The organism is Pseudomonas sp. PDM01 (genome assembly GCF_014852325.1).
In the GTDB taxonomy this organism is placed as follows: Bacteria; Pseudomonadota; Gammaproteobacteria; order Pseudomonadales; family Pseudomonadaceae; genus Aquipseudomonas; species Aquipseudomonas migulae.
In genome coordinates, this window is sequence record NZ_JACVBK010000017.1 from 1 (window position 1) to 45,244 (window position 45,244).

Sequence of the window (45,244 nt, forward strand, 5' to 3'; positions counted from 1 at the left end):
GCTAACCCGGCATCCATGCCGGGTTGCCCACTGCGCAGAACCTGCGCTCGGCCTCTCGAGGGGGCGCTCAGATCAAAAGCGGAAGGCGAGCTAACGCTCGGCCTGATGAGTGGTGGAAATCAAAAGCATACGCCGATTCCTGTAGGAGCCGGCTTGCCGGCGAAAAGCGTCTGGGCAACGCGTTCATTCAGACAGCCCGCGTTATCGTTGACGTCCATCGCCAGCAAGCTGGCTCCTACAATTTTGAATTGTGCGAACCCAATCCCCGTGTAGGAGCCGGCTTGCTGCGGGCGGCGTTCCGACGATAGCGGTGGATCAGTCAACGTATGTATTGACTGGATGGACGCCATCGTCGGAACGCCGCCCGCAGCAAGCCGGCTCCTACAGGGGAGCGGTGTACATATCCGGAATGACTGAACGCAGCAAGGCGAGCTAACGCTCGGCCTGATGAGTGGTGGAAATCAAAAGCGTATGGGATTCCCTGTAGGAGCCGGCTTGCCGGCGAAAATCGTCTGGGCGACGCGTTCATTCAGACAGCCCGCGTTATCGTTGACGTCCATCGCCAGCAAGCTGGCTCCTACAATTTTGAAACGTGTGAACCCAATCCCTTGTAGGAGCCGGCTTGCTGCGGGCGGCGTTCCGACGATAGCGGTGGATCAGTCAACGTATGTATTGGCTGGAGGGACGCCATCGCCAGCAAGCCGGCTCCTACAGGGGATCGGTGTACATATCCGGAATGAGGGAACGCGTGCACCAAAGAGCCAGGTCGGCTTTCAGGCCGCCTCGGCGGCTGTGGCGGTGGTCGCCCCCTCGAGAGGCCGAGTGGAGGTTCTGCGCAGTGGGCAACCCGGCATGGATGCCGGGTTAGCCGCGCACGGCCATGGATGGCCGATCGCGGCGGGCCCACGGAGCAGGACCGGAGCGAGGGCATGCCGAGCCTTAGCGAGGCACCGAACGAAAGGGGCAAGAGCGCTTGGTTACTTGGCGCTTCTCCAAGTGACTCGCCGTAAGGGCGAAACCAATAGCCGCCATAACCGCAGCAACGGATATGCCCCCCAATCGCAACAGAACCCCGAGATCAACCCGGCAACCAAGCCTCAGCCCAATAATTCAGATTACTACCCTGCAACATATAGTCACGCAGCACTTCCTCGCGCAACGCATCACCCATGCGGTAACTCGCATCCGGGTCAGCCAGGTGCATACGAATTGCCTCAAGCCATTCCTCGGTACTGTTACTCACCACCTTGGTACACGGCAGATAACCGCGATAAGCCTCAGTGTCCGTACAGATCACCGGATAACCGCACGCGCCATATTCCAGCAGTCGCAAGTTGCTCTTGCAGTCGTTGAAGATATGAAACTCCAGCGGCGCCAAAGCCAGATCAAGGTTCAGGCTCGCCAGTTTGGCGGGGTAAGCCTGCAGGCCAACGGCGGGATGGAACTCATGCACGAAAGGCTTGAGCGCCGGCGGGCACATGCCGAAGAACACCCATTCCACTTCATCCGCCAGCAGGCGAACGACATCGGCAATGATCGCCAGATCCCCATCGTGACTGGTGCCTCCGCCCCAACCGACCCTCGGCTTGCGCGACGTACGTCGCTGGCTGCTCAGACCGGTCCACAGGTACGGAGCGAGCATGTTCGGCACCACGCGAATATCGTCATGCATGCCTTTGAGGGTATCGGCCAGCGGTTGGGTCGACACCACCACCCGGTCGCACAACCCGACTGCACGCCGCACGATTTGCTCAACGCCAACCATGGCCTTGCGCACGTGAGCGTTTTTCTTCGGAACGTCGATGACATAGTCATCGAGCTCGAAGATCCGGAAAGCCCTGGAGCTGTTTTTGACCCGCTCCACTTCATTCACCGCGCCCTCACTGTAGCGCCCTTGCAGAATGATGACGTCCGGCGACTGGCGCTCCAGCTCAATGTCCGAAGGCGTATGGTAAGAAAGATTACCGAGCACTTGACCCGCAGCTTCCAGTTCCAGAAACGGCTGGGTGACACGGTAATGGCCTACGGCGGTCTCGTTGATCGGGATCGCCAGCACCCGTGGCAGCATGTGACGGGCGAACGGATTCCAGTCGCTCTTGTAACCCGGTTCAAGACTGAAATTATTGGTGCTCAGACTCAGGTTGACGTTGTACGCCGGATCTCTTGCGATGATCGGCAGCCAGCGCTGATAAAACCGCTTCTGCTCAGCCAGCAGATCTGACACCACCGGCCCGCTCTCCGCCTCGGCAGCCACGTGGACCGATTCGGCATACGGCGTCCAGACCACCAGATAGCCCTTCTGCTTCACACGCAGACAGAAATCAGGGCCGCCGAGTCTTTGGGAAAAGGCCTGCTCGTCAAACCCCTGAAGCTCATCGAACACCTGCTTGCGGACCAGCAGGCACTCGGTTCTCACAGCACTCAAATTCTGCACCGCCTGCTGGCGCTGCATATACCCCGGAGCGGTCATCACCTCCCCGCGCCAAGGTACGCCGACAGGGCCGCGCATCCCCAGCACCAGGGCCGAACCTTCGATACGCCCCTGAGGGCTGACCATTCGGCCACCGACGACGCCCACCTCCGGACGCAAGCCGTGATTCAGCAGCTCCCCAAGCCAGTCACGATTGACGATCAGGCTGTCCGGGCTGAGTAACACCACATACTCGCCACGTGCCTGAGCAACGGCGAAGTTCTGCGCCGCTGCCGGGTTATCGGGGTAATCGCAATGCAGCACGCGCAGTTTTTCACCGCCCATTTGCGACATGGCGGCCAGCCAGTCACGCGCCTCGATCGAGGTGCTTGCGTTGTCGACGATCAACAATTCGTAGTGAGCATAGGCCGTGTGCTCCAGCACACTTTCGATACAACGCTCAAGCCGACCGAGCTGATCCTGGGCCACTACCACAATGGACACCAGCGGCTGAACGCCATGCTGGTAGTCAATTCGATTGATGAGTGGCACGTTGCCCGGCCGCACCTCGTGTGCCGCACCGATACGATCAAGGTGCGCAGTCAGTACGCGGGAGTTCTGCTCGATAACCTGCGGCAGAGCGAGCCATTGCGACAGGCCGAACGAGGATTCGACCAACACTTGAGCGACATGCTCCACGACATGCGGGCCGTGGTTTTCGACGAGGCGCCAGACCAGGTCATGAGGGCTGAGCTCAGCGAAGTCCGGGGTAAAACCACCTGCGGCTACAAAGCCTTGACGCTGGATGGCCAGTGTCCGCCCGACATAGGGATAACTGCGCAGCAGGTCCAGATTGAAATCGGGCTTGAGGATCGGCTCGACCGACACGTCATTGCGCAAGCCGCCTTCATCGGTATAGATACACAGCGCGTCGGCACTCTCGACCATCCGCTCGGCCAAAAGCAGCAAGGCCAGTTCATTCAGGCGATCACCGGCCCGCAGCAGATAGAACCAGTCCGCACTGTCGGCCTGCATCAGGCCATTGAGTTGCTCAAGCCCGTCGCCTTGCAAGGCCACACGAATCACGTTGCCCGCAAGGGCACTGGTGCGATTTTCACCCGAGAGCACCAACACCCTTTCGGCGCCATAGACCTGCCGTTCGATGCTCTCCAGTGTGACGCCCAGTGCCGCATCGTCAGCGTCGGCATCCATCACCACCGGCACAATTCGCGGCTGCCATGCCCACGAGGCAAGGCGCGCAGGCAACAGGCGCTGCTGGGCCGGGTTCAGGGTGCGACACGCCAGCCATTGCAGGTACACATCAGCAAAGCAGTCACAGTTTTCACCCACCCGCGAACGGAGCAACGTCGAGGTAAAGCCCAGGGAACGGCCCAGCGCCATTTCTTCCCAGTCATACGGCTCACCGAGGGCGGCGCTGGCCAGATCGATAAAGCGAACATGCCCCGGCGCAGGTGCCGGCTCGCCGCTGCGCACCGACAGCATTTGGGTCAGCCAACCGAGCTCGACCGCCACGGCCTGCTCGACCTCCAGTTGATTGCTCAGGCGCGCCGGGTGCAAGCGTTCAAAGCTGAGCACCTGTGCGATAACCGCCAGATTGCCACGACGCAACAGGCAGACAAACAAGGCGAAATCGAGACGGGCGACAAACCCTTCGCCGACCTGGGTCAACGCGGGCAGATACTCCAGCACCTGATGAGTGCGCATCAGCGCGCCACTCAAATTGCTGAGAAAGTTCAGGGCCGAGCTTTCCAGCACATCCAGCAGGTCTTCACCCTTGAACAGCGTATCCCCCGAGACAAAGCTGGAGTTCTCCAGGCGCTCGGGAAGCAGAAGGTAATCACCGTCGCAATACTGACGCAGGGCAATCACCAGATTCACATCGTCATGATCAATGAAACCCTGCACCTGACGGGCAATGCTCTCAGGCAGCAGTTGATCGTCATCACAGAGAAGCTTGAGGTACTCCCCGGTTGCCTGCTCGGCGCAGGCCATCAGATTCCCCTTGAACCCCAGGCGTTGTTCATTGCGCACATAACGCAATGTCACGGTTGGCGGCACTGTGCAGGCCTGGACCAGTTCATGGATTTCGTCGCTGTCGCTGTCGTCACACACGATCACTTCAAGCGACGCGTAGGTCTGGTTCAGCGCACTTTGCAGCGCTGCCTTAAAGTACAGCGGGTTGTAGGCGGGAATGGCGATGCTGACAAGAGGAGCTGGTTTCACGGCAGGGGAACTCGCGAGCGGTGGGCGCTCACTCTGGAACGAGTGGAGCAGCCCTGAACCGCTGAAAAATGACGGTTTGCACTCGGGTGTATTGAACCTTCGCGCCTATGGCGCGAAGGCCTTGACTCAGACTTTGTTGAACAACCCCAACTGAGCGATTTTGCTGAACGCCAGTTGCGAGGCTTGCAGCATGGTTTGCTGCAAGGTCAGGCGGGTCATCACCGTGGCCGGGTCCGAATCACGGATCGCGCCCTGGGTCTGCGTGTTGGCCAGCACCAGGCTCTGGTTGATATCGGTCTGAGTCGTCAGCGACGCACCGCGACCACCCACGGAGCTGAGGCCCGAGGTCAACTGGTCAATGCCGCTGGTCAGGTTACCGATACCGGAACCAATGGCCGCGTTGAGTGCTTGAATGGCCTGCGGATTGTTGTTGGTCGGCGTCGACAGCGCGGTTTTCAGCTGGGCGACCGTGTCCAGAACGTTCTGCGTCTGGTGAGTGTTGACCGTGACGGAGAACTGGTCACCAGCCTGCATCGAAGGTGCGCCGCTCAGCGTAAAGTCGACACCCGACGCGGTGGCGACGTTGCCCGCCAGAACACCGCTGGAAACCGGCTTGCTGCTCGCGGTCAGAGGCGCGGCATACAAGTCGAAAGCCGTGGCGCTGGTGAACTTGAGAACGGCCCCGCCTTCCGGAAAGCTGGCGTGGTAGGCGGCACTGTTGGAGATGCTCGTATTGGTGACGACATCGCTGGACAGGTTGCCTGGGGCACGGGTCGCATTGAAGCTGTCTGGCTTGGCCGCCAGGGTGAAGCTGTAGGCATTGGGGGCCGGAGGCGCCGGGAACACGGTCGCCGGAACGTCGCCAGTCTTCATGTTGATGTTCAACTTCAGGTCAACGCCACGGAAGTTGATTGTCTGTGTGGCGGCACCACCGGAGGAGCTGAACACGCCATTGCCAGAAGCTTCGGCCGTGACGTCATTACCCAGCGAGTCGCGGATTTCCAGCTGCGTAGGGCTGAGGAAATTCACGGTGTAGGGCTCGCCGCCACGGAATTTGGCGTTGTAGGTCACGTCCGAATTCACCTGACCATTGGACAGCACCACACGACCGCCATCGACGGCCGGCGTCGGCGTGGTCATGGTGGACTGTGTGCGACTGGTGTTGATGGCTTGCTGGAACACAGCCCAACCGGTGCTGTTGGTGGCCATCGACTGGGTATCGCCAATCGGCAGGTCCAGCGTGACCTGATCACCGTTATAGCTGTAGGTGCCGTCGGTATTACGCGAGAACGGAACGGTATCGCCCTTGGAGCCGGAGAAAATGTATTTGCCGTTTTCGTCCTTGGTGTTCATCAGGCTCAACAGCTGTTCTTCGATCTGACTGAGCTCCGAAGCGTTGGCCTGGCGATCGGAATCGGTATAACCTGCGTTGCCGGCACCCAGGGCCAGTTCCTTGGCGCGTTGCAGCACGTTGCCGATACTGGTCATGACGGCTTCAGTCTGGCCGAGCGTGGCTTTGATCGTCGTCATGTTGTTGTTGAACTGATCGAGCATCGAAGCCTGCTGGCCTAGTTGCAGCAGGCGCGAGGCGCCGACCGGATCATCGGCGGCGGTGTTGACGCGAACCAGGCTGCTCGCCTCTTCGCTGCTCTTGACCACGTTGGCGAAGTTCTTCGAATAGTTGGCAGCCGAGGACTCGTAAAACTGGGCGGTAGAAATGCGCATGGGCTACGACTCCTTAAAGACTGTTGATCAGTGTGCTGAAGATTTCCTGCGCAGCCTTGATGATCTGCGAAGACGCGGTGTAGTACTGCTGATATTTGACCAGGTTGCCGGTTTCCTCATCGAGGTCGACACCCGAGAGCGAGTCGCGCGCACCCTTGGCGTTCGCCAGGATGGCTTCGGTCGCCGCGCTGTCGAGCTTGCCCTGTGCAGCCTTGGAACCCACGCCCTCGACCAGTTTGCCGTAGGCGTCGTTCAGGGAAATGCCTTTGCTGGCCGAACCGGTGTCCACGGTCTTCGCGGTCTGCAAGCCAGCCAGTGCGGTGCCGTTACGGTTGTCCAGGCTGCCCGGCTGAGTGAGCGAGACGTTGATCGCCGCGCCGCTGCTTGGGGCTCCGGCGATGGTCATGCTGAAGGCCGCGGCGTACTGAGTCGCGGGCGGAGCCGGGATCGGTGCACCCGCGGCATCCGTGAGCGGAATGCTCAGGTTCAGGGTATTGGTCTCACCTGGCTTGATGGTACCGCCGCTGATCAGCGCGCCCTTGGCATCCAAGAACTGGTAGGTCTGGCTGGTGCCATCGGCGGACACCGCACCAAATACCACCTTGGTCGGCGTGGAGTTTTTCAGGCCGTTCTGCATCGCGGTGGTGGTCGCCGCGTCGTAGATGTCGAACTTGGTGGTCAGGGTCGGTTGACCGCTGGCCGGGATCGTCAGGGTGCCGCTGCCACTGCCGCTCGCTGCAATCGCCGCGCCCAGCGGTGCCGCGATGGCCAGACGCTTGGAGTCGGTCATCTCGGTCTTGATGTTCGCCGCAGCATCGCGGGTCGGGGTGATCCTGAAGGTGTCGCCCGCCGTGGCAGAAGCCGCGTTGAACTTCATCTCGACGCCGTCGATGACCGGTGCCGTTGCCGGCGCTACCGTGCTGAAGGAGCCCATCGGCGTGTTGTCCGGCAGGCGCTGAACGGTGTAATCGGTCGCGGTGGTGAACGTGACCTTGTAATCGTTGATGGTCAGCTTGCCGGTGTCCTTGATGCTCACATCAAAGTTACCGGTGCCCACGTTGTTCAGGCTGGCGACGCTGCGTTCAGAGACCAGCTTGGCCGAGTTGATGTTGTTGAACAGGTTCGAACCGAAGGCGCCGTTCTTGTCGATGCCCTGGGCCTGAAGGCTGTTCATCTGGTCGGCGACGACCAGGGCCACACGACCCAATTCGTTCATGGCCGGGTCCAGCACGGTGCTGCGATAACGCAACAACCCGCCGATTTCGCCGCCGGTCATGATCGCGGTGATATCAATGGTGCTCGAACCGCGATTGAGTTGCAGCGACAAGCGGCCCGGATCGTCTTTGCCCGGTACCACTTCAAGTTTGTTGACCGTGTTACCCATGACCAGCGGCTGACCGCTGCCCAGGTAAATGTCGAGATTGCCTTCACGCTCCACCACCTGCGCACCGGTGAAGGTCGCCAACTGGCGCACGGTTTCGTTACGGGCGTCGAGCAGTTCGTTCGGCATGCCGCCGGAACTGGAAACCTCGGAGATCTTCTGGTTCAACTGCGCCACGGTAGCGGCCAGCTTGTTGACCTGATCCGCCATGTTCGTCAGGTTGCCGTTGATATTGGCATTCTGCTGGGTCAACTGCGCGGAGACCGAGTTGAAACGGTTGCTCAAGGCCTGGGCATCGCTGAGCAGCAACTGGCGGGACGCGTCGTCACCGGGTTTGGCGTTGACGTTCTGCACCGAGGCAAAAAACTTGGTCAGTGCGCCGTTCAGGCCGGTGCTGGTGTCGGAGAGCAATTTGTCCAGCGGCGTGACCTGATTCAGGTAGGCGGCCGAATCGCTGTTGAGCGAGGTGGTGGTCTGCAACTGTGCATCGAGGTAGCTGTTGTACACGCGACGCACATCGGCCAAGGTCGTGCCGGTGCCGATGTAGACATTGCCGAACTGCTGCGAGGCCTTGGTGCCCTGCACTGTTTGCTGGCGCGAGTACCCGGCGGTGTCGACGTTGGCAATGTTGTTGCCGGTGGTCATCAACGAGGATTGGCCAGCGGCCAGACCCGACATCCCGATATTGAGCAAACTCATGGTTCGACCTTAATCCTTGTGCCTATAAAGGCGTGGTGGAAACGCCCGCCGCAGCGTAGTTCTGGTAACTCGTCATCTGCTTGGCTATCTGCGAAATCTTGCTCGCGTAGTCCGGGTCGGTTGCGTAACCGGCCTTTTGCAACTCGCGTACAAACTGTTCTGGGTTATCGGCCGACTTCACGACATCTTGATAGCGATTGTTGGTTTGCAACAAAGTCACAAGGTCATGGAAGCTGTCCTTGTAAGAGCCATAGGAACGGAACTCGGCCGTCTCCTTGACCATCGCGCCATTTCTGAATTCGCTGGTGATCGCCCGCGCCGAATCGCCCTTCCAGCTGCTGCTGGCCTTGATGCCGAACAGGTTGTGGCTGCTGCTGCCATCCTGTGCGCGCATGACCGATTTGCCCCAGCCGGTTTCCAGCGCCGCTTGAGCCACCAGGTAACGCGGATCGACGCCGATGCGCTCGGCGGCTTCCTTGGCCATCGGCAACATGGTGTTGACGAACTGGTCGGCAGAACTGAAGGCTTTTTTCGCCGGTGCCAACGGTATCTGAGCGATGGCACGACCATGAATCTGCAAGCCGCCATTCGCTGATGCTTGCGCAGTCGCCAGCCAGTCTCCGTTGAACAAAGGCCCCGAACCGGTCGGCGTGGTGCGCTCTGCCAATCGAGTGTTATTGAGCGGCGCGGCGGCCGTCGTCGCCGAAGGCACCAGGCCCGCCAGCAAGCGGTCAGCCAGTTTCGGTGGCAACGCCAGGCGCCGCTGATTGATCAGCGCCATGTCGTTGCGATGTGCGCCCTCGCCTGCCGCCTGTGGAGCGCTGATCGAGCGCGAAGCCCACAACGGACGCTGGCCATTGACTCGCGACAGCGGCCCGTTGGTCCCGACCGTGCCCGCCGCCACCGGCGTCTGCACCGCCGCTTTTGCCGCTTCCTGCTTGGCCGCCGACAGCGTTGCCGCTTCGCCCGGCGCCAATGGTTTGTTCTTCGACATCTGGCGCATCAGCACGTCCGCCAGACCAATACCACCGCCCTCGCGGGACATGGAAACGGCCAACTGCTGGTCGTACATTTCCTGATACTGCTTGGCCGCCGGCGTGTTGAGCGGATTGCCCTCGGCCAGCGTGTCGGTCGCCTTGCGCATGGACTTGAGCATTTCACCGAGGAACAGCGACTCGAATTCCTGCGCCACTTTGCGCAGGTTTTCGTCACTGTTCTTGTCGCCGACCTTGAGCTGATTCAGACGATTGAGGTCCGAATAGGACCCCGAATCGGCGCTGCTGACCAGACCACTCTTGTGCATATCCATGGTCGCCAGCCTCAGATCACGATCAGGTCGGCTTGCAACGCGCCGGCCTGTTTCAGTGCTTCAAGGATTGCCATCAAGTCGCCTGGCGCCGCGCCGACCTGGTTCACCGCACGCACGATCTCGTCGAGGGTGGTGCCCGGGCCGAACTTGAACATCGGCTTGGCTTCCTGCTGGGCGTTGACCCGCGAGCGCGGCACAACAGCGGTCTGACCATTGGACAGAGGGCCGGGCTGGCTGACGATCGGGTCTTCGGTAATGGTCACGGTCAGGCTGCCGTGAGTCACGGCGGCCGGGGACACCTTGACGTTCTGGCCGATCACGATGGTGCCGGTGCGGGAGTTGATGATGACTTTCGCCACTGCCTGACCCGGATCGACTTCAAGGTTCTCGATAATCGACAGATAGTCGACGCGCTGGCCCGGATCCAGTGGCGCACTGACGCGAATCGAACCGCCGTCGATGGCCTGGGCAACGCCAGGGCCGAGCATGTCATTGATCTTGTCGACGATGCGCTTGGCGGTGGTGAAGTCGGAACGGTTGAGGTTCAACGTCAGGCTGTTGCCCTGGTTGAAACCGCTCGGCACCGAACGCTCGACCGACGCACCACCTGGGATGCGACCGGCCGACGGAACGTTGACGGTGATCTTCGAACCGTCGCGACCTTCAGCATCAAAACCGCCGACGACCAGGTTGCCCTGGGCGACCGCGTAAACGTTGCCGTCGATACCCTTGAGCGGCGTCAGCAGCAAGGTGCCGCCGCGCAGGCTCTTGGAGTTACCGATGGAGGACACGGTAATGTCCACCTGCTGACCCGGTTTGGCGAAGGCCGGCAAGTCGGCACTGATCGATACCGCCGCGACGTTCTTCAACTGCACGTTGCCCGAACCGGGCGGCACCTTGATGCCGAACTGCGAGAGCATGTTGTTGAAGGTTTGCAGGGTGAACGGCGTCTGCGTCGTCTGGTCGCCGGTACCGTTGAGCCCGACCACCAGGCCGTAGCCGATCAATTGGTTGGAACGTACGCCGGAAATACTGGCGATATCCTTCAGCCGCTCGGCCTGAGCACCAAAGGCTGCGGACATCAGGAACGCAGCCACCATCAGGTGTTTGAAATTCAACGTGACCACCTAGAAAGGGAACAGCGGGCTGAGGAAGAAACGGTCGAACCAGCCTGGCTGACTCGCATCGGCAAACGAACCGGTGCCCGAATAGGTGATGCGTGCATCGGCGATGCGCGTTGACGAAACCGTGTTGTCGGTCGCGATGTCATCGGCCCGGACCAGGCCGGCGATCCGTACCAGTTCATCACCGGTATTGAGGGTCATCCACTTCTCGCCGCGCACGGCAATGATGCCGTTGGGCAAGACGTCGGCGACGGTCACGGTGATCGAACCGGTCAGGCTGTTGCCCTGCCCGGCCTTGCTGTCGCCCTTGGTCGCGCGGTCGCCGCTGTAACTCGCATTCAGTGTCAGATCATTCTCATTGAATGGGTTGTTAGTGTTGGGCACCACACCGAACAACGACGTCAGGCCAATGCCGGCCTTGCTGTTCTTGGCCACTTGCGAGTTGGCGTTTTTACTGGCCTGGGTTTTTTCGTTCAGGGTGATGGTAATGATGTCACCGACCCGGAACGCCTTGCGGTCGCTGTACAGGTTCTGTTCGAAGCCAGCCTGGTAGATCGAGCCGTTGTTCGCGGCAGCCGGCAATGGCGTACGCGGCAACACCGGGGCGTAGTAAGGGTCATTGGGCTTGGGCGTCGGACCGACGCAACCCGCCAGCGCGACGACGCCACTCAGTGCCAGGACAGATACAAAGCGATTCATGACCCTACCTCACGGTGTTGCAGGCGGCCTCATGACCGCCTCATAGACTTGATTACAGATTCTGCGTTACGAACGAGAGCATCTGGTCGGCGGTGGAGATCACCTTGGAGTTCATCTCGTAGGCGCGCTGAGTGGTGATCATGTTGACCATCTCTTCAACGGTGCTGACGTTGGAAGTTTCCAGGGTGTTCTGCAGCGTAGTACCGAAACCGGCCAGGCCTGGCGTGCCGACTTGCGGCGCGCCGCTGGCGGCGGTTTCCAGGAACAGGTTGTTACCCACCGCTTGCAGGCCGGCCGGGTTGATGAAGTCGGCGGTTTGCAGGTTGCCGATCACCTGGGATGCCGGGTTGCCGGCAATGGTGATGGACACGGTGCCGTCGCGACCGACCGTGAAGGTCTGCGCGTCGTTCGGAATGACAATGGCCGGCTCGAGGGCGAAGCCGTTGGCGTTCACGATCTGGCCGTTGGAGTCGAGGTGGAACGTACCATCACGGGTGTAGGACGTGGTGCCGTCCGGTTGCAGGATCTGGAAGAAACCGCGACCGTCGATGGCCATGTCCAACGGCTGCTCGGTGGTTTGCAGGCTACCGGCGTTGAAGTTTTTCTGGGTGCCGACAATGCGCACACCGGTACCCAATTGCAGACCCGACGGCAGTTCGCTGTCCTGGGTCGACTGGGCGCCTGGCTGGCGTTTGATCTGGTACAGCAGGTCCTGGAACTCGGCGCGATCACGTTTGAAACCCGTGGTCGACACGTTCGCCAGGTTGTTGGAAATGGTGGTCAGGTTAGTGTCCTGGGCGGACAGACCTGTTTTGGCAACCCATAGAGCCGGAAGCATTCGATTCTCCTCGTGCGCCTGTTTTACGGCGCGACGTTCTGATAATTAGCTGATCTGCAAGACCCGAGCCATGGCCTGGTCATCGTCTTTGGCGGTGTTCATCATCTTGATGTGCAGTTCGAACTGCTTGGCCAGCGCCAGTACCGAAGTCATCTCTTCCACGGCATTGACGTTGCTCGACTCCAGGAACCCGGACACCAGTTTGACGTTGGCATCGGCTTGCGCCGGCTTGCCATCCTTGGTGTGGATCGAACCGTCCAGGCCTTTGGTCATGTTCTTGAAGTCCGGGTTGACCAGCTTGATGCGGTCGACTTCAGCCATCACTCGAGGGCCTTCGCCCATCGCACGAATACTGACGGTGCCGTCTTCACCCACTTCGATTTGCTGCTCGGGCGGCACGGAAATCGGCCCGCCATTGCCCATCACCGGCATGCCGTTGCCGGCCCGCAACACGCCCAGAGCGTCAACGTTCAGACTGCCGGTGCGCACGTAGCTTTCACCGCCGTCGGGGTTCTGCACCGCGATCCAGCCGTTGCCCTGCACCGCGACGTCGAGGTCACGACCGGTTTGTACCAGAGAGCCCGCGGAGAAGTCGGTGGCCGGGCGTTCGGACATCGCAAACGCACGCGCCGGAAAGCTGTCACCGAATACCGGCATCGAACGCGCCTGCTCCAGGTCTTTCTGGAAGCCGTTGGTGGAGATGTTCGCCAGGTTGTTCGCATGAGCCTTCTGCGCCAGTGCATTCTGGCTGGCGCCGGTCATTGCCACATAAAGGTACTTGTCCACACTCTTTCCTCTGCATGCCGGACGTTTGCCGCCCACCGCTGTACTGCTGAGCGATAAGCAATTTGCAGACCAACTTTTTTCTGGCGGCGCGGAGCCCGGCAAACAAAGGACTTGGGGCGTTCAGGGGGAAATGGGGGAATGTGTCAAAGACGAAAAACCGGCGGTGTTATGCCGGTAAGTGGCAAGGCTTGACCTTGAGGCTGAACAGGATACCGCTATCGCGAGCAGGGCTCGCTCCTACATTTGGAATGCAATCCCCTGTAGGAGCGAGCCCTGCTCGCGATGGGGCCAAAACAAACACAGCAAACGCCAGCTAGGACTCAGTCTTGCCAACCTCATACTCACGCAACTTGTTGGCAATGGTGGTATGCGAAACCCCTAACCGCTTGCCCAGTTGCCGACTGCTCGGATGCTCCGAATACAAACGCTCCAGCACCGCTTTCTCGAACCGCCCGACAATCTCATCCAGCCCGCCTTCAAGCGAAAAATCGCCAAGCGGCTGACGCACGCCATAATCCGGCAGGCGAATATGTTCAGCCTTGACCGTCCCGCCCTCACATAACGAAACCGCCTGGAACAACACGTTTTCCAACTGCCGGACGTTGCCCGGCCAATGGTAGTGACTGAGCCGCTCCATGGCCGCCGGCGCCAGTTTCGGCAGCGCACAACCGATCTGCCGACTGGCCTGATCAAGGAAGTGCTCCACCAACGGCGTCAAACCATCCAGGCATTCGCGCAGCGGCGGGATATGCAGCGAAAGCACGTTCAAACGGTGATACAAATCCTGGCGAAACTCGCCACGAGCGCACAATTCCGACAGGTCGACCTGCGTGGCACAGATCACTCGCACATCGAGGTAAACCTCTTCATCACTGCCTACACGACGGAAGCATCCGTCCTGCAGGAATCTGAGTAATTTCACCTGCAGGCGCGGGCTCATTTCACCCACGCCATCGAGAAACAGCGTACCGCCCGCCGTCAGCTCCAACAGCCCGAGCTTGCCTTCGGCACGGGCGCCTTCGAACGCGCCGGGGCCGTAGCCGAACAGCTCAGTCTCGGCCATGGACTCCGGCAGGCCGGCGCAATTGAGCGCCATCAGCGGCGACTGACCGCGCGGGCTCGCCAGGTGGCAGGCGCGTGCCAGCAATTCCTTGCCGGTGCCGGTTTCGCCTTCTATCAATAGCGGCGCATCCAGCGGTGCCATGCGCCGGGCTTCACGCACCACCGCCGCCATCACTTTCGAGCTTTGGAAGATGCTGTCGAACCCGCGCAGCTCCTGTTTGCGCACGTTGTAAATGCGCTCCCCTACCCGGTCGGCACGGTGCAGCGTCAGCACCGCACCGGCCATGGCCTCGCTGTCGTCATGCTCCGATTGCAGCGGCGCGATGTCGGCCAGAAACACGTCACCCTTGACCTTGACCCGCAGCCCGTTGATCCGCGACTTGTTGGCGCGCACCAGTTCCGGCAAATCGAAATCCTCGGCGTAACGCGACAAGGGAATCCCCGGCACCTCATCGACACGCACACCGAGCAACTGCGCCGCCGCGCGGTTAGCCGCAACAATCGAGCCGCCCATGTCGATCGACAACACCGGAAATTCCAGAGCACCGAGCAAAGCATTGAGTTCCATGTGCCGACGCTCGCTCGGCATCAGGCCTACACGCTTGATGCCAAAGACCCCGGCAATCGACTCGAATTTCGGACGCAATGCCTGGAACTGAATATTGATCAGGTTCGGGCAATGCAGGTAGATCGCGTTGCCATGCTCGCCACCCACTTCACCTCGAGCGACGTTGATCCCGTACTCGACCAGCAAATTGAGAATGTCGCGCAGGATGCCGATGCGGTTCTGGCAGTGGACTTTGATACGCATATAAGGCCCGAAGATAAATTAAGGCGATGGATCGCTCCCTGTAGGAGCTGGCTTGCCGGCGATGGCGTCCTTGAGAACGCTATCGCCGGCAAGCCGGCTCCTACCTACAGCGGCTTACCAATCAATCGAGGCCCACAAGGGAAATATTTCTCTGGGTGCGCTCAGATAGTCGTCAAGATTATGTGACACCTGTGAGCCATTTCAAACCCGAAAAACTCATGCGCAGCGCCACAGTCGCCAATCCGTAACGAAAAGTTTACGAAAACCAACGAATTTTCCTACCTGCGACGGCTTACACGTGCTGCAACATCGCAATTCCTGAGGTATTTCTAAGTCCATAGCAGGACATAACAAGAACGAAATCCCCTAGCAGGAGAGCAGCATGAAGCAGACGCAGTACGTGGCTCGCGAGCCCGATGCGCAAGGTTTTATCGACTACCCCGCCGAAGAACACGCGGTGTGGAACACGCTGATCACTCGCCAACTGAAAGTGATCGAAGGGCGTGCGTGCCAGGAATACCTGGACGGTATCGAAAAACTCGGTCTGCCCCACGACCGCATTCCGCAACTCGGTGAAATCAACAAAGTCCTCGGTGAAACCACCGGCTGGCAGGTTGCCCGAGTACCCGCACTGATTCCTTTCCAGACCTTCTTTGAATTACTGGCCAACAAGCAGTTTCCGGTGGCGACGTTTATTCGTACCCGCGAAGAGCTGGATTACCTGCAAGAGCCGGACATTTTCCACGAGATCTTTGGCCACTGCCCGCTGCTGACCAACCCTTGGTTCGCCGAATTCACCCACACCTACGGCAAACTCGGCCTGAAGGCTTCCAAGGAAGAACGCGTGTACCTGGCGCGCTTGTACTGGATGACCATCGAGTTCGGCCTGGTCGATACCCCGCAAGGCCAGCGCATTTACGGCGGCGGCATTCTCTCCTCGCCGAAAGAAACCGTTTACAGCCTGTCGGACGAACCTGAGCATCAGGCCTTCGACCCGTTGGAATGCATGCGCACGCCTTACCGCATCGACATCCTGCAACCGCTGTATTTCGTCCTGCCGAACCTCAAGCGTCTGTTCGACCTCGCCCACGAAGACATCATGGGCATGGTCAAGCAAGGCATGCAGCTGGGCTTGCACGCACCGAAATTTCCGCCGAAAGCCGCGTGATCCGCAGCTTTTAGAATCAAGTGAGCCTGTCAGGAATCAACGCTTTGGTTTAGCGTGGTTGCACTGACGGCCGATTTCCAATCATTCGAATTCAGGAACACATCATGTCCACATTGAACCAAGCCCATTGCGAAGCCTGCCGCGCCGACGCCCCTCAGGTCAGCGACGAAGAGCTGCCGGTACTGATCAAGCAAATCCCGGACTGGAACATCGAAGTCCGCGACAGCGTCATGCAGCTGGAAAAGGTTTTCCTGTTCAAGAACTTCAAGCACGCGCTGGCGTTCACCAACGCCGTCGGTGAAATCTCCGAGGCTGAAGGTCACCACCCGGGCCTGCTGACCGAATGGGGCAAAGTCACCGTGACCTGGTGGAGCCACTCCATCAAAGGCCTGCACCGCAACGATTTCATCATGGCCGCGCGCACTGACGAAGTGGCCAAGGACGCCGAGGGCCGCAAATAATGCATTTCGACGCCATAGGTCGAGTACCCGGCGACCCGATTCTCGGCCTGATGGAGGCCTATGCGCAGGACCCCAACCCGCGCAAATTCGACCTTGGCGTGGGCGTCTATAAAGACGCCTTTGGCCTGACGCCGATTCCCCAGGCCGTGAAGCTTGCGGAGCAGCGCCTGGTGGATCGTCAGACCACCAAGACCTACATCGGCGGTCACGGCGAACCGGCGTTCGGCAAAGCCATCAACGAGTTGGTGCTCGGCGCCGATTCTGCGCTGATCGCCGAACAACGGGCCGGCGCCACCCAGACGCCGGGCGGCACCGGTGCGCTGCGCTTGAGCGCGGACTTCATCGCCCAGTGCCTGCCGGGTCGTGGCGTGTGGTTGAGCAACCCGACCTGGCCGATTCACGAAACCATTTTCGCCACGGCCGGGGTCAAGGTTAATCACTACCCTTATGTCGGCAGCGACAACCGCCTCGATGTTGAAGCAATGCTGGCAGCACTCAACGAAGCCCCTGAGGGCGATGTGGTTTTGCTGCACGCTTGCTGCCACAACCCGACCGGTTTCGATCTGTCCCATGACGACTGGCGCCGGGTACTGGAAGTGGTGCGCAGTCGTAATCTGGTGCCGCTGATCGACTTCGCCTATCAGGGTTTCGGCGACGGACTGGAGCAGGATGCGTGGTCGACCCGGTTGTTCGCTGCTGAACTGCCGGAAGTGTTGATCACCAGCTCCTGCTCGAAGAACTTCGGCCTGTACCGCGACCGTACGGGTGCGCTGATTGTCTGCGCGAAGACGGCTGACAAACTGGTGGATATCCGCAGCCAACTGGCCAATATCGCCCGTAACTTGTGGTCGACGCCACCGGATCACGGCGCCGCCGTCGTGGCAACGATCCTCGGCGATCCGGAGCTGAAAAGCCTCTGGGCCGACGAAGTGGAAGCCATGCGCTTGCGTATCGCCCAACTGCGCAGCGGTCTGGTCGAGGCGCTGGAGCCTCATGGTTTGCGCGAGCGCTTTGCGCACATTGGTGTGCAACGCGGCATGTTTTCCTACACCGGATTGACGCCTGACCAGGTTAAACAGTTGCGTGATCATCACAGCGTTTACATGGTCGGTACCGGCCGGGCGAACGTCGCGGGGATCGATGCGACGCGTCTTGATCTGCTGGCCGAAGCCATCGCCAAAGTCTGCAAGTAATCTCAAGAACTCTGTAGTTCCCTTGTGGGAGCGAGCCTGCTCGCGATAGCGGTGTATCAGTCGACATAGACGTTGACTGACACTCCGCTATCGCGAGCAGGCTCGCTCCCACATTTGTTTTGCGGTGTGCCCTCTTCCACACCTGTCTAGACAAGCCCATCCGTCGTAACAATTGGATATAAAAGTCTGATTGTCATTTCTCCTGCTGTATCCTGCCCAGGCTTTGTAAAAGCGCGGATCTACCAGATCTATCAACAGACTTTGCGAGGAGCGCGAAACATGCACGAGATCCCTAATCTCCCCTTCCCAAGCCTGCACGAAACTGAGCAGACACCCACGCAGCAAGCCGGCGCCCAACAGCCCGAGCCGAAAGAAGCCACTGAACGCCGCCAGGCCGACAGCGAAGACTGAAACACCCGCAATGCCAGACCGTGTGGAAAGCGCTAACATGCGCTTTCCACACCGCCTGAACCCTTGAGTTGCACACCATGACCGATGACTTTAGCGAGACCCAGGCCAGCGTTCTGATCGGCACCGCCGAGAAGATGATCGAGATCTGGAATCGCCTCTCCCCCGAGAAACAAGCGGCATTGCTCGCCCGTTTCGGCAGCGAAGAAAATGCCCTGGCCGCCCTGGTCACGACACAACTGGTCGCCCCCGCCAAACCCTGATTCACCCCCCACCCGGCAAATAGTTTTACTTTTCCACGCCCGCGGCCTCTCACGCCGCTATCATAAGCAGCCTATCTATCCTGCTTTCCCGTGGACCTTTACCCATGTCTGAAAACCAGCGCCCCCTGGCGGTCACGCTGCAAGTCGTTTCCATCGTCCTGTTCACTTTTATCGGCTACCTCAACATCGGCATTCCCCTGGCCGTATTGCCCGGCTACGTCCACAGCGATCTGGGTTTCGGTGCCGTAGTCGCCGGCCTGGTGATCAGCGTGCAATACCTAGCCACCCTGCTCAGCCGTCCATACGCCGGGAAAATCATTGATAACAAGGGCAGCAAACTGGCGGTCATGTATGGCCTCGCCGGTTGCGGTCTGAGCGGCGTATTCATGCTGATTTCGGCCTGGACCCAAAGCCTGCCGATGCTGAGCCTGATCAGCCTGTTGATCGGCCGCCTGGTGCTTGGCAGCGCGGAAAGCCTGGTGGGCTCGGGCTCGATCGGCTGGGGCATCGGCCGGGTCGGCGCGGCGAACACCGCCAAAGTGATCTCGTGGAACGGCATCGCCAGTTATGGCGCACTCGCAGTCGGCGCACCGCTTGGCGTGTTGCTGGTCAGTCAGTTGGGCTTGTGGAGCATGGGCGTGAGCATCGTGTTGCTGGCCGTGCTGGGCCTGGCGCTGGCCTGGCCGAAAACCGCCGCGCCCATCGTGGCCGGGGAACGATTGCCGTTCATGCATGTGCTGGGTCGAGTGCTGCCGCACGGTTGCGGCCTGGCGCTGGGTTCGATCGGCTTCGGCACCATCGCCACCTTCATCACCCTGTATTACGCCACGCAACACTGGGACAACGCGGTGTTGTGCCTGAGCCTGTTTGGCGCGAGCTTCATCGGCGCGCGGCTGTTGTTCGGCAACCTGATCAACCGTCTCGGTGGTTTTCGCGTGGCGATTGCCTGTCTGTCGGTGGAAACCCTCGGGCTGTTGCTGCTGTGGCTGGCACCGGATGCTCATTGGGCCTTGGCCGGCGCGGCGCTGAGCGGTTTCGGTTTTTCCCTGGTGTTCCCGGCGCTGGGCGTGGAAGCGGTCAATCTGGTGCCAGCGTCCAGCCGTGGCGCTGCGGTCGGCGCGTATTCGCTGTTCATCGATTTGTCGCTGGGGATTACCGGACCGTTGGCGGGCGCGATTGCCGCCGGATTTGGTTTTGCTTCGATCTTCCTGTTCGCTGCAATCGCCGCTTTGAGCGGTTTGGTACTGAGCGTTTACCTGTACAGGCAAGCACCCAAGTATCGTGAAGAGCGAGATGCCCGCTAGAAATCGACCTTGCCGCGCCCGGCCTTGATGCTGCCGCGCTTGGTCTTGGATTCGAGCCGACGCTTCTTCGAGCCGAGGGTCGGTTTGGTCGGACGGCGTTTCTTTTCGACCTTGGTGGCGCTGAGGATCAACTCGGTCAGCCGCTCCAGCGCATCGGCGCGATTGGCCTCCTGCGTGCGGTATTGCTGGGCCTTGATGATCAACACGCCGTCGCTGGTGATGCGACTGTCACGCAACGCCAGCAGCCGCTCCTTGTAGAACTCGGGCAAGGACGAGGCCGGAATGTCGAAGCGCAAGTGCACGGCGCTGGAGACCTTGTTGACGTTCTGCCCACCGGCGCCCTGGGCGCGGATGGCCGTCAATTCGATCTCGGCATCCGGCAGATGCACGTTGTTGGAAATCACCAGCATGGAAAAGCGTCCGTATTCAGAGTGCGCAGGATACCTTGATTAGCACCGTCCCTGTGGGAGCCAGCCTGCTGGCGATGAGGCCGTGTCAGTCGACATCATCATTGCCTGACCTGCCGCTATCGCGAGCAGGCTCGCTCCCACAGGTGTTTTGTGTGTACCCCAGAAACAAAAAACCCGGCACATGGCCGGGTTTGTTGTGTCTGCGCGCTGCGTTATTTCACAGCGGCTTGCAACGTTTGTTGAGCACTGCGCTTGTTCTTGATGCCGTAGCAAATCCACATGAACACGACCCACACCGGAATCGCGTACACCGAAACCTGAATGCCCGGGATCAACAGCATCACGCCGAGGATGAACACCACGAACGCCAGGCAGATGTAGTTTCCGTACGGATACCACAGGGCCTTGAACAGCGGCGTCTGCTTGGTCTTGTTCATGTGCTGGCGGAACTTGAAGTGCGAATAGCTGATCATCGCCCAGTTGATCACCAACGTGGCCACCACCAGCGACATCAACAGTTCCAGCGCGTTTTGCGGGATCAGGTAGTTCAACAGCACCGCAATCAGCGTCACTGCCGCCGAAGCGAGGATCGAACGCACCGGCACGCCGCGCTTGTCGATCTTCGCCAGGGCTTTCGGCGCATCGCCCTGCTCGGCCATGCCCAGCAGCATGCGGCTGTTGCAGTAGGTGCCGCTGTTGTACACCGACAACGCCGCGGTCAGCACCACGAAGTTGAGGATGTGCGCGGCGGTGTTGCTGCCGAGCATCGAGAACACTTGCACGAACGGGCTGCCGCTGTAGGAATCACCGGAGGCGTTCAGGGTCGCCAGCAGGCTGTCCCATGGCGTCAACGACAGCAGGATGACCAGTGCGCCGATGTAGAAAATCAGGATCCGGTAGATCACCTGGTTGATCGCTTTCGGGATCACGGTTTTCGGTTTGTCCGCTTCTGCTGCGGTGAAGCCGAGCATTTCCAGGCCGCCGAAGCTGAACATGATGATCGCCATGGCCATCACCAGACCACTGACGCCATTCGGGAAGAAACCACCGTGGGACCACAGGTTGGTCACCGACGCTTCCGGTCCGCCGTGCCCGCTGACCAGCAAGTAGCTGCCCAGGGCAATCATGCCGACGATCGCTACAACCTTGATGATCGCGAACCAGAACTCCGCCTCACCAAAGACTTTGACGTTGGCCAGGTTAATGAGGTTGATCAGCACGAAGAACCCGGCTGCCGAGACCCAGGTCGGGATGTCCGGTGCCCAGTAGTGGATGTATTTGCCGACGGCGGTCAGCTCCGACATGCCCACCAGAATGTACAGGATCCAGCAGTTCCAGCCCGACAGGAAACCGGCGAAACCGCCCCAGTATTTGTGCGCGAAGTGGCTGAAGGAACCGGCCACCGGTTCTTCGACGATCATTTCGCCGAGCTGGCGCATGATCATGAAGGCAATGAAGCCGCAGATGGCGTAGCCGAGGATCATCGACGGGCCAGCGGATTTCAGTACACCGGCCGAGCCGAGGAACAGGCCGGTACCAATCGCGCCACCGAGGGCGATCAGTTGAATATGACGATTCTTCAGGCCGCGTTTCAGCTCGCCTGAATGCGAGTTTTGTCCACTCATGAAAAGGGTCTCACGCAAGGTTTGATGATGTTCAATAGACGTTGCTGCTCGGTTGCGACTTTAAGCAGCGCCGATCAAACCCCAGCGCAGGCACCAGGAGTTCAGCGTATTTACAACGGTCATGCGTCACCTGTTTGTTTTTATCTGTGACGAAATCGAACCCGACACGCTCGTGACGCGGCGGAGTGAACAAGGCGGATAGCCTTGAGGTTTGCGCAGGTGCGCAGGAGGTCACAGGTAAAACGCGGCGCATTGTACACCGCTAACCCCCTGCTGCCAGACACCGCTGGATCAGCGCGTCGGTTGCCGGGATTGCCTGTGTCCGCCCCGAGGGTTTCGGGCGGCTGCAAAAAGAGAGTCAGACCTTTGCGGGTCGTCGGCGTGAGCGATAGGAAAACCGCCCCACGGGGAGAGGTGGAGATGAGTCACGGCGTACATTGCGCCTCCTTTTTGTTATGCACCTGCACGACAGGCATGGGGCGCATGACACCCTTCTGGAGCCGCTGAAACAAGCGGGCCAGAGAGCTGAAAAAGGTCTAAAGGCTCATAGAGCGGAAGAAATTTCTTACGGTTATCGCCGGAGGGTGGTTTCGCGAGGCCAATCGGCAGAAATCGTCAGGTTTTCTTTACGAGGCGTAACACCTATTTTCCACCCTGACTTTGGCAGTGCTCCCACTGACGCCTTCGCGGGCAAGCCTCGCTCCTACAGGTATCGCGGCTCGCGGAAACGGCACCGAACCTGTAGGAGCGAGGCTTGCCCGCGAAGAGGCCCTCAAGAACAATGCAGATCCGAAACCAGGGCAAAAAAAAAACGCCAACCCGAAGGTTGGCGTTTTTCATCTGCCGCTTAACCCTTACTCAGGCTTGCGACGACCGAAGCCCGGACGCTGGCCCGAACCGGCTGGAGCGCCGCGGCGCTTGCCCGATGGTTTGTCACCCTCGACCAGCTTGATCCCCGGACGTTTTGGCGCTGGCTTGGCCGGGCGCTTGGTGTCCGAAGGACGATCCGCCACTGGCGTACCGCGACCAGACTCTCCACGACCCGCAGGGGCACCGCGGCCTTCGCCACGCTCAGTGCGACCGTTGGCCGGACGCGGTGTGCGTGGACCACGCTCGCCGTCGGCGCGTGGCGCTGCTGGCTTGCGGGCTGGACGCTCGCCTTCGATATGCGGTTCACGGCTATCGCGCGGTGTAGCAGCGGACTGGTTACCGATGGCAGGACGCAACGAACGCACGCGCTCGGTCTTGCCCATCGGACGCGACGATTTACGCTGCATACGGTCGAGCTTGTCTTTGCTCTTGGCGTTCATCTGCGGCATGGCCACAGGCGTCAGACCCACTTCCGCACTCAGAATGTCGACTTCGTACTGGCTCATTTCGCGCCAGCGACCCATCGGCAGGTCGGAGTTGAGGAACACCGGACCGAAACGCACGCGCTTCAGACGGCTGACCACCAGGCCCTGGGATTCCCACAGACGACGAACTTCGCGGTTGCGACCTTCCATCACCACGCAGTGGTACCAGTGGTTGAAACCTTCGCCACCTGGCGCTTGCTTGATGTCGGTGAACTTGGCCGGGCCGTCTTCAAGGACGACGCCTGCCTTCAGACGCTCGATCATCTCGTCATCGACTTCGCCACGCACACGTACCGCGTATTCACGGTCCATTTCGTAGGAAGGGTGCATCAGGCGGTTGGCCAGTTCACCGTCGGTGGTGAACATCAGCAGGCCGGTGGTGTTGATGTCCAGACGGCCGATGTTGATCCAGCGACCTTCTTTGGGCCGTGGCATCTTGTCGAAAACGGTTGGGCGGCCTTCCGGGTCAAGGCGGGTGCAGATTTCACCGTCGGGCTTGTTGTACATGATCACGCGGCGTACCGACTCGGCGGCTTCTTCGCGCTTGATCACCTTGCCATCGATGGTGATGGCGTCGTGCATGTCGACGCGCTGCCCGAGGGTGGCGTCTTTGCCGTTGACCTTGATGCGGCCGTGGCTGATCCAGGCTTCTACGTCACGGCGCGAGCCGACGCCGATACGGGCGAGGACTTTCTGCAGTTTCTCGCCTGCTGGGCCGATTTCCTGGTCGTCTTTCTGGTCGTTGATACTCATCTGGGCACCTCCCGGTGTGGTCTGTTCAGGCGGCTCTGAATTGAGCGTCCTGAAGAGTTGAAAGCTTGTACTCGGGCGAAGGGATCGCCGAAGGGTCGCGAATCATACGCTCATGTCGGCGTTTGCGCATCAGAGACTAGCTGATGAATGGCCAGTTACCTGGATTTCCGCCGACCGGTGGTATCGAGCTTGATCAGACGCTGATCTTGGGTTGAACTCATCAAACCCTCCAGCCAACACAAACCCTGTAGGAGCCGGCTTGCCGGCGATGGCGTCCTGTCAGGCACTAAATGTGTCGACTGACCCACCGCTATCGCCGGCAAGCCGGCTCCTACAGGGATTTCATCGTCTGTGAGGTCGGAGGTCAGTCTTCGAACTCGCGGCGTTCGGCTTCGATGGCTTCGGCGAGGGCCCGGGCTTCGGCTTCCTCATCGGACAACTCGGGTTCGGGCTCGGGTTTCGTCTGTTCGAGCGCGGCGACGGCGGCCAGGAGCTTTTCGCGCGCCTCAGCCACACCGAGCACATCATCTTCCCGTTCTTCTTCGACGGTGGCTTCTGGTTCGACTTGAAGTTCAGCCTCAATGACCGCTTCCGGCTGCGCCAAAACCTCTTCGGTCACGCTCATCTCGCCATCACGCAAAATGTCATCGAAGTCGGTCTTGAGCCCCTCCTCCATGGTGTCCAGCTCCAGCAACAACGTATGGAAGCTGGTTTCTTCCTTCGGCTCTTCCGGCTCGGCGCTGGCGTCCGCCAGTTCCTGCAAACCGGCTGGCACGGGCGCATCGTCGAAGTCGAGCACCGGGTCAGGCTCCAGCTCGCGCAGTTCCGCGAGCGGCGGCAGATCGTCAAGATTCTTCAGGTTGAAATGATCGAGAAACGCCTTCGTCGTCGCAAACATCGCCGGTTTACCGGGCACGTCGCGATAACCGACGATGCGAATCCACTCCCGTTCCAGCAACGTCTTGACGATGTGACTGTTGACCGCCACGCCCCGCACGTCTTCGATCTCGCCCCGGGTGATCGGCTGGCGATAGGCAATCAGGGCCATGGTTTCGAGCATGGCGCGGGAATACCGCTGCGGGCGCTCTTCCCACAAACGCCCGACCCATGGCGAGAATTTTTCGCGGATCTGCAGGCGATAGCCGGAGGCGACTTCCTTCAGCTCGAACGCTCGGCCATCGCAGGACTTGGCCAGAATCGCCAAGGCTTTCTTGAAGACCGGCGGTTCCGGCCGCTCGCCCTCCTCAAAGAGTTCGAACAGGCGTTCAAGCGATTGCGGTTTTCCCGAGGCCAACAGAAAGGCTTCAAGCAGTGGCGCCAGCTCGCGGGGTTCAGTCAGGTTCATGATTCAACTCGTTATTCGGCTCGGGCTCGCACGTGGATCGCCGCGAACGGCTCATTCTGCACCAGCTCGACCAAGGATTCCTTGACCAGTTCGAGGATCGCCATAAAGGTCACCACCACCCCCAGGCGCCCTTCTTCAGCGGTGAACAGCTCGACAAAGGGCACGAAACCGCCACCCTTGAGCCGCTCCAGCACGTCGCTCATGCGCTCGCGCGTGGACAGCGCCTCGCGGCTGACCTGGTGGCTTTCGAACATGTCGCCACGGCGCAGCACCTCGGCCATGGACATCAACAACTCGGACAGACTCACATCCGGCAACAGCTTGCGCGCCCGTGCTTCCGGGGCATCCAGCTTGGGCACCACCACATCACGACCGACGCGGCTCAGGCCATCGATGCCTTCGGCGGCTGCCTTGAAGCGTTCGTATTCCTGCAAGCGACGGATCAGTTCGGCGCGCGGGTCGTCTTCTTCGTCTTCGATGGTTTCGGCGCGCGGCAACAGCATCCGCGATTTGATTTCGGCCAGCATCGCGGCCATCACCAGGTACTCGGCGGCCAGCTCCAGGCGCACCGACTGCATCAACTCGACGTAACCCATGTACTGACGGGTGATTTCCGCCACCGGGATGTCGAGGATGTTGATGTTCTGTTTGCGGATCAGGTACAGCAGCAGGTCGAGGGGGCCTTCGAAGGCTTCGAGAAAAACCTCGAGCGCATCCGGCGGAATGTACAGGTCCAGCGGCATTTCCAGCACCGCCTGGCCATAGACCATGGCGAAAGGCAGTTCTTGCTGGGCGCCGGCCTGACTGTCGATAACGGGTTCTACTGCAGACATTTACGCCTCGGCCATGAACGGCGTCGGGTCGCCGCAACCGACGCGGATCACTTCCGGCTCGCCATCGGCGAGGTTGATCACCGTGGATGCCTTGATCCCGCCGAAACCGCCGTCGATGATCAGGTCCACTTGATGCTCGAGCAATTGGCGCATTTCGTAAGGATCGCTCAGCGGGTCGGTGTCGCCCGGCATGATCAGCGTCACGCTCATCAGCGGTTCGCCGAGTTCTTCCAGCAGCGCCAGGGCAATCGGATGGCTTGGCACACGCAGGCCGATGGTGCGCTTTTTCGGGTGCAACAACAGCCGCGGGACTTCACGGGTGGCGTTGAGAATGAAGGTGTAAGGCCCCGGCAGGTGCGCCTTTAGCACGCGGAAGGTGCCGGTGTCGATCTTGGCGAACAGCCCGAGTTGCGACAGGTCGCAGCAAATCAGCGCGAAGTTGTGCTTCTCGTCCAGTTGACGCAACCGGCGCACGCGCTCCACGGCATTCTTGTCGCCGATCTGGCAACCAATGGCGTAGGAAGAGTCTGTGGGATAAATCACCACCCCGCCGTTGCGGATGATCTCGACAGCCTGTTTGATCAGGCGCGCTTGCGGGTTTTCCGGATGTATCTGGAAAAATTGACTCACATTCTCTACCTGTTCAGACGGCGGCAATAATTGGGTCATGTTTGAATCGACACCACAGTGGTGGCAGATCCTCCGGGAGCGGGCGGTATTCACCGATCTCGGACCAGCCTCCAGGGCCATGAAAATCACTGCCAGCGCTGACCAGCAGACCGAACTCGCGGGCGAGAATCGCCAGGCTGCCCACTTGCTCGGCGGGCTGATGGCCATTGACCACTTCGATAGCGTGGCCCCCAGCTTGAATATAGTCAGAAATCAGGCGGCGACGCTTGCTGCGAGTGAAATCGTAGTGCCAGGGATGCGCCAGGCTCACCCAGGCTTTGGCGGCGCGCAGGGTTTCGACGGTTTCTTCCAGGGTCGGCCAGTGTTGCTTGACGTCCCCCAGCTTGCCGGCGCCCAGCCATTTGCGGAACGCTTCGGCGCGATCCTTGACGAAACCTTCACGCACCATCCAGTCAGCGAAGTGTGGGCGGGCCGGCGCGTTGCCGCTGTCGCCCAGTTCCTGTTGAATCGCCCGGGCGCCTTCCAGCGCACCCGGCATGCCCTTCAACGCCAGTTTGCGGCTTATTTCTTCGGAACGTAGCCAACGGCCATCGTGCAACTTGGCGATGGCATCGACCAACGGCGCGGCATTGACATCAAATCCGTAGCCCAGCACATGAATGGTCGCGCCGCCCCAGGTGCAGGACAACTCGACGCCGTTGACCAGTTGCATCCCCAGCGCCGTTGCGGCGCTACGGGCCTCATCGAGGCCTTCAAGGGTGTCGTGATCGGTCAAGGCCAGGACTCGCACGCCTTTCTCGAACGCACGCGCAACCAGAACCGCAGGCGCCAGGGCGCCATCGGAGGCCGTGCTATGGCAGTGCAAATCAACATTCACAGGGATGTGTAACCTCAAATCAGCCGGCGCTATCGCGCGCCCATATGTTTGTTATTATGCCGCCACATCCTGCTTCTGGCTGCCACTGTGAAACAATTCATCGATTTCATCCCGCTCCTGCTGTTTTTCATCGTATTCAAAATCGATCCACGGGTCGTCGACATCGCCGGTCATCCAGTGACTGTAGGCGGTATTTACAGCGCCACGGCAATGCTGATCATCAGCTCCCTGGTGGTGTATGGCACGCTCTTCATCAAGCAGCGCAAGCTGGAAAAAAGCCAATGGCTGACGCTCATCGCGTGCCTGGTCTTCGGTAGCCTGACACTGGCGTTCCACAGCGAGACCTTCCTGAAATGGAAAGCCCCGGTGGTCAACTGGCTGTTTGCCCTGGCATTCATCGGCAGCCACTTCATCGGTGACCAGCTGCTGATCAAGCGCATCATGGGCCACGCACTGACCCTGCCGGACCAGGTCTGGACTCGCCTGAACATCGCCTGGATCGCATTTTTCCTGTTCTGCGGTGCCGCCAACCTGTTTGTCGCGTTCACGTTTCAGGAATACTGGGTCGACTTCAAAGTCTTCGGCAGCCTGGGCATGACGCTGTTGTTCCTGGTCGCCCAGGGTATTTACCTGTCCCGCCACTTGCACGACGCCGATACCACCACGCCAAAAACCGAGGACTGACATGCTTTACGCAATCATTGCCACAGACGTCGCCAATTCCCTGGAAGCCCGCCTGGCCGCACGGCCTGCACACCTTGAGCGCCTGCAAGTGCTCAAAGGTGAAGGTCGTATCGTATTGGCCGGCCCACACCCGGCAGTCGACAGCAATGACCCGGGCGCTGCGGGTTTCACCGGCAGCCTGATCGTCGCCGAATTCGATTCCCTGAGCGCCGCCCAGGCCTGGGCCGACGCCGACCCGTACATCGCTGCAGGCGTCTACGCCAACGTTTTGGTCAAGCCGTTCAAGCAAGTCCTCCCGTAAAATCCCCCCGTGCGATGAACCTTCCCGGTTCATCGCGCTCTCAATCGCTCATTATTCTCGCTTGCCTGCCGACAACCTGCCCAATAATCGATTGGATTCAGGAGCTCCGATGCGCAAAGGTCCGTTGTGTCTGATGTTGGTCACGTTGTCGATCGTGGCGCCCGCCCACGGTGAAGAAAGTGCCGCCGGTGGTAGTTCGACGCCTCTGTCCTTGAGCGCCGGGAGCCAGATCAGCGAGTTGCAGCAACGCTTGAAGGTGAGCGAACAGCAACGAGAAGAACTGAGCAAACAACTGCAAAGTGCAGATGCCGAACGCGAAAGCCCTCAGCTGAGCCGGTTGCGCCAGGAGAATCAGCGTCTGAAGCTGCAACTCAAGGAAGCCCAGGCCAGCAGTCCGCTGCCGCGCTTTTTGACAGACCAGCAGCAATGGTTCGTGATCGGCGCAGGAGTTGCGCTATTGGCCCTGCTCTGCGGTATCTTCGCCAGTGGTGCAAGTCGAAAACGTCGACAATGGCTAAATTGAGTGAGTCATGAGCGAGCTGTTATTAATTGATGACGATCAGGAGCTGTGTGAGCTTCTGGTCAGTTGGCTGAGCCAGGAAGGCTTTCATGTCCGGGCTTGCCACGACGGCCAGAGTGCTCGTCGCGCGCTGGCTGAAACGTCCCCGGCGGCGGTGGTGCTGGATGTGATGCTGCCGGACGGCAGCGGCCTGGAACTGCTCAAGCAATTGCGCAGCGACCATCCGGAATTGCCGGTGCTGATGCTCTCGGCCCGCGGCGAACCTCTGGACCGCATCCTGGGCCTGGAACTCGGCGCTGACGATTACCTGGCCAAACCGTGCGACCCACGGGAACTGACCGCCCGCCTGCGCGCCGTCTTGCGCCGCAGTCATCCGGCGGCGGTGTCCAGCCAGCTTGAACTGGGCGATCTGTGTTTCAGCCCGGTGCGCGGCGTGGTCAGCATCGATGAACAGGAATTCACCCTCACCGTCTCCGAAAGCCGCTTGCTCGAAGCCTTGCTCAAGCAGCCGGGCGAGCCGCTGGACAAACAGGAACTGGCGCAGATCGCCCTCGGTCGCAAGCTCACCCTGTACGACCGCAGCCTGGACATGCACGTCAGCAACCTGCGCAAAAAGATCGGTCCCCACCCCGACGGCCGCCCGCGCATCGTCGCCCTGCGCAGCCGTGGCTATTACTACAGCCTCTGATCCCCAGCGATGACCGCGTCGTCTGCATCGCCGGCAAGCCGGCTCCTACAGGTTCGGTGTTGTGTCAGGTAAATACAGCCCCCTGTAGGAGCCGGCTTGCTGCGGGCGGCGTTCCGACGATGGCGGAGTGTCAGTCAGCAGAGTCTCCGCCTGATCCACCGCCATCGCCAGCAAGCCGGCTCCTACAAGGTCGGTGTGGTGTCAGGTCAATACGGCGCCGGGGTTTGTCAGGTGGATGCCAAACCGTCTTTACCCAAGCTTTACGCTCCGCTGACCGCCGCTGACCTTGATCTGCGTAATCTGTACTCATCCGGAACGTACCGGGAACGAGACAAGGAGATTCACCATGCGCAAGACTCTTATCGCTCTGATGTTCGCTGCCGCCCTGCCAACCGTTGCCATGGCCATGCCTGAAGGCGCCGGCCCGATGGGCGGTTCGATGGACGGCTCGCGCCACGGCGGTCAGATGCACGGCATGCACGGCAAAGGCCCGTACAGCCAACTGGACCTGAGCCGCGAACAGCGCGAGCAGATCCGCAAGATCATGGGCGAGCAGATGCACGAGCGTAAGCAAGTGGTCGACAAGTACCTGGAAAAACTCTCGCCGGCGGACCAGAAAGCCATGAAAGATGAAATGGCCGCCAACCACAAGAAAGCCGAGGCCGATGTGCGCGCCCTGCTGAAACCGGATCAACAGAAGCAATTCGACGAGATCCAGAAAAAACAGGCTGAGCGCCGCGCCGAATGGGCCGAGTTCAAGGCCTGGAAAGCGCAACAACCGCAAAAAGCGCAATAATGCGCTGACCCCGGACCCAACGGCTGAACACCGTTGGGTCTGATACCACCCTGTTCAATGTGGGAGCGAGCCTGCTCGCGATGGCGGTGTATCAGACCAAGTTACTTTGACTGACACACCGCCATCGCGAGCAGGCTCGCTCCCACATGGAATTCAGTCAGCTTGAGGATTTTCTGTGCGCTCATTGTTCTGGCGTATCCTGGCCAGCTTCTGGCTGGCCATCGCTCTGGTGGCTGGGTTGTCCATTCTGCTCGGGCACATGCTCAACCAGGACGCGTGGATTCTCAGTCGCCACCCGGGCCTCAATACCCTGCCCGAAGAATGGACGCAAACCTACGAAGCCCAGGGCGAAGAAGCCGCCCAGGACATTCTCGAACAGCGCAAACGCCAGTATCACATCGACGTTCAGGTGCTCAACGAAAGCGGTGACCCGCTCGTTCGCGGTACCTTTCCGCGCCGCGCCGCCGCCTTCGAAGCACGGCAGAACAACGATGACCGACGCCTGCCGTGGCGGCGTCTGACCGCCGAGTACACCAGTGAAAAAACCGGCGACACCTACCTGCTGATTTATCGTATTCCGCACCCGGAGCTGGACTCATGGCACCGCGAAAGCCTGCTCTGGCCACTGAGTGCGCTGGGCATCGCGCTCGTGGTGCTGACCCTGTTCAGCCTGTTCGTGACCCTGTCCATCACCCGCCCGCTAAGCCGCTTGCGCGGCGCGGTACATGATCTGGGGCAAACCACCTATCAGCAGAACAGCCTGGTGAAACTGGCCAACCGTCGCGATGAGTTCGGCGTGCTCGCCAACGATTTCAACCGCATGGGCTCACGGCTGCAAAGCCTGATCGGCAGTCAGCGCCAATTGCTGCGCGATGTGTCCCACGAATTGCGCTCACCGCTTGCCCGGTTGCGCATAGCGCTGGCACTGGCCGAACGGGCCAACCCAGAAGAACGGGAAAAACTCTGGCCGCGCCTGACCCGCGAGTGCGACCGCCTCGAAGCGCTGATCAGCGAGATCCTGGTACTGGCGCGGGTCGATGCCGACAACGCCAGCGCAGAAGACGTTGATCTGAATGCGCTGCTCAACTCGCTGCAAAAGGATGCGCAACTGGGTTCGCCGGAGCAAAACGTTCGCCTCGACGCGGAACCGCAACTGAATCTCAAAGGCTGGCCGACGATGATCGAGCGCGCCGTGGACAACCTGCTGCGCAACGCCCAGCGCTTCAACCCGGTGGGGCAATCGATTGAAATGCAGGCAGTGCGTCAGGGTGAGCGGATTGTGGTGAGCGTGCGTGACCATGGGCCGGGGGTCGACGCCGAGCATCTGAGCCAGTTGGGTGAGCCGTTTTATCGGGCGCCGGGGCAGACGGCAGCGGGGCATGGTTTGGGATTGGCCATTGCACGCCGGGCGGCGGAGCGGCATGGCGGGAGTCTGGTGTTGGCCAATCATCCGGATGGCGGGTTCATTGCCAGTCTGGAATTACCGTTAGTACCCGGAGCCCTGGTCCAACCGTAACCCCCTGTAGGAGCGAGCCTGCTCGCGATAGCGGTGTGTCAGTTAACAAATGTGTTTCTGACACACCGCTATCGCGAGCAGGCTCGCTCCCACATTTGATTGGTGGTGTCAGGCTTTGCCGGGCCAGGCGCTGACGAATTCAGCCAGATCGACTTTCTCCGCCACGCGCGGTTCTTTCAGCGGCGTGCCCAGGTACAGGAAAGCAATCACCTCTTCCCCTTCAGCCAACCCCAACCCTTTGGCCACATGCGCCGAATATGCTAGCTCACCGGTGCGCCAGACCGCGCCGATCCCTTGCGCATAGGCTGCCAGCAGAACCCCGTGCGCCGCACAGCCGGCCGCCAGCAACTGCTCGGACTTCGGATACTTGACGTGATCCTGCAACCGCGCGATCACCACGACCACCAACGGTGCGCGCAGCGGACCATTGCGGGCCTTGTCCAGCACCGCTTCGGACGCTTCGCTGTCCTGCAGTTTCGCGGCTTCGGCCAGCAACTCGCCCATCTGCTCGCGCGCTGCCCCTTCGACTGTCAGGAAGCGCCAAGGCTGCAAGTGGCCGTGATCCGGCGCACGCATCGCGGCGTTAAACAGCACTTCGCGCTGCTCGGCGGTAGGGGCCGGGTCGATCAGTCGTGGAACGGAAACACGGTTGAGCAAAGCGTCGAGAGCCTGCATCGGCCACCTCCTGAAAAAAATGTCCGGCTATTCTAGCTGCAAGTGCCACGGGGATGCCGGTTTACATGCCCTGCCCCACGGGTAGAATGGCGCCCTTCCTACTTTCAGCCCGAGCGGACTTCATGGCGTTGCCGACCTTACGTCTCATTGGTTTCATCATCGGCCTCTTCCTGATCACGCTGGCGATCGCCATGGTCGTGCCCATGGCCACCCTGTTGATTTTCGATCGCACCGGCGATCTGCCGTCGTTCCTCTGGGCCAGCATGATTACCTTTGTCGCCGGCCTGGCGCTGGTGATCCCCGGCCGCCCCGAGCACGTGCACTTGCGCCCGCGGGACATGTACCTGCTGACCGTCAGCAGCTGGCTGGTGGTGTGCATCTTTGCGGCGCTGCCATTCCTGTTGACCCAGCACATCAGCTATACCGACTCATTCTTCGAAAGCATGTCCGGGATTACGGCCACCGGTTCAACGGTGCTCAATCACCTCGATGACATGTCCCCCGGCATCCTGATGTGGCGCTCGTTGCTGCACTGGATCGGTGGCATCGGCTTTATCGGCATGGCCGTCGCGATTCTGCCGTTGCTGCGTATCGGTGGCATGCGGCTGTTTCAGACCGAGTCGTCGGACCGTTCCGAAAAAGTCATGCCCCGTTCGCACATGGTGGCGCGTTTGATCGTAGCAGCCTACGTCGGCATCACCATTTTCGGCAGCCTGGCGTTCTGGTGGGCCGGGATGAGCCCGTTCGATGCGATCAACCACGCGATGTCGGCGATTTCCACCGGCGGTTTCTCCACGTCCGACCAGTCACTGGCCAAATGGACGCAACCGGCGGTGCACTGGGTGGCGATTGTCATCATGATTCTCGGCAGCCTGCCGTTCACCCTGTACGTGGCAACGTTGCGTGGCAACCGCAAGGCGCTGATCAAGGATGAACAGGTTCAAGGTTTGCTCGGCATGTTGCTGGTGACGTGGCTGGTGCTCACCACCTGGTACTGGTGGACCACTCAGTTGCATTGGCTGGACGCGCTACGGCATGTGGCGCTGAACGTGACGTCGGTGGTGACCACCACGGGTTTCGCACTCGGGGACTACAGCCTGTGGGGCAATTTCTCGCTGATGCTGTTCTTTTATCTGGGCTTTGTCGGCGGTTGTTCGGGATCGACTGCAGGCGGGATCAAGATTTTCCGTTTCCAGGTCGCCTACATACTGCTCAAGGCCAACCTTAACCAGTTGATTCACCCGCGCGCGGTGATCAAACAGAAGTACAACGGCCATCGCCTCGATGAAGAGATCGTGCGTTCGATCCTGACCTTTTCGTTCTTCTTCACCATTACCATCTGTGTGATCGCCCTGCTGCTGTCGCTGCTCGGCGTCGACTGGATGACCGCGCTGACTGGCGCCGCCAGCACCGTTTCCGGGGTAGGCCCGGGACTGGGCGAAACCATTGGCCCGGCGGGCAACTTCGCCACCCTTCCGGATGCCGCCAAGTGGATTCTGTCGTTCGGCATGCTGCTCGGCCGACTGGAGATCATTACGGTATTTGTTCTGTGTATTCCGGCGTTCTGGCGTCACTGACCTGGTTCGGCGCATCCATCAGCCGCACCCGGTACTCGCCGGGGGTGGCATCGAACCAGCGTCGGAAGGCGCGGAAGAAATTGCTCGGATCGGCGAACCCCAACAGGTAGGCAATTTCCAGCAGGGTCATGCTCGGTTGCGCCAGATACTGCTCGGCCAGTTCACGCCGGGTGTCATCGAGCAGCGTCTGAAAACTCGTGCCCTCTTCCTGCAAGCGTCGCTGCAACGTGCGTTGCGACAAGTGCAGCGTCTGCGCCACGGTATCGCGCTTGGGCTCGCCCTGGGGCAGTAAACGGCACAACACCTGACGCGCCTTGTGGGTCACGCGGCTTTCGGAAAAGCGCGCCAGGTATTCCCCGGCAAAGCGGTCATGCAGCAGCGCCATGGCCTCATTGGCGGTTGGCAGCGGTGCTTCCATGTCGGCGCGCTCGAAAATCAGCGCGTCATAAGGCGCGTTGAACACCAGCGGCGCATGGAAGGCTTGTTTATACGGTTCGAGATCGACGGGCTGTTCGCCCTGCACCAACACCTTGCGCGGTTGCAGGGTGCGCCCGGTCAGCCAGCCGCACAGCGCCAGCGCGCAGGCCAGCGAGGCTTCGGCACTTTGTCGGGTCGGCGGCAGATGGTCGCCGTGGACCGTCAGAATCAGGGCATACCCCTCATCCAGCAGACGGAAACTCAGGTCGGCACTTTCGGCGATGATCCGCTGATAACGCACCAGGCGCTGAAAGCCTTCGGCCAGAGTCTGACTGGACATCAAGGCGTACCCAGCCACGTGGAATGACGCCGGTCGCACGACCTTGCCCATGTTCAGGCCAATCGCCGGGTTACCGGACAGCTCGACCGCGCGCTGCCACAGACGTGTCATGGAATCTTGCGGGAAGCGCGCATCCGGATCGTCCAGTGACGCGTAGTCGAGCCCCAGCTGCTTGAACAGAACCCGGCAATCCAGGCCGTCCATCTCCAGTGCTTTGACAATCCCCATCGCCCAGCTTGCAGAAGTCGTTCGTTCGCTCATGGCGTTTACTTACATGATGAGCCGCATGCTACGGCCAATTTCCGAAGGATACTAAAGTGGCGCCCATTGTCACTGGCTGATGCCAATGATCACTCTAGACTCAAATAAGCTACCCGCAGAACAACTTGCAGTCAGAACAATAACCACAGAGATCGCAGTCGTGGAAAACATCAGACGTTTCAACAGCTTCGCTGAGTTTTACCCGTATTACCTCCGCGAACACAGCAACAGTACCTGCCGACGATTGCACTTTATTGGCACGACGCTGGTTATTTGCATTCTGGCGCTGACCATCGGCAAAGGTGCCTGGTCGATGCTGCTGGCCGTTCCGCTGGCGGGCTACAGCTTCGCCTGGGTCGGGCATTTCTTCTTTGAAAAGAATCGTCCTGCAACCTTTCAACATCCGTTTTACAGCCTGCTCGGCGATTTTGTGATGTTTCGCGACATGATTCTGGGCCGCGTACCGTTCTAGGCGCAGCCGCTATAGAAAAGCAAAGAGAGACTAGCCGATGAATGCCAATGCCCGCTTCACCCACATGCAGGACGGCACGCAGGAAGACTGGGCGATCATCGCCGCCGACTTCAGTGCCTACGCGAGGCAATTACCACAACGGATCATGGCGCACCTGAAACTGCTGGAGGGTGATTTTGGCGGGTTCCCGGTGGATCGCCTGACCCACTCCCTGCAAACCGCCAGCCGCGCCTGGCGCGATGGCCGCGACGAAGAGTACGTGGTGTGCGCCCTGCTTCACGACATCGGTGACACGTTGGGCTCCTACAACCACCCGGACATCGCGGCGGCGATCCTCAAGCCATTTGTCAGCGCCGAGAATGTGTGGATGGTGGAGAAACACGGGATTTTCCAGGGGTACTACTTTTTCCATCACTTGGGGATGGACCGGCATTTACGCGAGCAATTCAGCGGGCATCCGCAGTATCAGGCGACCATCGAGTTTTGCGCAAAGTATGATGCGGCGGCGTTTGATCCCGAGTATGAAACGTTACCGCTGAGCTTCTTCGAGCCGATGATGGAGCGGTTGTTTGCTCATCCGAAGAACTCGATTTACAGGGCGGCGATGCAAGAACACGCGCCGGCCTGACAGATCGGCGGTGTCAGGCCTGGCCCCTTCGCGGGCAAGCCTCGCTCCTACAGGCTTGCGCTGGCCCTGTAGGAGCGAGGCTTGCCCGCGAAGGCGTCTGACCTGCCTACGCGGGTTCGGCGATTTTGATGGCCTTCAACTCCGCCTCCCGCGCCTGGGCATCCGCCAACCGGTACAACTCGATCGAGCCATCCCAATGCTCGATCAGCGCCGTACACGACTCCACCCAATCCCCGCAATTGAGGTAATCCACCTCGCCCACCTTGCGAATCTCGGCATGGTGAATGTGCCCGCACACCACGCCGTGCAATTCGCGTTTGACGCATTCGTGGGCGATGGCTTCTTCGAAGTCGCTGATGAAGCTGACCGCGGTTTTCACTTTGTGCTTGAGGTACGCCGACAGCGACCAGTAGCCGTAGCCATACCGGGCACGCCAATGGTTGAGCCAGCGGTTGAGGGTCAGGGTGAATTCGTAGGCCGAGTCGCCGAGGAACGCCAGCCAGCGGTGATAGCGGGTAATCACGTCAAACTGGTCGCCGTGAATCACCAGCAAATGACGGCCGTCGGCGGTCACGTGCACGGCTTCATCCACCAACTGGATGTTGCCCAGAATCAGCTTCGAGTAACGGCGCAGGAATTCGTCGTGGTTGCCGGTGACATAAATCACCTCAGTGCCGCGCTTGCTCATGGTCAACAAACGACGGATCACGTTGGTGTGCGCCTGAGGCCAGTACATGCCGCCGCGCAGCTTCCAGCCATCGATGATGTCGCCGACCAGGTAGATCTTGTCCGCGTGGTAGCCCTTGAGAAACTGCGACAAGTGCTCGGCCTGGCAATCCCGGGTGCCCAGATGCACATCGGAAATCCACAAGGTCCGCACACGTTGCTTACGACTGGGTTTGGCGAGCTCGGCGCTGGTCATGGGCAACCCTCTGCGATTGTTTGCGCAAGCTTGCGCCGGTCGGGTTAATTGCCCATGACAGGGACAAGTCAGTCCTGTGACAACGCACATGAACGCCCTCGGTGTAGACTGACGGCCTTAATCGGGAGACCTGCGATGAGACCGATCCTCACGCTGCGCCAATACACTCACGACCTGATCGTCCACAGCCACGACCACGCGCAACTGGTGTTCGGGTTGTCGGGTGCGCTGGATTTCGAGGTCGACGGGCATGGCAGCCAGGTGGTTCAGCAGAGTTTCGTGGTCGTCCCGTCCGGCTTCCATCATGCGTGCGGCAGCGCCAATGGCAGCCGCTGCCTGGTGCTGGATGTGCCGAGCGATCAATGGGTGGTTCAGTCCCTTGGCGAGCACGCCGATGCCAGCCGCCGCTTGCTCGACAACGCCGGGCGCCTGCCGCTGGATGCCGGGCAAAGCCAATTGGTCAGTTGGCTGGCGGGCAGTCAGGTCAGCGACCCGCTGATCGCGCAACAAGGCGCGGTACTGTTGCTGGCCAGCCTCAACAACGCCAAAAGCGAAGGGGTGGGCGGTCGGCGTCTGCCGTACGCCGCATTGAATGCGCACATCGATCAATACGCGGCCTATCCGTTGCAAGTGGCCGATCTGGCGCGCATTGCCGGGCTGTCCAGTGCTCGGCTGCATGCGCGATTTGTCGCTGAATGCGGGCAGACGCCGATGGACTACATCCGCAGCCGTCGCTTGCACATGGCCGTGAGTATGTTGCGCGATTCAGCATTGCCCGTTGGCGAGATTGCGAGTCGGGTCGGCTACAGCTCTCAAAGTGCATTTTCAGCGGCGGTGCTGCGGGAGTTTGGTGTCTCACCCGGCAAATTGCGGCGCGAGGCTGGCGACAAATGATGCGAGCCTGACGACAGACAGGCATACCGACAGCCCTCTAGACTGCACCTCTGTTGGTTATGTTTATCAAGGATCGCAATGACTCCCCGTACCGCCCTGGGCGCACTGCATATCGGCGCATTGATGTTTGGCCTGACCGGTGTGTTCGGCAAACTCGCCGCCGCCTCCCCCGCCGTTATTGTCTTCGGTCGCGCGGCCTTTGCCGTACTCGCCCTGGCCCTTTTCGCACGGTTCGCCAGCCACACCCGCTGGCAAAAACTCGACGCCGTGGACTGGCGCCGATTGCTGCTCAGCGGTTTGTTGCTGGCCGGACACTGGGTGAGTTTCTTCATTGCGGTAAAGGTGGCGGGCGTGGCGATCGCGACCCTCGGTTTCGCCAGTTTCCCGGCGTTCACCGTGATCCTGGAAGGGTTGATCTTCCGCGAGCGGATTCGCGCCAACGAGATCCTGCTGGTGGTACTGGTGAGTGTCGGGCTGGTGTTGGTCACGCCAGACTTCGATCTGGCCAGCGGCGCCACCACCGGCCTGTTGTGGGCGGTAGGTTCAGGCCTGCTGTTCGCGTTGCTGTCGCTGACCAACCGCGCCAGTTCCGGGAGAATTCCGCCGGTACAGGCTGCGCTGTGCCAGAACGTAGTGGTCGCGTTGTGTTTGCTGCCGGTGGCGGCACCGCAACTGAGCGAAGTACGCACCATTGACTGGCTGTGGATCGGCCTGCTGGGAATATTCTGTACCGGCGTTGCTCACAGTCTGTTCGTCGCCAGCCTCGCGGTGATCAAGGCACGAACCGCCGCCGTGGTATTTGCGCTGGAGCCGGTGTACGGCATCACCATGGCGTGGTTGCTGTTCAATGAAAATCCGACGCTGCGCATGCTGATCGGCGGCGCGTTGATCATCGTCGCGATTGTCGTGTCCAGCAGGCTCTCCGGCGGTTCAAGCAAGAAAGCGGTCGCTGCCGAAGCCGCGTCTCACTGAGTGCGGTCGTTGTGGCCCAGGTCGCGGTCCGGATCAATCTGATCGCGGACCCGCTGCTTGAGTACCTTGGCCTCAGGGAAACCGCCGTCAGCCTTGCGCTCCCAGATCTGCACATCGTTACAGAAAATGTGAAACACGCCACCGGTGCCAGGCACCAGCGACACCTTGCCCAAATCGTCGCCAAAGGTACTGAGCAGTTCTTGCGCCAACCACGCCGCACGCAACAGCCATTGGCATTGCGTGCAGTAAGTGATGACGATTTCCGGTTTATGCGCGGTCATGACAGGCGAAACTCCTGAGCCAAGGGGCACCGCCATGATAGAGCGTCAGCGGATGCCGGCCAACAACGTCCGCGCAGTCTGTTTGAGTGGCTCATCACCGTCCTTGAGCAACTCGTTCAGCAGCTCGATGGCGCTGTCCAGATCGCCGTCATCGATGCAGGTCTGAGCCTGTTCCAGTTTGCCTGCGTTGCTCGGTTCCACCGGTTCCGGTCTCAGCGGTACAAGCTCAAGCGACTGACCTGCATCGGCGAATTCGTTGAGAAAATCGTCGTCCAGAGACTGTGAGTCCGGCTCGGCGATCCATTCCAGCTCGGGCTCGCCCAGGGTCGGCTCTTCGGGTTTGGGCGGTTCGTCCGAGGGTTTAGGGTTTTCGAATGGACTGACCAGGTCCCAACTCGAATCCATCGACAGGTCCTCCAGGTTCAACTGGAACTCATCGCCCGGCGCTGCTTCGGATTTTACCGGTGTCGTGATAACGCTGGTCGCAGCCTCGGGCACCGCGCTGTTCAGTTTCGGGTAGCGGGCACGGATTTCCTGAAGTTGCCGGGAATCGAACCCCGCGTCTCGCAAGCTGCTCTCCTGCGCATCATAGGCTGGCACATCCCCTTGTTTACCGAGGACTTCCAGCAGTTGCACCGCCAGATCCGTGCGCTGTGGTTCCTTGACCAGGGCTTCTCGCAACAATGCCGCCGCTTCGGAAAAACGCCCATACGTCAGATAGATGCCCACACCCTCCAGCACATCGCCAGATGGCGTCTCTTCGTGATGGACAGGGGCGGCCCTCACAGTTGGCGCTACGGTTCGATCAAGCACCGGTTCATGCCGCGACGGTAAAACCGGGAGATCTTCGGGCAATGCCTGAATCTGCTGTCGTTGCCGACGAACAATCAACCCCATCAACAGCAACAGCAACGCCAGCAACCCGATAATCAGCGGCCAGTTGAACGCCTCGGGCTCTTGTGCCACGACCGGGGCCGGCACCACTGCTTGCGGCGTGGCCGGCGGAGCTTGCTGGACCTCCGCCAGGCGGGTTTGCAATTCGGTGATCTGTTTTTTTTGGCCGGCGATCTGTTCGTCTTGAGCCTGCAGCTTCGCATTCAACTCATCGACGGTTTTTTGCAGTTGCTGATTTTGCTGCACGCTGGCAGCCAGCTGTTCTGCGACAGGATCAATCATCGGTACAGCGGCAGGTGGCTCAACCTTCGCCTGGGCGGTTTTCTTCGCTACGGGTGGAGGCGCAACGGCAGGTGTAACGCTCGGGAATGGAGAGTTCGGTGAACTGGCGGCGGGTTCGTCAGTGACCGGAGTAATGCCCGGCGTTCCCGGAGGATCGATCAGCACGGTGTACTCGCGCAGCACACGGCCGTTCGGCTGGTTCAGTTGCACAAGAAAATTCAGGAAGGGTTCGTTGACCGCTTTGTTAGAGCTCACCCGGATCAGGCTGCGATTGCCCCGCAGGATCGGTGTGAACTTCAGGTCATTGAGAAAGAAAAGCCGTTCGACACCGGCACGGCTGAACTCGTCTGCCGTCGCCAGGCTGACCGACAGCTCGCCCTCCTCCAGACCGGCGGCATCCACCAGGGCGATGTCGGCACGCAACGGTTGATTGAGCGCCGAATGCAGGGTGATCTCACCCAGGCCCAGTGCAGGCGCCAATGCCGAGTAGCTGACAAACCCACCGGCCAGCAGCAGCCTGGCGCAACACCGCAATACAACGTGCCAACTCTCAAGCATGAGCATCCCTTAGATAACCAGAACCAACCAGTGCGTGTTCGCACATCCGTTACGAACACGATATTGCCTGGTAGTTCTTTATAGTCTGCCCAACGGGGTATCTCAAAAAGCCGACGCTTGCTTATGCCTCAAGATTTTTCCAGGTTGGCCAGTATGTGCCCGTGGACTCGCATGCAGACCTTCAAATCCGCCTCATCGACGCCGTCGAACAGCTCGTGGCGCAGTTGAGTGGCAATGGTTTCAATTTGTTCGATCAGGGGAAGGGCCGGTGCACAGAGGACGATTTTTTTCGCCCGGCGATCTTCCAGTACTGCCTGGCGCTGAACCAGGCCCTGGCTTTCCAGGCTGTCGAGCAGTCGTGCCAGGGTGGGCCCTTCGACGCCGACGCTTTGCGCCAATTCACGTTGGGTCGGGGCGTCGTCAAAACGCGCGAGGTGCAGCAGCACCAGCCAGCGCGCCTGAGACAAACCCAGGCCGGCCAGACGGCGGTCCAGTTCGGCACGCCAGCCGCGCGACATCTGGGCCAGTTGCATGCCAAAGCGGTGTTGATCGGTTAACGGCATAAAACACTCATGGTTAGACTGAAATAGAGAAAAACTAATTATTAGTCAGCTAAGCATGACCCTTGGCTTGAGGCAAGGTTTGCTCTGTACTGAATCGTTACATCAATACAACCGTTTCAGGATTTGAGCGTCAGATCTCGAATTCCGATTGCAGTGCGGCACGTACGCAGTACAAAACACCTTCCGGCACACGACCGGCGAACAGCGCAGCAATCTCCGCCACCGGCGGCAACTCACCCTCGCCGTCGAGGAACGCGTCCTGCACTTCCCCCATCAAGTCTTCGGGCAGATCCAGCGCCTGTTCCAGCGACAACTGCTGCTTGCCAATGGCCTCGGCGAGCATGGTGTAGACATTCTTTTCCGAACATTGCAGCTGACCGGCGATTTGCAGCGGCGTCATGCCGGCCCGCGCGAGCGTTATCAATTCGTGGCGTACGTCGGCCACCACTTTTGGTGCCTCGACCTGACCGCCGAGGACTTCGAGGAAGGCCTCGCCGTAACGCTCCAGTTTGCGCGCACCGACACCGCTGACCGTGGCCATTTCCGATAGAGAGGTCGGCTGGCTGCGGAGCATTTCCAGCAAGGTCGAGTCGGGGAAGATGACGTACGGCGGCACCCCATGCTCCTCGGCGAGCTTGCGGCGCAAGGCGCGCAAGGCTTCCCACTGTTCGCGTTCTTCGCCGCGAACCAGCTGGCTTGCCTGGCTCTTGCTGCTTTTCGCCGTGGTTTGCGGCTTGAGGTCGCGACGCAGTTCCAGGGTCACTTCGCCCTTGAGCAGCGGTCGGCAGGTGTCACTCAGGCGCAGGCCGCCATAGCCTTCGAGATCGATGTCGGCCAGACCGCGAGCCACCAATTGGCGAAACAGTGAGCGCCACTCACTCTCGCCCATCGCCTTGCCGACACCGTATACCGACAGGTGTTGATGGCCAAAGCTGCGGACCTTTTCGTTGTCCTTGCCCAGCAACACATCCACCAGATGCCCAACGCCGTAACGCTGGCCGGTGCGATAAATCGCCGAGAGCGCCTGGCGGGCCGGTTCGGTAGCGTCCCAGGTCTGCACGCCGTCAACGCAGTTGTCGCAGTGACCGCAGGGCTCGGGCATGTCTTCGTCGAAGTAGGCCAGCAAGGTTTGACGACGGCAGCGAGTTTCTTCGCAGAGCGAGAGCATGGCATCAAGCTTGTGATGCTCCAGACGCTTGTGGCGCTCGTCACCTTCGGAGTTCTGCAACATCTGCTTGAGCATCACCACGTCTTGCAGGCCGTAAGCCATCCAGGCATCCGCCGGCAGACCGTCACGGCCGCCGCGACCGGTTTCCTGATAGTAAGCCTCAAGGGATTTCGGCAAATCGAGGTGAGCAACAAAACGTACGTTGGGTTTGTCGATGCCCATGCCGAACGCCACGGTGGCAACCATGATCAGGCCTTCCTCGTTGAGGAAGCGCTTCTGGTGCAGCGCTCGTGTTTCGTTGGGCAGGCCGGCGTGGTACGGCAGCGCCGGGAAACCCTGCTCGCTGAGGAACACCGCCACTTCATCGACTTTCTTGCGCGACAGGCAGTAGACAATGCCAGCATCGCTGCGCCGCTCCGCGAGGAACGCCAACAACTGTTTGCGCGGCTGCTCCTTGGGCACGATGCGGTAAAAAATGTTCGGGCGGTCGAAACTGGAAAGAAAGCGCTCGGCATCCTGCAGGTGCAAACGATCGACGATTTCTTCGCGAGTACGCTTGTCCGCCGTCGCGGTCAGGGCGATGCGTGGAACATTGGGAAACAGCTCCGCCAACTGGCCCAGTTGCAGATACTCGCGGCGGAAGTCGTGGCCCCATTGGGACACGCAGTGGGCTTCGTCGATGGCGAACAGGGCAATTTCAAGGCTTTGCAGGAAGGCCAGCATGCGTGGCTGGACCAGACGTTCCGGCGCGAGGTAGAGCATCTTCACTTCACCGCGCTTGATCCGCGCAGCGAGATCGCGCTGCTGCTCGGCGCTTAGCGTGGAGTTCAACGCAGCGGCAGCGACGCCCAATTCTTCGAGGGTCGCGACCTGGTCGTCCATCAGCGCGATCAGCGGCGACACCACCACCGCCAGCCCTTCGCGCAGCAGCGCCGGCACCTGGAAGCACAGGGATTTACCGCCACCGGTAGGCATCAGCACCAGGGCGTCGCCGCCACTGGCCACGCGCTCAATGATTGCACCCTGACGGCCACGGAAACTGTCGTAGCCGAAGATGTCCTTGAGGACGCGTTGAGCCTGTTCGAGCATAAAAACTCCAAAAATCACCGAAACATCCCTGCAAGGCTGGTTCAGAACCACGCAGGCTGCACTGACAAATCGTAAGTGCGCATTGCATGACGCTTCACATTTCAGCCGTGACGCCAGCAGGGCATCACAAAGCGCGGGAGTATACCCGAGGGTTTCCTTGCAAAGGGCGCCGCTTAGAAGAGGATGATGTGTACATATCCGTTTCTGCGGTAACGGCTGCTATTGGTTTCGCCCTTACGGCGAGTTACTTGGAAAAGCCCCAAGTAACCAAGCGCTCTTGCCCCTTTCGTTCGGCCCTTCGCCAAGGCTCAGGGTCCCCTCGCTCCGGTCCTGCTCCGTGGGCCCGCCGCCATCGGCCATCCATGGCCGGGGGCGGCTAACCCGGCATCCATGCCGGGTTGCCCACTGCGCAGAACCTGCGCTCGGCCTCTCGAGGGGGCGACTACCGCCACAGCCGCCGAGGCGGCCTGAAAGCCGACCTGGCTCTTTGGATGTCCGCGTTGTCCTTCTCTGCTGCGTTCACTCATTCCGGATATGTACACCGCCCCCTGTAGGAGCCGGCTTGCTGGCGATGGCGTCCGTCCAGCCAATACAAACGTCGACTGACCCACCGCTATCGCCAGCAAGCCGGCTCCTACAATGGATTGGGTTCACACGATTCAAAATTGTAGGAGCTGGCTTGCCAGCGATGGAGGTCAACGATAACGCGGGCTGTCTGAATGAACGCGTTGCCCCGACGCTTTTCGCCGGCAAGCCGGCTCCTACAATGGATTGGGTTCACACGATTCAAAATTGTAGGAGCCAGCTTGCTGGCGATGGACGTCAACGATAATGCGGACTGTCGGAATGAACGCGTTGTCCGGTCGTTTTTCGCGGGCAAGCCTCGCTCCTACAGGGAATCGTGTGTGCTTTTGATTTCCACCACTCATCAGGCCGAGCGTTAGCTCGCCTTCCGCTTTTGATCTGAGCGCCCCCTCGAGAGGCCGAGCGCAGGTTCTGCGCAGTGGGCAACCCGGCATGGATGCCGGGTTAG

General features: G+C 60.3%; 40 protein-coding genes. 17 read left to right on the plus strand and 23 right to left on the minus strand.

The annotated features are described in order from the left end of the window. Nucleotides 1–1,078 precede the first annotated feature (1,078 nt). The 9 genes from IB246_RS28290 to IB246_RS28330 form a co-directional block, all read right to left on the minus strand. Nucleotides 1,079–4,654, minus strand: a complete 3,576-nt coding sequence (locus tag IB246_RS28290; RefSeq protein ID WP_008042674.1) for a glycosyltransferase — start codon at nt 4,652–4,654, stop codon at nt 1,079–1,081. Between the two features lie 126 nt (nt 4,655–4,780). Further along, on the minus strand, nt 4,781–6,379 hold the full coding sequence (locus tag IB246_RS28295; RefSeq protein WP_008042676.1) for a flagellar hook-associated protein 3: 1,599 nt from the start codon (nt 6,377–6,379) through the stop codon (nt 4,781–4,783). A gap of 13 nt (nt 6,380–6,392) precedes the next feature. Beyond that, a complete protein-coding gene (flgK, locus tag IB246_RS28300) occupies nt 6,393–8,459 on the minus strand; it encodes a flagellar hook-associated protein FlgK (RefSeq protein ID WP_008042677.1) in 2,067 nt (688 codons plus the stop codon). A gap of 22 nt (nt 8,460–8,481) precedes the next feature. Next, nucleotides 8,482–9,768 (minus strand): flagellar assembly peptidoglycan hydrolase FlgJ, encoded by a 1,287-nt coding sequence (gene flgJ, locus IB246_RS28305; protein WP_008042679.1) that lies wholly within the window; start codon nt 9,766–9,768, stop codon nt 8,482–8,484. 11 nt (nt 9,769–9,779) lie between these two features. Beyond that, a complete protein-coding gene (locus tag IB246_RS28310) occupies nt 9,780–10,868 on the minus strand; it encodes a flagellar basal body P-ring protein FlgI (protein WP_032832736.1) in 1,089 nt (362 codons plus the stop codon). 27 nt (nt 10,869–10,895) lie between these two features. Beyond that, nucleotides 10,896–11,591 carry a flagellar basal body L-ring protein FlgH gene (flgH, locus tag IB246_RS28315; RefSeq protein WP_008042681.1) on the minus strand — a complete coding sequence of 232 codons (696 nt, stop codon included), beginning with the start codon at nt 11,589–11,591 and terminating at the stop codon, nt 10,896–10,898. 52 nt (nt 11,592–11,643) lie between these two features. Continuing rightward, nucleotides 11,644–12,429: a flagellar basal-body rod protein FlgG gene (gene flgG, locus IB246_RS28320; protein WP_008042682.1), complete on the minus strand. Its 786-nt coding sequence runs from the start codon at nt 12,427–12,429 to the stop codon at nt 11,644–11,646. A 45-nt stretch (nt 12,430–12,474) separates the two neighbouring features. After that, nucleotides 12,475–13,215: a flagellar basal body rod protein FlgF gene (locus IB246_RS28325; protein WP_008030482.1), complete on the minus strand. Its 741-nt coding sequence runs from the start codon at nt 13,213–13,215 to the stop codon at nt 12,475–12,477. Nucleotides 13,216–13,528: 313 nt separating this feature from the next. After that, nucleotides 13,529–15,088, minus strand: a complete 1,560-nt coding sequence (locus IB246_RS28330) for a sigma-54-dependent phenylalanine hydroxylase transcriptional regulator PhhR (protein WP_008042683.1) — start codon at nt 15,086–15,088, stop codon at nt 13,529–13,531. Between the two features lie 382 nt (nt 15,089–15,470). Here IB246_RS28330 and phhA point away from each other — a divergent pair, with 382 nt between their 5' ends. The 6 genes from phhA to IB246_RS28355 all read left to right on the plus strand — a co-directional run bounded on the left by phhA (nt 15,471) and on the right by IB246_RS28355 (nt 19,885). Continuing rightward, nucleotides 15,471–16,256 (plus strand): phenylalanine 4-monooxygenase, encoded by a 786-nt coding sequence (phhA, locus tag IB246_RS28335; RefSeq protein ID WP_008042684.1) that lies wholly within the window; start codon nt 15,471–15,473, stop codon nt 16,254–16,256. A gap of 104 nt (nt 16,257–16,360) precedes the next feature. Next, nucleotides 16,361–16,717, plus strand: a complete 357-nt coding sequence (locus IB246_RS28340) for a 4a-hydroxytetrahydrobiopterin dehydratase (protein ID WP_008030478.1) — start codon at nt 16,361–16,363, stop codon at nt 16,715–16,717. Continuing rightward, nucleotides 16,717–17,910 (plus strand): amino acid aminotransferase, encoded by a 1,194-nt coding sequence (locus IB246_RS28345; protein WP_008042685.1) that lies wholly within the window; start codon nt 16,717–16,719, stop codon nt 17,908–17,910. Before IB246_RS28340 ends, IB246_RS28345 begins: the two co-directional genes overlap by 1 nt. Before the next feature lie 279 nt (nt 17,911–18,189). Next, the gene (locus IB246_RS28880) at nt 18,190–18,321 is read left to right on the plus strand and encodes a hypothetical protein (RefSeq protein WP_008030474.1); all 132 of its coding nucleotides are present in this window, start codon (nt 18,190–18,192) and stop codon (nt 18,319–18,321) included. Between the two features lie 77 nt (nt 18,322–18,398). Continuing rightward, entirely contained in the window at nt 18,399–18,581 is a 183-nt protein-coding gene (locus tag IB246_RS28350; RefSeq protein ID WP_008030471.1) for a hypothetical protein, read from the plus strand. Between the two features lie 104 nt (nt 18,582–18,685). Then, on the plus strand, nt 18,686–19,885 hold the full coding sequence (locus IB246_RS28355; protein ID WP_008042686.1) for an MFS transporter: 1,200 nt from the start codon (nt 18,686–18,688) through the stop codon (nt 19,883–19,885). On the opposite strand, the gene arfB is transcribed toward IB246_RS28355, so the two are convergent. The 7 genes from arfB to IB246_RS28390 all read right to left on the minus strand — a co-directional run bounded on the left by arfB (nt 19,882) and on the right by IB246_RS28390 (nt 27,713). After that, entirely contained in the window at nt 19,882–20,295 is a 414-nt protein-coding gene (arfB, locus tag IB246_RS28360; RefSeq protein ID WP_003222786.1) for an alternative ribosome rescue aminoacyl-tRNA hydrolase ArfB, read from the minus strand. The genes IB246_RS28355 and arfB overlap by 4 nt on opposite strands. Nucleotides 20,296–20,507: 212 nt before the next feature. Next, on the minus strand, nt 20,508–21,920 hold the full coding sequence (locus IB246_RS28365) for an amino acid permease (RefSeq protein ID WP_008042687.1): 1,413 nt from the start codon (nt 21,918–21,920) through the stop codon (nt 20,508–20,510). 854 nt (nt 21,921–22,774) lie between these two features. Beyond that, on the minus strand, nt 22,775–24,028 hold the full coding sequence (gene rluB, locus IB246_RS28370) for a 23S rRNA pseudouridine(2605) synthase RluB (protein ID WP_008042688.1): 1,254 nt from the start codon (nt 24,026–24,028) through the stop codon (nt 22,775–22,777). Nucleotides 24,029–24,392: 364 nt separating this feature from the next. After that, nucleotides 24,393–25,373, minus strand: a complete 981-nt coding sequence (gene scpB / locus IB246_RS28375) for an SMC-Scp complex subunit ScpB (protein WP_008042690.1) — start codon at nt 25,371–25,373, stop codon at nt 24,393–24,395. Nucleotides 25,374–25,384: 11 nt separating this feature from the next. Beyond that, complete coding sequence (locus tag IB246_RS28380; RefSeq protein ID WP_404943248.1) at nt 25,385–26,143, minus strand: segregation and condensation protein A; 759 nt, start codon at nt 26,141–26,143, stop codon at nt 25,385–25,387. Between the two features lie 63 nt (nt 26,144–26,206). Next, a complete protein-coding gene (locus IB246_RS28385) occupies nt 26,207–26,836 on the minus strand; it encodes an L-threonylcarbamoyladenylate synthase (RefSeq protein ID WP_032832737.1) in 630 nt (209 codons plus the stop codon). A 13-nt stretch (nt 26,837–26,849) separates the two neighbouring features. Continuing rightward, a complete protein-coding gene (locus IB246_RS28390; RefSeq protein ID WP_008030458.1) occupies nt 26,850–27,713 on the minus strand; it encodes a PHP domain-containing protein in 864 nt (287 codons plus the stop codon). Nucleotides 27,714–27,800: 87 nt separating this feature from the next. Between IB246_RS28390 and IB246_RS28395 the strand changes: the two genes are divergently transcribed. The 6 genes from IB246_RS28395 (at nt 27,801) to IB246_RS28420 (ending at nt 32,218) form a co-directional block, all read left to right on the plus strand. Further along, a complete protein-coding gene (locus IB246_RS28395; protein ID WP_008042693.1) occupies nt 27,801–28,397 on the plus strand; it encodes a septation protein A in 597 nt (198 codons plus the stop codon). Between the two features lies 1 nt (nt 28,398). Continuing rightward, nucleotides 28,399–28,698: a YciI family protein gene (locus IB246_RS28400; protein WP_007984134.1), complete on the plus strand. Its 300-nt coding sequence runs from the start codon at nt 28,399–28,401 to the stop codon at nt 28,696–28,698. 109 nt (nt 28,699–28,807) lie between these two features. Further along, on the plus strand, nt 28,808–29,221 hold the full coding sequence (locus IB246_RS28405; RefSeq protein ID WP_008042694.1) for a hypothetical protein: 414 nt from the start codon (nt 28,808–28,810) through the stop codon (nt 29,219–29,221). A gap of 7 nt (nt 29,222–29,228) precedes the next feature. After that, a complete protein-coding gene (locus IB246_RS28410) occupies nt 29,229–29,906 on the plus strand; it encodes a response regulator transcription factor (RefSeq protein WP_008030451.1) in 678 nt (225 codons plus the stop codon). 346 nt (nt 29,907–30,252) lie between these two features. Next, a complete protein-coding gene (locus IB246_RS28415) occupies nt 30,253–30,702 on the plus strand; it encodes a hypothetical protein (protein WP_008030449.1) in 450 nt (149 codons plus the stop codon). A gap of 175 nt (nt 30,703–30,877) precedes the next feature. Then, the gene (locus tag IB246_RS28420) at nt 30,878–32,218 is read left to right on the plus strand and encodes a sensor histidine kinase (protein ID WP_008043647.1); all 1,341 of its coding nucleotides are present in this window, start codon (nt 30,878–30,880) and stop codon (nt 32,216–32,218) included. A 108-nt stretch (nt 32,219–32,326) separates the two neighbouring features. Here the strand turns inward: IB246_RS28420 and IB246_RS28425 are convergent, their stop codons facing one another. After that, nucleotides 32,327–32,893 (minus strand): NAD(P)H nitroreductase, encoded by a 567-nt coding sequence (locus IB246_RS28425; RefSeq protein ID WP_008043645.1) that lies wholly within the window; start codon nt 32,891–32,893, stop codon nt 32,327–32,329. Nucleotides 32,894–33,015: 122 nt separating this feature from the next. Here IB246_RS28425 and IB246_RS28430 point away from each other — a divergent pair, with 122 nt between their 5' ends. Further along, nucleotides 33,016–34,470: a TrkH family potassium uptake protein gene (locus IB246_RS28430; RefSeq protein WP_008030441.1), complete on the plus strand. Its 1,455-nt coding sequence runs from the start codon at nt 33,016–33,018 to the stop codon at nt 34,468–34,470. On the opposite strand, the gene IB246_RS28435 is transcribed toward IB246_RS28430, so the two are convergent. Then, complete coding sequence (locus tag IB246_RS28435) at nt 34,427–35,488, minus strand: AraC family transcriptional regulator (protein ID WP_081500230.1); 1,062 nt, start codon at nt 35,486–35,488, stop codon at nt 34,427–34,429. The two genes, IB246_RS28430 and IB246_RS28435, sit on opposite strands and share 44 nt — an antisense overlap. 160 nt (nt 35,489–35,648) lie before the next feature. Here IB246_RS28435 and IB246_RS28440 point away from each other — a divergent pair, with 160 nt between their 5' ends. Together IB246_RS28440 and IB246_RS28445 are read left to right on the plus strand one after the other, a co-directional pair. After that, nucleotides 35,649–35,960, plus strand: coding sequence for a DUF962 domain-containing protein (locus tag IB246_RS28440; protein ID WP_008043642.1), 312 nt, complete (start codon nt 35,649–35,651; stop codon nt 35,958–35,960). 37 nt (nt 35,961–35,997) lie between these two features. Next, a complete protein-coding gene (locus tag IB246_RS28445; RefSeq protein ID WP_008030435.1) occupies nt 35,998–36,588 on the plus strand; it encodes an HD domain-containing protein in 591 nt (196 codons plus the stop codon). 106 nt (nt 36,589–36,694) lie between these two features. On the opposite strand, the gene IB246_RS28450 is transcribed toward IB246_RS28445, so the two are convergent. Beyond that, a complete protein-coding gene (locus IB246_RS28450; protein ID WP_008043641.1) occupies nt 36,695–37,510 on the minus strand; it encodes a UDP-2,3-diacylglucosamine diphosphatase in 816 nt (271 codons plus the stop codon). A 135-nt stretch (nt 37,511–37,645) separates the two neighbouring features. Between IB246_RS28450 and IB246_RS28455 the strand changes: the two genes are divergently transcribed. Beyond that, nucleotides 37,646–38,404, plus strand: a complete 759-nt coding sequence (locus tag IB246_RS28455) for a helix-turn-helix transcriptional regulator (protein WP_008030432.1) — start codon at nt 37,646–37,648, stop codon at nt 38,402–38,404. Nucleotides 38,405–38,482: 78 nt separating this feature from the next. Beyond that, nucleotides 38,483–39,376 carry a DMT family transporter gene (locus IB246_RS28460; RefSeq protein ID WP_008043640.1) on the plus strand — a complete coding sequence of 298 codons (894 nt, stop codon included), beginning with the start codon at nt 38,483–38,485 and terminating at the stop codon, nt 39,374–39,376. Here IB246_RS28460 and IB246_RS28465 read toward each other — a convergent pair. The 4 genes from IB246_RS28465 to recQ form a co-directional block, all read right to left on the minus strand. After that, on the minus strand, nt 39,370–39,657 hold the full coding sequence (locus IB246_RS28465; protein WP_008030428.1) for a SelT/SelW/SelH family protein: 288 nt from the start codon (nt 39,655–39,657) through the stop codon (nt 39,370–39,372). The genes IB246_RS28460 and IB246_RS28465 overlap by 7 nt on opposite strands. 45 nt (nt 39,658–39,702) lie before the next feature. Next, nucleotides 39,703–41,391 carry a FimV/HubP family polar landmark protein gene (locus tag IB246_RS28470; protein ID WP_008043639.1) on the minus strand — a complete coding sequence of 563 codons (1,689 nt, stop codon included), beginning with the start codon at nt 41,389–41,391 and terminating at the stop codon, nt 39,703–39,705. 128 nt (nt 41,392–41,519) lie between these two features. Further along, on the minus strand, nt 41,520–41,954 hold the full coding sequence (locus IB246_RS28475; RefSeq protein WP_008030423.1) for a MarR family transcriptional regulator: 435 nt from the start codon (nt 41,952–41,954) through the stop codon (nt 41,520–41,522). A gap of 130 nt (nt 41,955–42,084) precedes the next feature. Then, nucleotides 42,085–44,211: a DNA helicase RecQ gene (gene recQ / locus IB246_RS28480; protein WP_008043638.1), complete on the minus strand. Its 2,127-nt coding sequence runs from the start codon at nt 44,209–44,211 to the stop codon at nt 42,085–42,087. Nucleotides 44,212–45,244 lie beyond the last annotated feature (1,033 nt).

Coding starts and splice junctions, on each gene's coding strand:
- IB246_RS28450 (WP_008043641.1), bottom strand. CDS start 37,510: ATGACCAGCGCCGAGCTCGCCAAACCCAGTCGTAAGCAACGTGTGCGG.
- IB246_RS28345 (WP_008042685.1), top strand. CDS start 16,717: ATGCATTTCGACGCCATAGGTCGAGTACCCGGCGACCCGATTCTCGGC.
- rluB (WP_008042688.1), bottom strand. CDS start 24,028: ATGAGTATCAACGACCAGAAAGACGACCAGGAAATCGGCCCAGCAGGC.
- IB246_RS28380 (WP_404943248.1), bottom strand. CDS start 26,143: ATGGTCTATGGCCAGGCGGTGCTGGAAATGCCGCTGGACCTGTACATT.
- IB246_RS28340 (WP_008030478.1), top strand. CDS start 16,361: ATGTCCACATTGAACCAAGCCCATTGCGAAGCCTGCCGCGCCGACGCC.
- IB246_RS28880 (WP_008030474.1), top strand. CDS start 18,190: ATGCACGAGATCCCTAATCTCCCCTTCCCAAGCCTGCACGAAACTGAG.
- IB246_RS28460 (WP_008043640.1), top strand. CDS start 38,483: ATGACTCCCCGTACCGCCCTGGGCGCACTGCATATCGGCGCATTGATG.
- flgJ (WP_008042679.1), bottom strand. CDS start 9,768: ATGGATATGCACAAGAGTGGTCTGGTCAGCAGCGCCGATTCGGGGTCC.
- IB246_RS28445 (WP_008030435.1), top strand. CDS start 35,998: ATGAATGCCAATGCCCGCTTCACCCACATGCAGGACGGCACGCAGGAA.
- IB246_RS28435 (WP_081500230.1), bottom strand. CDS start 35,488: ATGAGCGAACGAACGACTTCTGCAAGCTGGGCGATGGGGATTGTCAAA.
- IB246_RS28455 (WP_008030432.1), top strand. CDS start 37,646: ATGAGACCGATCCTCACGCTGCGCCAATACACTCACGACCTGATCGTC.
- flgH (WP_008042681.1), bottom strand. CDS start 11,591: ATGAATCGCTTTGTATCTGTCCTGGCACTGAGTGGCGTCGTCGCGCTG.
- flgK (WP_008042677.1), bottom strand. CDS start 8,459: ATGAGTTTGCTCAATATCGGGATGTCGGGTCTGGCCGCTGGCCAATCC.
- scpB (WP_008042690.1), bottom strand. CDS start 25,373: ATGAACCTGACTGAACCCCGCGAGCTGGCGCCACTGCTTGAAGCCTTT.
- IB246_RS28425 (WP_008043645.1), bottom strand. CDS start 32,893: ATGCAGGCTCTCGACGCTTTGCTCAACCGTGTTTCCGTTCCACGACTG.
- recQ (WP_008043638.1), bottom strand. CDS start 44,211: ATGCTCGAACAGGCTCAACGCGTCCTCAAGGACATCTTCGGCTACGAC.
- IB246_RS28470 (WP_008043639.1), bottom strand. CDS start 41,391: ATGCTTGAGAGTTGGCACGTTGTATTGCGGTGTTGCGCCAGGCTGCTG.
- IB246_RS28465 (WP_008030428.1), bottom strand. CDS start 39,657: ATGACCGCGCATAAACCGGAAATCGTCATCACTTACTGCACGCAATGC.
- IB246_RS28310 (WP_032832736.1), bottom strand. CDS start 10,868: ATGGTGGCTGCGTTCCTGATGTCCGCAGCCTTTGGTGCTCAGGCCGAG.
- IB246_RS28475 (WP_008030423.1), bottom strand. CDS start 41,954: ATGCCGTTAACCGATCAACACCGCTTTGGCATGCAACTGGCCCAGATG.
- arfB (WP_003222786.1), bottom strand. CDS start 20,295: ATGCTGGTGATTTCCAACAACGTGCATCTGCCGGATGCCGAGATCGAA.
- IB246_RS28410 (WP_008030451.1), top strand. CDS start 29,229: ATGAGCGAGCTGTTATTAATTGATGACGATCAGGAGCTGTGTGAGCTT.
- IB246_RS28415 (WP_008030449.1), top strand. CDS start 30,253: ATGCGCAAGACTCTTATCGCTCTGATGTTCGCTGCCGCCCTGCCAACC.
- IB246_RS28350 (WP_008030471.1), top strand. CDS start 18,399: ATGACCGATGACTTTAGCGAGACCCAGGCCAGCGTTCTGATCGGCACC.
- IB246_RS28295 (WP_008042676.1), bottom strand. CDS start 6,379: ATGCGCATTTCTACCGCCCAGTTTTACGAGTCCTCGGCTGCCAACTAT.
- IB246_RS28405 (WP_008042694.1), top strand. CDS start 28,808: ATGCGCAAAGGTCCGTTGTGTCTGATGTTGGTCACGTTGTCGATCGTG.
- IB246_RS28365 (WP_008042687.1), bottom strand. CDS start 21,920: ATGAGTGGACAAAACTCGCATTCAGGCGAGCTGAAACGCGGCCTGAAG.
- flgG (WP_008042682.1), bottom strand. CDS start 12,429: ATGCTTCCGGCTCTATGGGTTGCCAAAACAGGTCTGTCCGCCCAGGAC.
- IB246_RS28355 (WP_008042686.1), top strand. CDS start 18,686: ATGTCTGAAAACCAGCGCCCCCTGGCGGTCACGCTGCAAGTCGTTTCC.
- IB246_RS28430 (WP_008030441.1), top strand. CDS start 33,016: ATGGCGTTGCCGACCTTACGTCTCATTGGTTTCATCATCGGCCTCTTC.
- phhA (WP_008042684.1), top strand. CDS start 15,471: ATGAAGCAGACGCAGTACGTGGCTCGCGAGCCCGATGCGCAAGGTTTT.
- IB246_RS28330 (WP_008042683.1), bottom strand. CDS start 15,088: ATGCGTATCAAAGTCCACTGCCAGAACCGCATCGGCATCCTGCGCGAC.
- IB246_RS28400 (WP_007984134.1), top strand. CDS start 28,399: ATGCTTTACGCAATCATTGCCACAGACGTCGCCAATTCCCTGGAAGCC.